General features: G+C 73.1%; 49 protein-coding genes and 1 pseudogene (1 of these 50 cut by a window edge). 28 read left to right on the top strand and 22 right to left on the bottom strand.

Annotated features, from left to right (window positions below; genetic code table 11):
- The 9 genes from SNE206_RS26095 to SNE206_RS26055 all read left to right on the top strand — a co-directional run.
- Positions 1–361 carry the end of a phage resistance protein gene (locus SNE206_RS26095; protein WP_407915932.1) on the top strand. Its footprint begins 3,638 nt before the window's first position, so only the last 361 of its 3,999 coding nucleotides appear in the window; the start codon falls outside the window, past its left edge; it ends in the stop codon at positions 359–361.
- On the top strand, positions 361–3,261 hold the full coding sequence (gene pglZ / locus SNE206_RS26090) for a BREX-2 system phosphatase PglZ (protein ID WP_407915931.1): 2,901 nt from the start codon (positions 361–363) through the stop codon (positions 3,259–3,261). Before SNE206_RS26095 ends, pglZ begins: the two co-directional genes overlap by 1 nt.
- A gap of 37 nt (positions 3,262–3,298) precedes the next feature.
- Positions 3,299–4,633 (top strand): BREX system ATP-binding protein BrxD, encoded by a 1,335-nt coding sequence (brxD, locus tag SNE206_RS26085; RefSeq protein WP_407915930.1) that lies wholly within the window; start codon positions 3,299–3,301, stop codon positions 4,631–4,633.
- Between the two features lie 2 nt (positions 4,634–4,635).
- Complete coding sequence (locus tag SNE206_RS26080; RefSeq protein ID WP_407915929.1) at positions 4,636–6,801, top strand: DEAD/DEAH box helicase; 2,166 nt, start codon at positions 4,636–4,638, stop codon at positions 6,799–6,801.
- A 210-nt stretch (positions 6,802–7,011) separates the two neighbouring features.
- Positions 7,012–7,803: an IS3 family transposase gene (locus tag SNE206_RS26075; RefSeq protein ID WP_407915959.1), complete on the top strand. Its 792-nt coding sequence runs from the start codon at positions 7,012–7,014 to the stop codon at positions 7,801–7,803.
- A gap of 424 nt (positions 7,804–8,227) precedes the next feature.
- Entirely contained in the window at positions 8,228–9,427 is a 1,200-nt protein-coding gene (locus SNE206_RS26070; RefSeq protein ID WP_407915958.1) for an IS30 family transposase, read from the top strand.
- A gap of 361 nt (positions 9,428–9,788) precedes the next feature.
- The gene (locus tag SNE206_RS26065; RefSeq protein WP_407915957.1) at positions 9,789–11,480 is read left to right on the top strand and encodes a hypothetical protein; all 1,692 of its coding nucleotides are present in this window, start codon (positions 9,789–9,791) and stop codon (positions 11,478–11,480) included.
- 274 nt (positions 11,481–11,754) lie between these two features.
- Positions 11,755–12,177, top strand: a complete 423-nt coding sequence (locus SNE206_RS26060; RefSeq protein ID WP_407915928.1) for a hypothetical protein — start codon at positions 11,755–11,757, stop codon at positions 12,175–12,177.
- Positions 12,174–14,243, top strand: coding sequence for an Hsp70 family protein (locus SNE206_RS26055; protein ID WP_407915927.1), 2,070 nt, complete (start codon positions 12,174–12,176; stop codon positions 14,241–14,243). The genes SNE206_RS26060 and SNE206_RS26055 overlap by 4 nt, the downstream gene beginning before the upstream one ends.
- A gap of 189 nt (positions 14,244–14,432) precedes the next feature.
- On the opposite strand, the gene SNE206_RS26050 is transcribed toward SNE206_RS26055, so the two are convergent.
- Positions 14,433–15,935: a recombinase family protein gene (locus SNE206_RS26050; protein WP_407915926.1), complete on the bottom strand. Its 1,503-nt coding sequence runs from the start codon at positions 15,933–15,935 to the stop codon at positions 14,433–14,435.
- Between the two features lie 125 nt (positions 15,936–16,060).
- Between SNE206_RS26050 and SNE206_RS26045 the strand changes: the two are divergent.
- Both SNE206_RS26045 and SNE206_RS26040 read left to right on the top strand, forming a co-directional pair.
- Positions 16,061–16,198: pseudogene (locus tag SNE206_RS26045) on the top strand (exodeoxyribonuclease III); the annotation flags it as partial.
- A gap of 118 nt (positions 16,199–16,316) precedes the next feature.
- On the top strand, positions 16,317–16,514 hold the full coding sequence (locus tag SNE206_RS26040) for a hypothetical protein (protein WP_407915925.1): 198 nt from the start codon (positions 16,317–16,319) through the stop codon (positions 16,512–16,514).
- Between the two features lie 194 nt (positions 16,515–16,708).
- Here the strand turns inward: SNE206_RS26040 and SNE206_RS26035 are convergent, their stop codons facing one another.
- The 4 genes from SNE206_RS26035 to SNE206_RS26020 all read right to left on the bottom strand — a co-directional run bounded on the left by SNE206_RS26035 (position 16,709) and on the right by SNE206_RS26020 (position 19,167).
- Entirely contained in the window at positions 16,709–17,014 is a 306-nt protein-coding gene (locus tag SNE206_RS26035; protein ID WP_407915924.1) for a DUF1905 domain-containing protein, read from the bottom strand.
- A gap of 125 nt (positions 17,015–17,139) precedes the next feature.
- The gene (locus tag SNE206_RS26030; protein WP_407915923.1) at positions 17,140–17,700 is read right to left on the bottom strand and encodes a hypothetical protein; all 561 of its coding nucleotides are present in this window, start codon (positions 17,698–17,700) and stop codon (positions 17,140–17,142) included.
- An 85-nt stretch (positions 17,701–17,785) separates the two neighbouring features.
- Positions 17,786–18,100, bottom strand: a complete 315-nt coding sequence (locus SNE206_RS26025; protein ID WP_407915922.1) for a DUF2316 family protein — start codon at positions 18,098–18,100, stop codon at positions 17,786–17,788.
- Between the two features lie 125 nt (positions 18,101–18,225).
- Positions 18,226–19,167, bottom strand: coding sequence for an aldo/keto reductase (locus tag SNE206_RS26020; RefSeq protein WP_407915921.1), 942 nt, complete (start codon positions 19,165–19,167; stop codon positions 18,226–18,228).
- Between the two features lie 259 nt (positions 19,168–19,426).
- Here SNE206_RS26020 and SNE206_RS26015 point away from each other — a divergent pair, with 259 nt between their 5' ends.
- The 4 genes from SNE206_RS26015 (at position 19,427) to SNE206_RS26000 (ending at position 21,612) form a co-directional block, all read left to right on the top strand.
- Entirely contained in the window at positions 19,427–19,978 is a 552-nt protein-coding gene (locus tag SNE206_RS26015; protein ID WP_407915956.1) for a TetR/AcrR family transcriptional regulator, read from the top strand.
- A gap of 217 nt (positions 19,979–20,195) precedes the next feature.
- Positions 20,196–20,660, top strand: a complete 465-nt coding sequence (locus SNE206_RS26010) for an SRPBCC family protein (protein WP_407915920.1) — start codon at positions 20,196–20,198, stop codon at positions 20,658–20,660.
- Positions 20,657–20,995, top strand: coding sequence for an ArsR/SmtB family transcription factor (locus SNE206_RS26005; protein WP_407915919.1), 339 nt, complete (start codon positions 20,657–20,659; stop codon positions 20,993–20,995). Before SNE206_RS26010 ends, SNE206_RS26005 begins: the two co-directional genes overlap by 4 nt.
- A 176-nt stretch (positions 20,996–21,171) precedes the next feature.
- The gene (locus SNE206_RS26000) at positions 21,172–21,612 is read left to right on the top strand and encodes an SRPBCC family protein (RefSeq protein ID WP_407915918.1); all 441 of its coding nucleotides are present in this window, start codon (positions 21,172–21,174) and stop codon (positions 21,610–21,612) included.
- Positions 21,613–21,706: 94 nt separating this feature from the next.
- On the opposite strand, the gene SNE206_RS25995 is transcribed toward SNE206_RS26000, so the two are convergent.
- The gene (locus SNE206_RS25995) at positions 21,707–23,323 is read right to left on the bottom strand and encodes an ADP-ribosyltransferase domain-containing protein (protein ID WP_407915917.1); all 1,617 of its coding nucleotides are present in this window, start codon (positions 23,321–23,323) and stop codon (positions 21,707–21,709) included.
- Positions 23,324–23,551: 228 nt separating this feature from the next.
- On the opposite strand from SNE206_RS25995, the gene SNE206_RS25990 reads away from it, so the two are divergent.
- Positions 23,552–24,229: a macro domain-containing protein gene (locus tag SNE206_RS25990; protein ID WP_407915916.1), complete on the top strand. Its 678-nt coding sequence runs from the start codon at positions 23,552–23,554 to the stop codon at positions 24,227–24,229.
- 56 nt (positions 24,230–24,285) lie between these two features.
- Here the strand turns inward: SNE206_RS25990 and SNE206_RS25985 are convergent, their stop codons facing one another.
- Positions 24,286–25,566 (bottom strand): PP2C family protein-serine/threonine phosphatase, encoded by a 1,281-nt coding sequence (locus tag SNE206_RS25985; RefSeq protein ID WP_407915915.1) that lies wholly within the window; start codon positions 25,564–25,566, stop codon positions 24,286–24,288.
- Positions 25,567–25,811: 245 nt separating this feature from the next.
- Here SNE206_RS25985 and SNE206_RS25980 point away from each other — a divergent pair, with 245 nt between their 5' ends.
- Together SNE206_RS25980 and SNE206_RS25975 are read left to right on the top strand one after the other, a co-directional pair.
- A complete protein-coding gene (locus tag SNE206_RS25980; protein WP_407915914.1) occupies positions 25,812–26,282 on the top strand; it encodes an ATP-binding protein in 471 nt (156 codons plus the stop codon).
- Between the two features lie 172 nt (positions 26,283–26,454).
- Complete coding sequence (locus tag SNE206_RS25975; RefSeq protein ID WP_407915913.1) at positions 26,455–26,757, top strand: plasmid stabilization protein; 303 nt, start codon at positions 26,455–26,457, stop codon at positions 26,755–26,757.
- A 211-nt stretch (positions 26,758–26,968) separates the two neighbouring features.
- Here the strand turns inward: SNE206_RS25975 and SNE206_RS25970 are convergent, their stop codons facing one another.
- Positions 26,969–27,307, bottom strand: coding sequence for a carboxymuconolactone decarboxylase family protein (locus SNE206_RS25970; RefSeq protein WP_407915912.1), 339 nt, complete (start codon positions 27,305–27,307; stop codon positions 26,969–26,971).
- 532 nt (positions 27,308–27,839) lie between these two features.
- Here SNE206_RS25970 and SNE206_RS25965 point away from each other — a divergent pair.
- From SNE206_RS25965 to SNE206_RS25950, 4 genes are all read left to right on the top strand, one after another.
- On the top strand, positions 27,840–28,796 hold the full coding sequence (locus tag SNE206_RS25965; protein ID WP_407915911.1) for a polyphosphate kinase 2 family protein: 957 nt from the start codon (positions 27,840–27,842) through the stop codon (positions 28,794–28,796).
- A gap of 20 nt (positions 28,797–28,816) precedes the next feature.
- Positions 28,817–31,531: a cation-translocating P-type ATPase gene (locus SNE206_RS25960; protein WP_407915910.1), complete on the top strand. Its 2,715-nt coding sequence runs from the start codon at positions 28,817–28,819 to the stop codon at positions 31,529–31,531.
- Between the two features lie 94 nt (positions 31,532–31,625).
- Entirely contained in the window at positions 31,626–32,120 is a 495-nt protein-coding gene (locus tag SNE206_RS25955) for a peptidylprolyl isomerase (RefSeq protein ID WP_407915909.1), read from the top strand.
- An 838-nt stretch (positions 32,121–32,958) separates the two neighbouring features.
- On the top strand, positions 32,959–36,339 hold the full coding sequence (locus tag SNE206_RS25950) for a CARDB domain-containing protein (protein ID WP_407915908.1): 3,381 nt from the start codon (positions 32,959–32,961) through the stop codon (positions 36,337–36,339).
- A gap of 225 nt (positions 36,340–36,564) precedes the next feature.
- On the opposite strand, the gene SNE206_RS25945 is transcribed toward SNE206_RS25950, so the two are convergent.
- The 6 genes from SNE206_RS25945 to SNE206_RS25920 form a co-directional block, all read right to left on the bottom strand.
- Complete coding sequence (locus SNE206_RS25945) at positions 36,565–37,794, bottom strand: sensor histidine kinase (protein WP_407915907.1); 1,230 nt, start codon at positions 37,792–37,794, stop codon at positions 36,565–36,567.
- Positions 37,791–38,519 (bottom strand): two-component system response regulator CseB, encoded by a 729-nt coding sequence (cseB, locus tag SNE206_RS25940; RefSeq protein ID WP_407915906.1) that lies wholly within the window; start codon positions 38,517–38,519, stop codon positions 37,791–37,793. The genes SNE206_RS25945 and cseB overlap by 4 nt, the downstream gene beginning before the upstream one ends.
- On the bottom strand, positions 38,516–39,358 hold the full coding sequence (locus SNE206_RS25935) for a hypothetical protein (RefSeq protein WP_407915905.1): 843 nt from the start codon (positions 39,356–39,358) through the stop codon (positions 38,516–38,518). The genes cseB and SNE206_RS25935 overlap by 4 nt, the downstream gene beginning before the upstream one ends.
- Positions 39,359–39,476: 118 nt before the next feature.
- Positions 39,477–40,103, bottom strand: coding sequence for a class F sortase (locus SNE206_RS25930; RefSeq protein ID WP_407915904.1), 627 nt, complete (start codon positions 40,101–40,103; stop codon positions 39,477–39,479).
- Between the two features lie 31 nt (positions 40,104–40,134).
- Positions 40,135–40,527, bottom strand: coding sequence for a hypothetical protein (locus SNE206_RS25925; protein ID WP_407915903.1), 393 nt, complete (start codon positions 40,525–40,527; stop codon positions 40,135–40,137).
- A gap of 184 nt (positions 40,528–40,711) precedes the next feature.
- Positions 40,712–43,300: a bifunctional FO biosynthesis protein CofGH gene (locus SNE206_RS25920; RefSeq protein ID WP_407915902.1), complete on the bottom strand. Its 2,589-nt coding sequence runs from the start codon at positions 43,298–43,300 to the stop codon at positions 40,712–40,714.
- 351 nt (positions 43,301–43,651) lie between these two features.
- On the opposite strand from SNE206_RS25920, the gene SNE206_RS25915 reads away from it, so the two are divergent.
- The 3 genes from SNE206_RS25915 to SNE206_RS25905 all read left to right on the top strand — a co-directional run bounded on the left by SNE206_RS25915 (position 43,652) and on the right by SNE206_RS25905 (position 47,837).
- Positions 43,652–45,070, top strand: a complete 1,419-nt coding sequence (locus SNE206_RS25915; protein ID WP_407915955.1) for an amidohydrolase family protein — start codon at positions 43,652–43,654, stop codon at positions 45,068–45,070.
- A 155-nt stretch (positions 45,071–45,225) separates the two neighbouring features.
- Positions 45,226–45,786, top strand: coding sequence for a cysteine hydrolase family protein (locus tag SNE206_RS25910; protein ID WP_407915901.1), 561 nt, complete (start codon positions 45,226–45,228; stop codon positions 45,784–45,786).
- 380 nt (positions 45,787–46,166) lie between these two features.
- Positions 46,167–47,837: a SpoIIE family protein phosphatase gene (locus SNE206_RS25905; protein ID WP_407915900.1), complete on the top strand. Its 1,671-nt coding sequence runs from the start codon at positions 46,167–46,169 to the stop codon at positions 47,835–47,837.
- A 113-nt stretch (positions 47,838–47,950) separates the two neighbouring features.
- Here the strand turns inward: SNE206_RS25905 and SNE206_RS25900 are convergent, their stop codons facing one another.
- The 8 genes from SNE206_RS25900 to mgrA form a co-directional block, all read right to left on the bottom strand.
- Positions 47,951–48,727: an amino acid ABC transporter ATP-binding protein gene (locus SNE206_RS25900; protein WP_407915899.1), complete on the bottom strand. Its 777-nt coding sequence runs from the start codon at positions 48,725–48,727 to the stop codon at positions 47,951–47,953.
- Positions 48,724–49,623, bottom strand: coding sequence for an amino acid ABC transporter permease (locus SNE206_RS25895; protein WP_407915898.1), 900 nt, complete (start codon positions 49,621–49,623; stop codon positions 48,724–48,726). Before SNE206_RS25895 ends, SNE206_RS25900 begins: the two co-directional genes overlap by 4 nt.
- Complete coding sequence (locus SNE206_RS25890) at positions 49,620–50,543, bottom strand: ABC transporter substrate-binding protein (RefSeq protein WP_407915897.1); 924 nt, start codon at positions 50,541–50,543, stop codon at positions 49,620–49,622. The genes SNE206_RS25895 and SNE206_RS25890 overlap by 4 nt, the downstream gene beginning before the upstream one ends.
- Before the next feature lie 403 nt (positions 50,544–50,946).
- The gene (locus SNE206_RS25885) at positions 50,947–51,606 is read right to left on the bottom strand and encodes a fasciclin domain-containing protein (RefSeq protein ID WP_407915896.1); all 660 of its coding nucleotides are present in this window, start codon (positions 51,604–51,606) and stop codon (positions 50,947–50,949) included.
- 115 nt (positions 51,607–51,721) lie between these two features.
- The gene (locus SNE206_RS25880) at positions 51,722–52,267 is read right to left on the bottom strand and encodes an ATP-binding protein (RefSeq protein ID WP_407915895.1); all 546 of its coding nucleotides are present in this window, start codon (positions 52,265–52,267) and stop codon (positions 51,722–51,724) included.
- A 135-nt stretch (positions 52,268–52,402) separates the two neighbouring features.
- Positions 52,403–52,777 carry a hypothetical protein gene (locus SNE206_RS25875; RefSeq protein ID WP_407915894.1) on the bottom strand — a complete coding sequence of 125 codons (375 nt, stop codon included), beginning with the start codon at positions 52,775–52,777 and terminating at the stop codon, positions 52,403–52,405.
- Positions 52,778–53,077: 300 nt separating this feature from the next.
- Positions 53,078–53,320 carry a chaplin gene (locus SNE206_RS25870; RefSeq protein ID WP_407915893.1) on the bottom strand — a complete coding sequence of 81 codons (243 nt, stop codon included), beginning with the start codon at positions 53,318–53,320 and terminating at the stop codon, positions 53,078–53,080.
- 319 nt (positions 53,321–53,639) lie between these two features.
- Complete coding sequence (gene mgrA / locus SNE206_RS25865) at positions 53,640–54,680, bottom strand: L-glyceraldehyde 3-phosphate reductase (protein ID WP_407915892.1); 1,041 nt, start codon at positions 54,678–54,680, stop codon at positions 53,640–53,642.
- A 198-nt stretch (positions 54,681–54,878) separates the two neighbouring features.
- On the opposite strand from mgrA, the gene SNE206_RS25860 reads away from it, so the two are divergent.
- From SNE206_RS25860 to SNE206_RS25850, 3 genes are all read left to right on the top strand, one after another.
- Positions 54,879–55,562: an NADPH-dependent F420 reductase gene (locus tag SNE206_RS25860; RefSeq protein ID WP_407915891.1), complete on the top strand. Its 684-nt coding sequence runs from the start codon at positions 54,879–54,881 to the stop codon at positions 55,560–55,562.
- Between the two features lie 147 nt (positions 55,563–55,709).
- Entirely contained in the window at positions 55,710–56,192 is a 483-nt protein-coding gene (locus SNE206_RS25855; RefSeq protein ID WP_407915890.1) for a hypothetical protein, read from the top strand.
- An 83-nt stretch (positions 56,193–56,275) separates the two neighbouring features.
- Positions 56,276–57,214, top strand: coding sequence for a hypothetical protein (locus tag SNE206_RS25850; RefSeq protein WP_407915889.1), 939 nt, complete (start codon positions 56,276–56,278; stop codon positions 57,212–57,214).
- The last annotated feature ends 258 nt before the right edge of the window (positions 57,215–57,472 follow it).

Here is a 57,472-nt window from a genome sequence, read left to right as displayed (position 1 = left end):
CGTGGACTTCCCGGACTTTCCCGCGCTGTTGAGTACGGCCGGGAGCAAGGTCATCGCGCTCGTGCAGCGCGAACGCGCGGCCAAGCAGGCCGAACAGCAGGCCGGCAGGTTCGAGCCGGTGATCGTCGCGAAGCCCGACGACATCGCCCTCGACGGAGGTTCCGCGCACCCGCCGATCAGCAGCGGAGAAGCCGCGGGCGGAGAAAAGGCCGACACCCGGCGTAAGCCCGGTGCGCGCCGCTCCGGCGGCGGCCGTACCACCGCCGCGCAGGCCGTCGCCTCGCTGCGTGCGGAGATCGCAGGGCTGGCCGAGCTGGACCCGAACGCCACCGTCGAGATCTTCTGGAAGGTCGTCGACTGATGCCCGAGACCGCCACGTCCGACACGGCCACAGCAAGCGCAGGACCACCACGCCTTCCGGCCGCCACCGTCGCCCAGTACGTCGCCTCCCGCAGCGCCCTGAACGACGGAGAACGCCATGTCCTTCTGCTGCGGGCCGCCCCGGTGTGGGACGGGCCTGCCGTACTGCGTGCCCCGGACGGGACGCGGGCCCGGGTGACGGCCGTACCTTCGGTACTCGGCGTGCACGAGCAGATCCTGCGCCACCTCAGCGGCGACGACGGCGCAGGCTCTGCCGGCCCTCTTGTCCTGGTCGTCCTGACGGATCGTGAGGACACCGAGCTCGACCCCGCCCTGCTGGCCCGCACGTACGGGCGGCGGATCCGTGAGGTCGACAACTGGGAGGTCGTCCAGGCCGCGTTCGGCGCTCAGGACATCGACGCTCGGCTGCGCGCCGAGAAGTGGGCGGCCGAGGCCCTGCTCGGTTCGGCCGGCCGGCTCGACCGGGCCGGGTTGGGCCGACGGGTCCTCTCCCGCGATGAGGCGCTCGGGCTGCTCTCCCGGCGCATCCTCGGCCTCGACGAGGCGGCCGAGGCGGGTCTGGTGGAGCCGTCCGCGGCCGGGGAGCGGATCGACGCGGTACAGCTGCTGCGCTGGACGCTGATGCCCGGCGGTCCGCAGCGCCTCGCCGGGGCGCGGGCCGCCGAACGGCGGGGCATCGGACGGTTCCTCGGCGAGCCCGACCAGGCAGGCTCGACAGGACGTTGCGTCGCCGCACTGTGCGACGCCGGTAACGGCTCGGACGCGCTCGCTTTCGCCGTGGTGTGCGCCGCGCTGTGGGCACACGGGAGCGGCGGCGAGGCGGTGTTCCGGGCGCGCGGGCGTGCCGAACGGTTCTTCGGCGAGCGACCGCCCGGAAAAGGCGAGGAACTGGACGAGCTCTTCGCCGTGTTCGGCCGGACCGGCGAGGGGTACGTGCGCTCCTTGCTCGAGCGTGGCGAGCACCGGCTCGCCGACCCCGTGCTCTCGCGGGCCGCACAGCTCACCGCGCAGTTCGGTGCCGAGTCGGCGGCCGGGGCGAGCCTGGTGCTCCAGAGCGGGCTCGACGCCCGGTTCACGGCGGCCGGCCAGGCGCTGGCCGTGCAGGATCACGCACGACTGACGCAGATCCTGGGAGAGTTGTCCGAGCACGCGCTCGCCGGGGAGGCGCAGGCTCTCGCCCGTGTCGAACGGGTACGGATGGCGGCGCGGCTGCGGCGGTGGCTCACCTCCGTGTCCTCCGCCGAGATCCTCACCGTGGCGGCGGGCATAGAGCGGCAGATGGCCGAGTTCGGCTGGGTCGACCGGGCGCTGGAGCGTCTGGAGGCAGGCGGTGATGAAGACACCGTCCTCGCGGCCGCGTACGACGCCATCGCCCGTGAGGTACGCGCCCGACGCCGACACCTGGACCACGAGTTCTCCGAACGACTCGCCGTGTGGACCGCGGTGGGTACACCACCGAAGTCGTTGCTGACGGTGGAGACGTTCCTGGAGCGGGTCGTCGCACCGATCACGTCGACGTCCGTGGGACGGCGCGTCCTGCTGCTCGTCGTCGACGGCATGAGCGCCGCGATCGCCGCGGAGCTCGGCGAGGAACTACGGCACGGATGGGCCGAGTTCGACCCCCTGGCAGGGGCCGCACGCGAGTCCGGGCCGGTACGGCGGGCGATGGCGGCGGCGCTGCCGACGCTGACTTCCGTCAGCCGCACCAGCCTGTTCGCGGGCACGCTGATGAAGGGCGACCAGGGCGACGAGAAGCGGCTCTTCCCTCAGCACCGCTTCTGGAGGAACGCACCTGCCGCCGTGTTCCACAAGGACGACATGCGGTCCGAGGAGACCGGATCGCCCTTCTCGGCGGCCCTGAACGCGGCCCTCGCGGACGAGCGCGGGCATGTCGCGGTCGTCCTCAACACCATTGACGACCGGCTCGCCAAGGAGCAGAAGCTCGGCGACGGCGCCTGGACGGTCGGCGAGGTCGGCGGGCTCGCCCCGTTGCTTCGTGCCGCGCGCGCGTCCGGCATGACCGTGCTGATCACGTCCGACCACGGGCACATCGTCGACCGGCACGGCGAACGGGTGGAGGCCGGCAGCGGGGTCATCGGCTCCGCGCGACACCGTACGCCGGGCGGTCCTGTGGCCGAGTACGAGGTCGAATTGTCCGGGCCTCGAGTGGTGTGGCCCGAGCCCGACGCGGCGATCGTCGCCCTTCGCGACCACGACAGCCGCTACACCGCACGCAAGGCCGGCTACCACGGCGGTGCCACGCTTGCCGAAGTCACCATCCCGATCCTCGCGCTACTGCCGTTCGGCGCCGAACCGCCCAAGGGGTGGCGGGAGGTGAGCGATCCGACACCGGCATGGTGGCACCTCGACACCGAGGCCGAGGTCCGCGGACCCACTGCACCGGCGGCCCCGTCCGTTCCTGCGGACAGTACGAAGAAGCCGAGTCGCCGACGTACCCAGCAGGCGGCGGAAGCGACCCCCGGCCTGTTCGACATCGACCAGGTCGCCGTCCCCGAGCCTCAGCCCGAACCATCGACCGCACCACAGCCGGAGCAGCCCGCACCGTCCGCAGGACCTGATGCCGACCTCGTGCAACGGCTGACTGCGAGCGAGCTCTACCAGGCGCAGCTCGACCTGCTCGCCCGCAAGCCACGCGGCGACGCCGTGCCGCGCGCGCTGACCGCACTGGTCGAAGCGGGCACTCTGTCGATGACCGCACTCGCCGAACGCGCCGGTCAGCCCACCGCACGTGCGGCGGGCTTCGCGGCGACCCTCGCACAGCTCCTCAACCACGACGGCGCACCGATCCTGGAAATCCTCCCCGACAACCGCACGCTGAGGCTCAACCGGACGCTCCTGCGTATCCAGTTCGAGCTGTGAGCCCCACGCGTCCCCACCGGAAGGGCAACGTAAGCACGTGAACAACCCTGGAGCGGCAAGCGGTGCTGTGAGCGCGGTGCGGCGGCGGGCCGTCCTCGACGCGCTGCGCCGCGGCGCCGTCCCCGACAGCGGCCTGGATCTCCTCGCGACCGGCCTGGACCGGTTCGAGCAGGCCGTGGACGAGGAACTGCAGACGGCTGCGTCCGGCGGATCGGTGTTCAAGGCGGTACGCGGTGAGTACGGCTCCGGCAAAACCTTCTTCACCCGATGGCTCGCCGAACGCGCCAAGCGCCTCAAGTTCGCCGTCGCCGAAGTGCAGATCTCCGAGACGGAGACACCGCTGCACAGGTTGGAGACTGTGTACCGGCGGCTCACCGAGCGCCTGACCACAGCGAGTTTCCCGCCCAGTGCGCTACGACCGGTCATCGACGCATGGTTCTACGCGCTGGAGGAAGACGCACTGGACGACGGGGCAAACGAGGACGAACTGCCCGCCGCCGTCGAACGGCTGCTCACCGCGCGGCTCACCGAGGTGTCCCGACACGCACCCGCCTTCGCGACCGCACTGCGCGGCTACCGGCAGGCGCTCCAGGCCGGTGACGAGCCGACGGCCTCCGCCGTCCTGTCCTGGCTCGGCGGACAACCGCACGTCGCCGCCTCCGCCCGGCGCGCCGCAGGGGTACGCGGCGACCTCGACCACTTCGGCGCGTTCGGTTTCCTGCAGGGGCTGCTCACCGTGCTGCGCGACAGCGGGCACGCGGGTCTGGTCCTGGTCCTGGACGAGGTCGAGACACTGCAGCGGGTACGGTCGGACGCCCGCGACAAAGCCCTCAACGCACTGCGGCAGTTGATCGACGAGGTACACTCCGGCCGCTTCCCCGGCCTGTACCTGATCATCACGGGCACCCCGGCCTTCTACGACGGCCGGCAGGGCGTGCAACGCCTCGCACCGCTCGCGCAGCGCCTGGCCACCGACTTCACCACCGACCCGCGCTTCGACAACCCGCGTGCCGTACAGGTCCGACTGCCAGGCTTCACGACCGACTCGCTCACCGGCCTCGGCGCCACCATCCGCGACCTGTACGCGCAGGGGGCCGACTCCCCGGAGCGGATCGGCAAGCTCGCCGACGACACGTACATCGCCGACCTGGCGGGCGCGGTCGGCGGGGCGCTGGGGGGAAAGGTGGGGGTGGCGCCGCGGGTGTTCCTGAAGAAACTCGTGGGCGACGTCCTCGACCGTATCGACCAGTTCCCCGACTTCGATCCGCGCACCCACTACCGCCTCACCCTGCGCGGCGGTGACCTGACCGACGTGGAACGCAACGCAGCCGCCCTCACCGGGTCGGCGGACGAGATCGAGCTGGAGCTGTAGCTGTGAGCTCGGAAGCGGTGGGTACGGACCCGGTCGAGCGGCTCGATCCGGTGATCGTGCACCACATCGTCAACACCTTGGGCTGGCCCGACCTGCGCCCCCTCCAGAAGGCGGCCGTCGGGCCACTCCTCGACGGCGAGGACACGGTGCTGCTCGCCCCGACGGCGGGCGGCAAGACCGAAGCGGCCGTCTTCCCCGTGCTCTCCGCCATGGCCCACCAGGGGTGGACGGGAACGTCAGTGCTGTACCTGGCCCCGCTGAAAGCCCTGCTGAACAACCTCGTCCACCGGGTCGACGGCTACGCGCAGTGGATCGGTCGGCGCGCCGCCCTCTGGCACGGCGACACCTCGGAGGCCACGCGGCGTCGGATTCGAGTCGACGCCCCTGACGTGCTCCTGACCACACCCGAGTCGCTCGAGGCCATGCTGATCAGCGTCAAGACGGATCATGCGCTGATGCTCGGTCAGGTGCGGGCCGTCGTCATCGACGAGGTGCACGCCTTCGCCGCCGACGACCGGGGCTGGCATCTGCTCGCCGTACTGGAACGCCTGGAACGCCTGACCGGCAGGCCGATCCAGCGGATCGGCCTCTCCGCGACGGTCGGCAACCCCGACACGCTGCTCACCTGGCTGCAGGGGGCCCGGCCGAAGGAACGAACGGGGCGGGTCATCGCACCGGACCTGCCCCGCACAGCCAAGACATCCGACGTATCCGACGTATCCGACAAGGCAGCTGCGCGTCCGTCCGGCGACGTGGAACTGGACTACGTCGGCTCGCTCGCCAATGCCGCCAAGGTGATCGAAGCCCTGCACCATGGCGAGAAAAGGCTCGTGTTCTGCGACTCGCGCAAGCAGGTCGAGGAGCTCGGTGCCGCGCTGCGGGAGCGCGAGGTCACGGTCTTCCTCTCGCACGCGTCCTTGTCCGCCCAGGAACGCGCCCGGTCCGAGGCCGCCTTCGCCGAGGCCCGCGACTGCGTGATCGTGTCCACGTCCACACTGGAACTCGGCATCGACGTCGGCGACCTGGACCGCGTCATCCAGATCGACTCACCGTCGACCGTGGCCTCGTTCTTGCAACGTATCGGCCGTACCGGGCGGCGTGCCGGCTCATCGCGCAACTGCCTGTTCCTGACGACCCGCGAGGACACTCTTCTCCAGGCCGCCGGTCTGCTCACGCTGTGGTCGCGCGGCTGGGTCGAGCCCATCACCCCGCCACCCTCACCCCGACACCTCGTCGCCCAGCAGCTCCTCGCGGTGATCCTGCAGCAGCACCAGCTCGGCGACCAGGTGTGGGCCGAGCAGTGGAACGGCCTCGCGCCGTTCGACACCTCCGCGCAGCCCCTCGTCGACTATCTCGCTGCACAGGGCTTCCTGGACCGGGACGGTGGGATGCTGTTCATCGGGCCCGAGGCCGAGAAGGCCTTCGGGCGACGGCACTTCATGGAGCTCACTGCTTCCTTCACGGCTCCTCCCGAGTTCACCGTGCTCGCCGGGCGCGCGGAGATCGGCACCACCGACCCCTCCGTACTCACCGAGGAACGGCCAGGGCCACGGCGCCTGTTGCTCGCCGGACGCAGCTGGCAAGTCACCTTCACCGACTGGGCGCGGCGGCGAGTTTTCGTCGAACCGGTCCAGGACGGCGGCGTGGCCAAGTGGCAGGGCAGCGAGTTCCGCGGCCTGTCCTTCGCCCTCACGCGTGCGATGCGCGACGTGCTCCTCGGCGAAGACCCCGGCGTCCGCCTCACCCGTCGTGCGGAGACCGCCCTCGCGGTACTGCGTACCGATCGGGCGCCGCGCGAAGTCCATCCTGCCGGAACTGTCCTGGCGCGCGACGCCGACGCGGCACGCTGGTGGACCTGGGCCGGCTACCGGGCCAACGCGACCCTCACTGCTTCCCTCGGCAACCTAGCCGACCCCGTCCAACGCCCCACCGACACCCACGTACGCCTCCGCCAGGACCTCTCGCCCGGCGACTGGAAGGCGGCCCGCGCGGAACTGCCCGACTCCCTCACCCTGCCCTCGGTCGACCCGCGCGCGGTCCGCGGCCTGAAGTTCTCCACCGCGCTACCCGAACGCCTTGCCACAGCGACCCTCGCGGAGCGTCTGGCCGACCTTGATGGCGCCCTGGCCGCGGCCCGGGAACCGGTGCGCATCGAGTGGGGCGGCTGAAAGCCGCCAGCGTTCGTGCCGGGCCGTACCCGGTTCCCGAGGGGAGCACGAATTCCACGGCCGTCGACGCCAAACCGGGCAGGCCGTTGCCCTGCAGGTCAAGTCCCATCGGTGGCTCACTTCCAAGCCAACAACGCCTGGCTGACCCTGTGGGCGGTCGCGTTCAGCCTGCTCCGTGAGCTGCGCTGATCTTCGAGGAGTCCTTGAAGCCTGGGTTACGATTCAGACGTAAGGAGAACCACAGCAGCGCCTGCACCAGGTAAGTACCTCGATGAGCTCCGCGAGCTTGCCGTCCGTAAGGTCCGTTCCACAGGCCGTCCGGTTGCGCACCTCGCCCGCAACCTGGGCATCCACAAGGAAACCCTGCGGTGCTGGGTCCGCCAGGCCGAGGCCGATGCCGGCGAGCGCGATGATCGCCTGACCAGCTCCGAGCTGGGGGCGCTGAAGCAACTCCGCCAAGAGAATGCCGAGTTGAGGCGGGGCAAAGAGATCCTCAAGGCCGCCAGCGTGCTGTTTACCCAGGAGCTCGACCCCCCAGACGAGGCCGAGCAGGTGATCGACCACCTGCGCGACGGCTTCGGGGTCGATCCCCCCTGCCGGGTGCTGGACCTGTCGCCGTCGACCTACTTTGCCCGCAAAACGCGGCCGAAGTCCACCCGCCGCTTGCGCGACGAAGAACTGATTCCGCTGGTCACGGCTGTGTGGGAGGACTCTGGCCGCACCTACGGTGGCCGCCGGGTCACCCGCACGCTGGTCCGGGCCGGCCACGCGGTCGCCTGCTGCACCGTCGAGCGGCTGATGCGCGAGCTCGGCATCGAGGGCGTGATCCGCGGGCGGCGGCGTCGCACGACGATCCCCGAGCCGGCAGCCCCGCGCCCGCCCGACCTGGTCAACCGGCAGTTCACCGCCGAACGTCCGAACCGGCTGTGGCTGGCGGACCTGAGCTACATCCGCACCTGGACGGGCTGGGTCTACGTCGCATTTGTCCTGGACGCGTACTAACACCGGGTCGTGGGCTGGCAAGCCGACACCCACATGCACCGACCCGCCGCTGGAGGCGCTCGAGATGGCGCTGCGGCGGCAGAAGATCAAGAAGGGCGCGCCAGCCTCATTCATCACAGCGACCGTGGGTCGCAGGGCGGATTCAATCGGTTGTCGCAACACCTTGATTTCGGAGGTGTTCAAGATCGTTACAGGGGACTGGAGCCGGAAGGCCAGCGATGTGCCCGAGGGGTTTCGGCGGCAGTGGCGTGCTGACCGGGCACTGAGGCCGGCGATGCGTTCGCCTGGCCGGCCTGATCCGTCGCGGGTGGTGCAGCGGCAGTTCTGGCGGCTGATCGCCACGGGCGTCACGACGGCTGAGGCATCGCTGGCGGTCGGGGTGTCGTGGCCGGTCGGCTCTCGGTGGTTCCGTCACGCTGGCGGGATGCCGCCGATCTCTCTGGCCGAGCCCACCGGCCGCTACCTGTCCTTCGAGGAGCGCGAGGAGATCGCGATCCTGCGTGCCCAGGACAAGGGCGCGCGAGAGATCGCCCGCGCGATCGGACGTGACCCGGGGACGATCTCGCGCGAGTTGCGCCGCAACGCCGCCACCCGCGGCGGGAAGCAGGAGTACCGGGCCACGGTCGCCCAGTGGAAGGCCCAGCAGGCCGCGAAGCGCCCGAAGGCGGCCAAGCTCGCAGGCAACGACAGGCTGTGTGAATACGTACAGGAGCGGCTCGCCGGCAATGTCCGTCGTTCCGACGGCACGATCGTCACCGGGCCTACGACGTCCGCGTGGAAGGGGCTGAACAAGCCGCACCGGCAGGACAGAAGATGGGCGACGGCATGGAGCCCGGAGCAGATTTCGCGTCGGCTTCGCGTCGACTTCCCCGATGATGAGTCCATGCGCATCAGCCACGAGGCGATCTACCAGGCGCTGTTCATCGAGGGCCGTGGTGCGCTCAAGCGGGAGCTGGTCACGTGTCTGCGTACCGGCCGGGCACTGCGGACTCCCCGGGCGCGGTCGCAGAACAAGCCGCAAGGGCATGTAACCGCGGACGTCGTCCTCGGCGAACGCCCCGCCGAGGCCGGGGACCGCGCGGTTCCCGGACACTGGGAAGGCGACTTGATCATCGGGGCGGGCCGCTCCGCGATCGGCACGCTCGTCGAGCGCAGCAGCCGCTCCACGCTCCTGGTGCACCTGCCCCGGCTCGAAGGCTGGGGCGAGAACCCGCCGGTGAAGAACGGCACCTCGCTCGGGGGCTATGGCGCGATCGCGATGAACACGGCGCTCACCACATCAATGACGCAGCTGCCCGAGCAACTACGCAAGACCCTCACCTGGGACCGCGGGAAGGAACTCTCCGGCCATGCCCAGTTCGCTCTCGATACCGGGACGAAGGTGTTCTTCGCCGATCCGCACTCGCCTTGGCAACGACCGACGAATGAGAACACCAACGGGCTGCTGCGTCAGTACTTCCCGAAGGGGACCGACCTGTCCCGTTGGTCAGCCGAAGACCTCGAAGCGGTCGCCACGGCGATCAACAACCGGCCCCGCAAAGTGCTCGGTTGGCGGACACCAGCCGAGGTCTTCGAGGAACAGCTACGCTCGCTGCAACAGACCGGTGTTGCAACGACCGGTTGAACTCGCCCAGTATCTGTTCATTCTACACAGAGCGATTGTCCGAGACCGGCGCCTCGGCATCCGTAGGCTCCGTCGCCGACTCGTACACAACGCGATAACTGAGGCCCTGAACGGCACGTTCAAAGCCGAGTTGGCCGAGTATCAGGGACCGTGGCGGGACTGCGGCGAGGTCGAGCGGGCCATCTTCCAATGGGTCGGTGGCTCGACCTCCTGCTGGCCAACGCAGCCGCCCGCGCCGCCGAATGACCCTGCTCCACGGCGCTCTGCCAGCGATCCCGAACCACCTCTCGTCAAGGTCACGATACATACGAGACCAGATGGATTGTCAGGCCGCCCGGGTAGCCTGTCGGCTGTGCACGAGATGACGGACCCGGTCGCTGCCCGGCAAGCGGCGAAGGCCGTAGAACGAGAGCGCCTGACACGGGCAAATGAACGCCGGGAGGGGCAGAGTCCCTCGGGTGTGAGCGGTTTCGTCCTGCGCAAGTGGCGTTGGCTCGGTGTCGGGGGCAGCGAGGCCGTCGAAGCCGTGCTGGCAATGCTTTCGGAGATAGTGGCGCTCGCCGGTATACTCGAAACGGACAGGGCAGTACTCACGCGGGCGCTCGGAGGGGATCCTGACCGCGAGGTCTTGTTGCCTGCGGTCCAGACCGGGCTGAGCCACCTGTCGGCTGCGTCGGTCCTCGGCCACATACGCAACCTCTGGGGCACCGGAGTGCGCTGGATCAACGAGGCGGGCCTGGAACGGTGCCGATTGCTGTGTTCGACAGCGCCCGGCCTGGACCTCGTCGGCAAGCGTGCCCTATCAGTGACAGGCGGCCCCGCATACTCCCTCTTTGCGACCGCGGCCACCCGTGGCGCGATCCCCATCCCCAACCGCTTCCTGGACGGGCTTCTCGCCTGGGCTCCGCTGACCGTCATCGACGATCTGGTAGACCGTGGTGGTCTCCTGGCCGAGGACGTGCCCTGGCAATCACGCGATGACCAGGAGAGTCTCTATCTGCGTGCGCGCCTCGTACCGGAGAAGACTACCGATGAGGAGGCGCGACGGCTCGGCTGGCAGGCCTATCTACGCCGACAGGCCTTCATGAGCGGCGAGACGCTCATCCGGCAGGAACCGGACGATCTGTGGGACCTCCTGTACGACGTCGTACTGGACGGAGACACAACCGCTCTCGATGCGCTTGACGCGGCTCTGCCCCGAGCCCAGCAGATCGAATTGCGCGATCTCAAGTCGGGCGCTGTGGCCGGTCAATGGCCGCTGAGCATGGGTGAGGACCGCGGGCTCTGGCGCCTGATGGCAACTCTGTGGAAGCCACAGGAGCTCATCGACGCCGGACGTAGTCCCTTCTACGCACTCGTCGGCGCGAACCGGGCTTACAACCTGATCAGGGCCGGCGAGACGGAGGCGGCGGCACTTCAGGCGCATTCCCTCACCCGCGGCGGTAACGGCCGCAAGGTCCCCGCAGAGCTGGTCCAGGAGGGGCATGCCATCGCCGCGTACGCGGCCGTGCGACAGAGCGAGACGCTCGAGTCGGCTGTAGCACGGAAGAAACTGCTCGACTCCGCCGAAGAACACGCCGAGAAGGCTGCGGCGCAGCACGGTGCCGCAGCCGAACGGAACCTCCGGCTCCTGCGCGCGTGGAGAGAGACGAAGCGGAACGACCGCAGCCCGTTCAGCAATCCGTTCCTTGACATCGGTCTGGATCACGGTGCCGACGGTTGGGAGGAACGTTGCCGGGAGATATTCCGTCACCACGAGGGAGATGCCAAGGCCCAGTCCGCTCTGAACTTGGCCGAGGACCGTATTCGTGGCGCGCTGCGCGAAGAGGCGGGCTGGGATGTCTTCTACCGGTTGCCACTTGACCCGCCGCGGTACGTCATGCCCTTTCAGGTGCCGCGACATCTTGTGCCTCCGGTGGAATCCCTGCCCCGCCGAACCCCGATGACAAGTGCCGACGAGTTGGAGGCCATCCGTGCCCGCGCCGCCGTCGAACTCCTCGACGACTTCCGGACTACTGCCCCCCATCTCGACCGCCACAGTTCCCCGCGATGACCGCTGCGACGTCCGCTTCCTGGTTCAACGCCCCTACCCGAACGAAGCAGAGCCGAGCCTGATGTCTGCAAAGAATGAGAAGTCTCCCCGGAGCGAGCGCCTCCGCCTCCGCTGCCCAGCCTGCGGCCGGGTACCGACCGGTGCGAGGAGTTCGGAGCCACCCCATAAACCTGGGGGCCTGAGGCGTCACAGGAATCGGGGCTCCCAGCCCTCGGCCGAGTCGGTGCGGACGAGCGCTGGTGATTCTCCCGTCCGTCCCGACCCGATCGACGCGATGACAGTGATCAAGGGAGTTGTGGAACGCGTCCCGGAGGCGCTGGAAGCTGCCGGGTCCGACGAGGTGCCGCCGTCTGGGGTGCTTGCCGCGGCCGTGCGCAAGGCGGTGCTGGACGAATTCCGTACGCGCGCCCAGTTTGCCGGACGCCTCGCCGAAATCGACGCGCTGCTTCGGTCCCGCGCCGGTGACAGCCGCGAGGTGGTCGAGAGTGCGATGAGCGCACATCTGCGAGAACTGCGGCTGCTGCGAGTCACGGAACCAGAAGCAAGCGACCGGTTCGTAGTGACGGAGGGCGCGGGAGACGCCCTCGAGTTGCTGAGTCCGGCATACGTCGACGAGTTGACAGGGAAAGTCATTCTTGCGGGACAACTCCGGCGCGTCGCCGGCCCCGCTTCTACGGGGTGGGGGGAGGAAGCATGACGGCAGCCGGAATTGACTTCGGGACTACCAACTCTGTCGCCGCACAGTGGAACGGCGAGTACGTCGAATTGCTGGAGATCGGTGGGCAAGGCCTGGACGCCAACTGGAGGCGCAGGGGCTTCGAGCTGCTCTACCCGTCGGTTGTCGGCACGAGTTCCCTGCGGCCGGGCACGCTATTCGGTTGGGAGGCGAAACTCCGTTCTGAGCAGGCCGTCGAGGCGTGCAAGCGGATGCTACGGGAGGAACCGTTCGTCAAGCTGGGCGGTGAACGGTTCGCTGCGACCACCGCCGCGGCCGGCGTCTTCCACGCCATCGCCAGGGCCGCCGAGGAGGAAGCCGCCACGGAGATCCGCGAGGCCGTCGTCACGGTGCCCGCCAACGCGACCGGCGCGGCCCGGTTCCGTACGCGCGAGGCAGCCCGTGCCGCCGGAATCACGGTCCGCACGCTGCTGAACGAACCGACGGCAGCTGCGATCGCTTACGCCCACGAGATGGAGGTCGACGGCGAGTTCCTGGTCTTCGACTGGGGCGGCGGCACGATGGACGCCACCCTGCTCCTGCACGACGACGGCTTCTTCGACGAAAAGGCGAGCCGAGGAGTGAGCCGCCTCGGCGGCCTGGAAATCGACGCTCGGCTGCGCAGCATGGTCCTCGACCGGGCGCCCGCTCGCGGGCGCTGGAGCGATTCAGAGAAGCGGATGTTCGCCCTTGACATTGAGCGGGCCAAGATCCTGCTCTCCCATCAAGAGTCGGTCGGCGTCCAGACGCCTGACGGGGCCCTCGTCGAGATCGGACAAAACGAGTTCGCCGAGGCCATCCAGGACCTCATCAGCCGTGCGCTCGATCCCGTGGAAGAATGCCTGGAGCAGGCCCGGATCGACCCCCGGGATCTCACTGCCGTACTGATGATCGGCGGCAGCAGTCAGATCCCAGCGGTACGCACCGCGGTCTCCGAAGCACTCGACTGCGAACTCGTCGACACCGCACTGTGCGACCCCATGACTGCGGTGGCCGAAGGAGCCGCGATCAGCGCGGCGGCCATGGACGGCGAGCTGAACAGCATCATCCGTGTGGTCAACACACACGCCCTCGGCACGATCACCAAGGACCGCGAGGGCCGGCGAGGATTCAGCGCCCTCATCGACCGGAACATGCGCCTGCCCCAGCAGCGCATGAAGTCATACGAGCCGCACAAGGACAACGTCTCCCGCCTGACCGTGGAGGTCTGGGAGGGAGACCCGGACCGCGATGTAGACCACCCGGACAACGTCAAACTGGCTGACCTCGTCCTCACGTACCCCCGGCCGTGCACAGGCGAGGATAGGGTCTTCGATCTGGAGTACACCTACAGCAAGGAAGGACTGCTGACCGTCAAGGCGACCCTTCAGAAGACCGGAGAGGTCGTCCTCGACGGAGAAGTGAAGGTGTTCGGGGACGGGAACGTCCTGCCGGAGGTAAAGAAGGAACTCGACCGCCTACTCACCCTCGCCCCGGCTGCCCGGCCCGCCGCCACGCCGACTCACCCGAAGCAAGCCCAGCCCAGCGGCCAGAGGAATGGGGCACCTAAGCCCGCCCCGCCGCATTCCGCACCCAGTTCAGCCCACACGAGCGCCGAGGCGCCGCCGCTCATCGTGGACGGCTCTAACCTTGCTTGGAACGGTCGGCCTCCGCGCACGGCGGGTGGCAAACCGAGCTTCGCGGCACTGGAGGCGGCGATCCGATCACTGCGGTTCAAGCATCCCGACCGCGACATTCATATTGTGGTCGACGCCACGCTGCGCCACGATGTGTCCGCCGAAGAGCGTCTCCTGGTGGAGGCTGCCATCGCTGATGGGAAGGTTGTGCAACCCCCCGCCGGGACCGAGGGCCGCGGCGACGCGCTGGTGATCAGCATCGCCGACGAGGTCAATGGGGTCATCATCTCAAATGACAACTTCGCGCCGTTTCAGAAGGCGAACCCTTGGCTCCGGAACGCGGGGCGGGTCCTCGGAGCCACTCACTCCCAAGGGGTGTGGGTCTTCAATTGGCGCATACCGAATCCGGCGGCGCCCGGCCGGCCAAGGTGACGCGTTCGAGGTAGCGAAGGCGCGGACTGCCGCAATCGCTGCGAGGGTTCCGCAGTCCGCGCCAGGACACGAATCGCACCACGGTCGCCCTGTTGCAGGCGTCCTCTACCGCGCACCCCATATAGCTCTGGCCGCGGTACTGCAGGTAGTGCCCTTGGTTAACGACGGCGGGCGCCGGGGCGGCTCGTCCTACTCGAGCTGCCTCGAAAGGCTAGTTGGTAGGTGCCAACCCTCGGTGGCCGGCGTCATGTAGACCCTGGCTTTGAGGCCGATCAGCAACTGGCGGCGGTGTTCCTGGTCGGCCTGGGTCCACGCGTCGGCGAAGGTCTGACCGGTTTCGACGTCGATCCAGGCCGCGGGGCGTTGTGGCAGGGCGGCCAGGCGGCGGCGTTCGTCGACGAGGACCTCGAGGGCCTCGGAGTACTCGTCGTCGCCGCCGGGATAGTCAAACAGGCCGCGGCGCTTCTCCTCCCTGAGATCCTTCATCGCCTGGGCGACGTGATTCAGCTGCTCGGTGTGGTCCTCGCCGGGGATGAACTTCCGGACCGTCATCGGCAGGCCGGCGAGGCGGTCGACCAGTGCGACGACCGCTGCGGTGACCCGCTCCCCCTTGACGGACTGTCCTCGGCAGGCGGGCTTGCCGGTCTTCCGCACGCACCGGTAGTACTCGTAGATGCGGCCGTTGCGGGCGTGGTTCTCCTGCCGGTAGAGCCGGTCCCCGCAGCGATCGCAGTGCACCACGCCCAACCATGGTGCCGCCCCGTTGGAGCGTTCCCTAGTCACCGACCGCTCGTTCATCGCGGCCTGGATCGCGGCCCACTCCTCCTCGGTGAAGAGGGGCTTGGCGATCCGGATCGGCAGGCCCTTCGCGTCACGGGCGAGCTTGCGGGCCTTCACGGAGCGCCCAACGAGTTTGAGGCCCATCGTCGCCGGCGAGCGCAGGATCTTGCCGACGCTAGAGGCGTTCCAGTGGTTCGACGGTGGCGTCTTGCGCTTGCTCGAGTACGTCTCACCCTGGTTCTTCCAGACGTGGGTGGCGGGGGTGTCGAAGCCGGCCGCTTCCAGCGCTGCGCCGATCATCCACTGGCTCTGCCCCTCCAAGAGCAGCTTGCCCATGTAGCGGACGGCCTCCAAGGTGACCGGGTCCGGCTCCAGCGTCCGACCGCCGCCGGGCCGGTCCACGATCCGGAATCCGTACGGCGGCTGGCCGCCCGCCCACCGGTCCGTCTTGCGCAGATGCCGGTGCGCGCCGGCCACCCGAGCCTTGATCCGCTTGAGCTCCATCTCCGCGAAGATCGACGCCAGCATCAGGAACACCTTCGCCAGCTCGTTCCCGAACGACGACTCGCGGCCCTTCCGGTAGTCCAGCGTGATCCCGTCGTCGGTGAACACCAGGACCTTGTGGTTCTCCTCCGCCCAGTGCGCCACGTCCGCGCAGTCCTTCGCCGACCGGAACGCCCGGTCCACCTTGGCCCACACCATCGCGTCCCACTCGCCCTGCCGATCGGTGAGCCACGGCCCCAGATCCGGCCGCTTCCACGGCGTGACCTCCGCGGAGACGTCCAGGTCCTCGAACGACCCGACGATCTCCCACTCCTTCGCGAGCGCATGCCGGGCGGCGGACTCCGCTTGGATCAGGTGCGACACCTTGCCCTCGTCCCCGTGCGTGTCGGAGACACGCGAACCAACCACCGCCCGAACCGGCACCACAGTCGTCATACTGCCCACGGGTAGCCCCCTACCGCCCAGGCCAGCAGACGCATACGAACCACCCCCACTCGACCGGGTGGACTCTTTTGGAAAACGCGTCGTTCCGCTGGCGCATCGACCTGCAGTGCGCGTCGCCCGGCCTGGCCGCACGGGCCCTCTGGGCGGAGACCGAGCGCGCCACGACCCACGACGAACGCTGGTCCGACCACGCGCCCGTCACCGTGGCGTACGACGACAAGGTCTGACGGTCTTGCCCCTGCGGCTCCGACCGGGAATTCTGAGCCGATGCCAGGACAGGGGCGGCACGAGGCCGAGAGGCAGCGGTCCGCTGCCCGCACCGCGCCGGGCACGGGACGGTGGGAAGTGCTCCTGGAGACCGGGGACGCTGCGGAGCTGCGCGCCCACGCGCGGCGCCTGCAGGAGGCCGGGGTCGACGCGTCGATGATCCGGATCGACACGCTGTGCGGCCGCGTGACGTACCCGTCGGGGTACCGCCTGAGCCGATTCGTGCCGGACCCCGCGTGCGGGTCCGGCACCGCGCACGAGCACGCGGACGGCTGATCGTGCGGCGGTTCGGGGTGAGTTGACGGACACGGCGCAGGAGCGGACAGCGCTCCTGCTGCCGCAGGCGGACGGGGTCCGGAGGGGATCCGCACCCCGCGCGCCGTGACCGGGCCGCCGACCGCCGACGCCGGGGGACCGCCGAGCCCGTGGGACCTCCGGCGGTCGGCCACCCGCGCGGACCCGCCCGCCGGTCATTCGCCGGGCACGGCCTGGAGGCGGACGGTCACCTCCACGGCGACCTCGTCGCCCGGCAGGAGTTCCAGCGGCTTGCGCACGGCGTTCTTGATCGGCAGCAGGTAGCCGCCGTCCCTCGGGATGAGGGACGTGGTGAAGACGTTCCCGGCGATGCGGGCCTCGACCGGCACGACGCCCCAGCCGTACGTGGCCCCCGACGCCACCTCGCGGATGTCCGCGGACTGCTCCTCCGGCACGGGGACGAAGTAGTACGGGGAGGGCCCACGCCATTCGATGACGTGGCCGTCGAAGACGAGGCGCATGGGGTCGGTCCGCCTCTCGATGGGGTCCGGATCCGGCTCAGGGTACCGGCGTTGCCGCGGGACGGACGGACGGGGAGCGGGCGGCGCGGACGGCGGGCCGGGGGACTGCGGGCGGGGACGTGGGCCTACGGGTGGTCGGGGATCCGGCGGGCGTCGAGCAGGTGGAGGTCCGCGGCGGTGTCCGGCGGCCGGACGGTGGACTCGTACCGCAGGGCGAGGGCGCCGAACCAGACGACGATGAGCAGGCCTGCGGGATACAGCGCCTCTTCGGGCGCGACGTTGCCGACGAAGGAGTAGCCGGCGAGCCACACACCGGTGAGGGCGCCGAGGATGCGGATGACCGGCCGGTGCGCGAAGGCGGAGCTGACGGCGATCCAGATGCCGGCGAAGACGTGGCCTCCCAGCCGGATCGGCCAGGTGAGGTCGTGGGCGACGCCGTTGATGGCGAGGATGCCGGTGAGGACGTCGAGCGTGATCCAGCTGTAGCCGGCCGCCTTGGCCCAGACCGGCGCCTCCATCCGTGCGATCAGGAAGAGGATCGCGAGGTGGAAGAGCACGCCGGTGTACTCGGGCCAGACGACGCCGTGCTCGGCGACGGCGAAGGACACGAGGGTGGGGAGGAACAGCACGATCGGCAGGACGGCGAGCGTCCTGAACCGGAGGTGGATGTCGCGTGCGTCGGGCACGGGGCTGCCTTTCGGTCGGGTGCGGGCGTGCGGAGTCCCCGGGCGGGGTCCCTCGCCGGTACGGCGGGGCGCCTCCCGGTACAGGTCAGAGCCGGGTGGACGGAGGGCGGACCGCTTCGCGCAGCGGGAACCACGCGAGGGCGAGCCTGCGGGCCCCTCCGGTCAGCACGGTGTGGGCGACGGGCTCGCGGCCGGCGTCGCGCACGGCCAGTTCGAGGTGGTCGCGCAGGTGCCACACGTCGACCGGGCCGGCGCCGGGTTCGACGTCGAGGGCGGCCTGCAGCCGCTCGGGCGTGAAGTCCAGTTCCTGCGCCGCCTGCTGCGGCGTCAGGCCGGACAGGGCGAGGCCGTGCTTCAACTCCTCGCTCGTGCGGCGGCGCTCGGCGGCGTTCAGGGTCATGGTGGCCTCGCGTCCGTGGAGGTTCGGTGGTGCGGCCCGACGGTCCGGGTCGTGCGGCGGCCCGGGTCGCGTGAGGGCGCGGGTCGTGCGGCGGCCCGGGTCGTGCGGCGGCGTGCCCCGGCGGGTCAGCCGCGGGCGATGACAGCCGGGCGGGACGGGACGGCGTCGAGCGCGGCGAGCGTCGCGTCGTCGAGGGTGACCGTGCCGGCGGCGACGTTCGCCTCCAGGTGGTCGGGGGTCACGGTGCCGGGGATGAGGAGGACGTTCGGGTCGTGCCGGAGCAGCCAGGCGAGGCCGATCTGCGACGGTGCGCAGCCCAGGGATTCCGCCGCGGCGCGGACCGCCGGCTCGTCGGTCACCTTGGGCAGGCCGGGTACGGCGCTGCCGAGGGGGAAGTACGGCACCCAGGCGATGCCCTCGGCGGCGCACAGCCGGAGCATGTCCTCGTCGTCGCGGGCCACGAGGCTGTAGGCGTTCTGCACGCACACGATGCCCGCCGGCAGGGCCCGGCGCAGACCGTCGAGGGTGACGCTGCTCAGGCCGATCGCGCCGATCTTGCCCTCGTCGCGCATCGCGGTCATGACCGCGAGCTGGTCGTCGAGGTCCACCGCCTGGTCGCCCTCGGCCCGCAGGCCGGGGCCGGTGTCGAGGCGGCGCAGGTTCACGACCGGGATCCGGTCGACGCCGAGGCCGCGGAGGTTGGCCTCGACGCCTGCCCGCAGCTGCTCGGGGCGCTGCGCGGGGCGGAACGGGTGGGGGCCGGCCGGGTCGGGCTCCGCACCGACCTTGCTCACGACGAGGACGTCGTCCTCGGGGCGGAGCGCCTCGCGGAGGAGGTCGTTGACGAGGCCGCCGCCGTAGAACTGGGCGGTGTCGATGTGGTCGACGCCGAGTTCGACCGCGCGGCGGACGAGCGCGACGGCTGCGCCGCGGTCGTCGTGCAGGCGGGCGAGCTGCATCGCGCCGTAGCCGACGCGGGAGACGGTGCGGTCGCCGAGGAGGCCGTGGCCTCCGGGGCGCGGGACACCGGTGGCCGTGGTGCGGGGGGAGCGGGTTCGGGTGGGCATCGCAGATCTCCTGCCGTATGGGAGGATGAGAGAAGCGGAGGAGCCTCCGCCTTTCGACTGTAGCACTACCGGAGGTGCCTCCGCTTTGACTCTCCCGGACCCGACCCCCACAGGCGACCCCGACGGCGCCCCCGGCCGTACCACCGACCGCATCCCCGACTGCGCTCCCGACCGCACCCCCGGGAGCGCACCCGCGGGCACAGCCGCAGGCGCGCCGGAGGGCTCCCCCGCAGGCACGCCCTCCCCCGCCGAACGCCCGCTGCGCGCCGACGCGCGACGCAACCGCGACAGGCTCGTCGCCGTCGCACGGGCCTCCTTCACCGCCGCCGACGACACCGTCCCGCTGGAGAACATCGCCCGCGAGGCCGGAGTCGGCATCGGTACCCTGTACCGCCACTTCCCCACGCGCGAGGCGCTCGTCGAGGCGGTCTACGCCGTCGAACTCACCGAGGTCACCACCAGCGCGCACGGCCTGCTGGCGGAGCTCCCGCCCGAGGAGGCACTGCGCGCGTGGATGGGCCGGTACGCCCGTTTCGCCGTGGCGAAGCACGGGATGATCGACACCCTCCGCACCGGCTGGGCCGCGGGGCGGATCACGCCGCCCACCCGGGAGCGCATCACCGCCGAGATCGCGACGATCCTCGCGGCGGGCGCAAAGGCGGGCTCGCTGCGCGGCGACGTCGACCCCGCCGACGTCACCGCGATGCTGCTCGGGGTCGCGCTGTCGACGGCCGCCGACGGTGCCACCGGGCGGACCGCACGGCTGCTCGACCTCGTCGTCGACGCGCTGCAGCCGCGCAGCGACCGGTAGGAACCGCCCGCCCGGCGCCGGCCCCCGCCGCAGCGCCGCGGCAGCGGGCGGGGGACTTCACGGCGCCCGGCCGGGCCCGCGGCGGCCTCCCGCCTGCACCGCCGTCCCGACACGCCCGCCCGACCCACTCTCCCTTGAGCAACCAAAGGTTGCACATGGCCGGGGAGCGGGCTACCGTAATACGCAACCAAAGGTTGCGAGAGGACGGCGGGGCACGATGGAGTACGGCAGCATCGAACGGGAGATCCACATCGACGCCACACCCGAGGTGGTCTACGAGGTGGTCAGCACCCCCGAACACCTGCAGGAATGGTGGCCGGACGAGGCGGAGTTCAAGCCCGTGCCCGGCGCCACCGGAGTCGTCGCCTTCGGCGACCGGTCCGCGCCGGACGCGAACGTCGTACCGCTCACCGTGATCGAGGCCGACCCTCCCCGGCGGTTCTCCTTCCGGTGGATCCACGACCGGGACGAGGCCGCGACGCCGGCCAACTCCCTCCTGGTGACCTTCGACCTGGTCCCGTCGGGCGCCGGCACGCTGCTGCGCTTCACCGAGCAGGGGTTCCGGGAGAAGGGCTGGGAGGCGGCCGTCCTGGAGGAGCAGTACCGCGACCACGTCAACGGCTGGGACTTCTTCCTGCCCCGCCTCGTCACGTACGTCGCACGGCTGGTGTCGACGCCGTGAGCGTCACCGTCGACGACGAACTCTGGTCCGCCGTGGGGGATCCCATACGGCGGCGGATGCTCGACCTGCTGCTGGCCGGCGGCGGCGGGACGGCGACCACGCTGAGCGAGCAACTGCCGGTCACCCGGCAGGCGGTCGCCAAACACCTCGGCGTCCTCGACCGGGTGGGGCTGGTCCACGACACACCGTCCGGCCGCGAGCGCCGCTACGAGGTCGACGAGACCCAACTCGCCCGCGCGGTCGCCCAGCTGTCGTCGGTCGGCGCCGCCTGGGACGCCCGGCTGCACCGCATCAAGCGGATCGCCGAGGCGATCCAGCGCCGCGAGGAGGGCTGACCCCGCACCCCGCACGTCCCACGCCACACCCTGCACGTCACACGTCCCACGTCGCGAACGACCGAACGACCGAACGACCGAACGACCGAACGACCGAACGGAACGGTGCCACCACCGTGGTGGCTCCGGCGAACCGCGCCCGTCTGCGGGCGCCTGCACCAGGGAGAGGTACCGAGATGGTGGACATCCTGCACAGGATCGGCATCACATCGTCCCCCGAGAACGTCTACGCGGCCCTGACGACCGTCGAAGGCCTGGCGGGCTGGTGGACTGAGGACACGGACGGCGACGCGAGCCCCGGGGGCGTCGTCCGCTTCCGCTTCCTGCCCGGCGGGTTCGACATGAAGGTGCTGGAGACCGAGCCCTCGGAGCGCGTGCTCTGGGAGGTCGTCGAGGGCCCCGAGGAGTGGATCGGCACGCAGGTCGGCTTCGAGCTGAAGCAGGAGGACGACTACACGATCGTCCTGTTCCGGCACGAGGGCTGGCGGGAGCCGGTGGAGTTCATGTACCACTGCAGCACCAAGTGGGCGATCTACCTGATGAGCCTCAAGAAGCTGGTCGAGACCGGCAAGGGCGAGCCCTCGCCGCACGACGTCCAGATCAGCAACTGGCACTAGGCACACCGGCCGTGACACCCCGGACGGCCGCCCGCACGCATGCGGGCGGCCGTCCGGCGCTGCAGCGCGGCCGGCAGGTCCGGCCGGCATCCGCTCAGGACACGACGGCCTGTTCCTCCACCTCCGTCAGCGTCACGGTGCACAGGCCGCCGCGCTCGCTCCGGACGTCCGTCACCTTCAGCTGCGTTCCGGGCAGCAGGATGAACTCCTCCTCGCCGGTGAACGCGGAGAAGTCCCGGATGCCCGTGGCCCGGAGGGGACGCACCTCGAAGAACGTCCGCCGGCCGCGGCTGCCGAGGAACGACCGGGCCACCCCGGGCTCGGACGTGCACGAGGACACGCCCCACCAGGTGACCGTCCGCCCGAGCGGGTACTGCGCCCGCAGGTCCAGCGAGACCCCGCGCCACAGCGGCTCCGTCCGGGCGGGAAGCTGCGACACCGCCGCGAACAGCAGCCGCAGGTACGGGAGGTAGGGAACGACCCTGGTCCGGTCCGGGGAGCGCAGGACGGCGTTGATCTCCCGGTAGAACGCGGACTCGCAGGTGTAGAGGAAGAGGGCGGCGATCGCGTCGGCGGACAGGCCGCCGGGCGTCTCGTCCGCGCGCCGCTTGCCGAACTCGTGCGACCGGTCGACGTGCCGGCCCAGGCCGGGCAGCAGTTCGGCGACCGGCGAGACCGCGGCGCGGAAGTCCATGAGCTCGGTGTCGAACACCCCGGTGATCGGCGGGAGGACGAGCCCCTCGTCCTTGACGCTCGCGAGCCGTTCGAGGTAGAGCTGGTGCAACTCCATGGTGGACGCGATGAACGCGCCCATCCGTTCGGCGGTCCCGTCGCCCGCCCCGCCGCTCTCCGCCGCGCGTGCGTTCCACCCCGCGCTCGGCAGCCAGTCGATCTCGTCGGCGCCCAGCGAGGCGAGGGCCGCGTTCACCGTCCCGAAGTGGTCGCCCTCGCAGAAGACGTCGCCCTGCGCCGCGGGGTTGGGGTGGTCGATGTGCCGGACCTCGACGTCCGGGTACTTCTTCTGGAGCCGGAGGACGACCGCCTTCAGGCTGCGCGCGTGCGCACCCCACCAGGCGAAGACGACACCGCGGTCCTCCTCGTCGGCGTCCTGCTTGGCCCTGAGGATCTCCTCGACGATCCGCTCGGCGACCGGCCGCCAGAACGCGGTGTGCCGGTCAGGCCCCACCGCCCCGTCGCTGTCGGCGGTGAGTGCCGCGTTGAGCAGCAGCACGCCCTGCGTCAGCATCGCCTGGAACCACTCCGGCGGCTGCACGGTGTCCTGCTTCTTCAGCAGCGCACGCACGTCGGCGATCGGGGTCTTCCTGGGGATGCCGTACTTCCACATCGCCGCCGCCTTGATGATGCAGCGGATGCTGACGACCCTGCCGAACTGGCTGTCCTTCCAGTCGTGGAAGGTGTTGTCGAACATGGCGATGCCGGTGGCGCTCTCCGGCCGCGGGTACGGGTTCTGGCCGAAGACGACGACCTTCCACCGGTGCGGCGCATGGGGCTTGAGCGCCTGGAACGTCAACTCGCGGACGGGGACGACCGACGGGCCGCGGCCCGGGCCGATGAACGAGGCCGCGTCCGGCTGCGCCTCGATGACCGGCTTCAGCAGCGGGAGCCACGGTTCACCGCCGCCCGCGAAGAGTTCCGCGAGCGCGAGCGGGTCGTTCGGGTCGGGCGTGGCGGGGGTGCTGGCATCGCTCATGGTGGAGGGGCTCCGGGATGTCGAACCGTGCGGGGAAGGGCATGACCGCCGGACGGCCGATCGTCCGGCGGTACCCACAGGAATACCGGCCTCGTGTGACAACCGGCGGCCCGGACCGGCCGTCCGGAGACCCTCCCGGAACGGGCCCGCCGGACGGCGGACGCACTGTCAGCGGGCAGCGATAGCTTCGTGATCGGCAAGGAGACAGTTCCCCGATCGGAGTGGACCATGACCGAAGACCGCGTGCAGCCGCCGCTCAGAGTGGTGCTGACCGACATCGACGCACCGGTGGTGGAGGCCTGGCGGGCGGCGTTCGCCGACACTCCCGGCATCGAGATCCGCCGGGGCTCCATCCTCGACGAGGACGTCGACGCCTGGGTCAGCCCGACCAACTCCCGTGGCCGGATGGACGGCGGGGTCGACGCGGTCGTCAAGCGGCACCTCGGAGCAGGCATCCAGCTGCGGGTGCAGCGGGCGATTCGCGACCGGTACGCAGGACGGCTCCCGGTGGGAAGCGCCGTGTGCGTCCCGTCCGGAGCCGTGACGCCGAGGTTCCTGATCTCGGCCCCGACGATGCAGGAGTCCTCGCAGAACGTGAGCGAGACCCTGAACGTGGCCCTGGCGTGCGCCGCCGCGTTCCAGGCGATCCACCGGCAGAACCGGCAGGTGCCGGGCAGCATCGGGTCGGTGGCCCTGGTCGGCATGGGCGCCCGGACGGGCCGGGTGCCGGCGCGGGTCTGCGCCAACCTCATGTGGACGGGCTACACGCTGTTCAACGACCACGTCTTCGAGGACGACGACGACCTGCGCAGCACGATCCGTGCGCAGCTCGACGACATCGAGAGCGCACCCCCTGCGAAGCGGGTCCGCATCGCGGCGCCCACGGGCCGCACCTCCCTTCGCTGACCGGGGAGTTCAGCGCGCTCGCCGGCCGGCCGCCCGGAAGTGGCACGGCTCAGGGCTCAGGGCTCACGGTCGGGGTGCCACTCGACGAGGAGGACGGTCGCGTCGTCCTGCAACCGGTGGTCGCGATGGGTGAGAAGGGCGTGCACGAGGCGGCGCAGCGCCTCGGGGGCGGGATCGCCTGCCGCGGTCGTCCGGACGACACTGTCGACGAGGCGCTGTTCGCCGAAGAGGTCTCCCGCGGCGGACCGGGCCTCGGTGACGCCGTCGGTGTGGATCAGGACCCGGTCGCCGGGCTGGAGCCGCGCACGGTGGACGGGTGCAGGACGGTGCTCGCCGATGCCGAGCGGCAGGTGGGCGGCGCGTTCCAGCGCGCCGGGGACGACGCGGCCCTCCCTGATCAGCAGCGGCGGCGGGTGGCCGCAGTTGACCCAGGTGAGCCGGCCGGTGATGGTGTCGAGGTCGGCGAGGACGGCGGTGAGCAGCCGGTCGGGGATCCAGCGGGTGAGGGTGGTGTCGATCGCCTCGGTGATGTCGGCGAGCGAGCCGTCCGCCCGCCGGGTGGAGCGGCAGGCGGCGAGGGCGGCGGCGCTGGCACCGCCGGAGGCGAGGTCGTGTCCCATGGCGTCGACGACGGCCAGGTGGAGCGTGTCGCCGGCCAGGGTGTGGTCGAAGGCGTCGCCGGCCACGTCGTAGGCGGGTTCCAGCACCGCGCTGGAGGTGACGTGGCGGGTGCCGATGGTGCGGGGCGGTACGAACGCCCAGAGCAGTTCGGCCTGCAGGGTCATCGGGCGGGTGCGGACGGTGCGGACGATGACGTCGCCGATGGTGCCCTTGGAGACCAGGATCAGTGTCACCAGGGAGGCGAGGGCGCGTGCGCGTTCCCGCAGCAGGCCGACCGGGGTGCCGGTCGGCGTCCCGGCGGGCCCGGTGAAGCCGACGCGGAGCACGCCGATGCGTTCGATGCCGTCGACGAGCGGGATCCAGCCCGTCCGGGGCGGCCCGGGGGCGATCCGGGCCCGCTCGGTGCGGTAGGCGTGGCCGGCGAGCGTGCCGTCCACGTCCATCGCCTCCGTCGGCACCCGCTGCTCCGGGGCCGGCAGGGGCACCAGCATCCGCTGCTGCAGGTCCGCGAGGAACACCTCGGCGCCGGTCAGGCCCAGTGCCCGGCCCCACGCGTCCACCAGCCGGGGCAGGTCCTCCGGCGCGGCCTGGTGCGAGGCCTCCAGGGCGGCGGCCAGCACCGCGCCGAGCGTCCCGTCGGCACGGTCGGCACCGCTGCGGGCTGCGGCACCGCCGTCCGCGGGGGAACCCTCGGTGCCCTGTGCCGGTCCGCCCATCCGCCCGCCTCCGCAGTGCCGCTCCCACGGTCGGCGCCGCACGCGCGGCGCCTTCCGGAGACGCTACGTCGCCTCGGGCGTCCGTGCAGGGGAGGCCCGCGTGCGCAGGTGGCGGGCGTGTTCGGGCGTGTCCGGGCGCTCCGCCGCCGCGACCTCGACGAATTCCGCCCGTGCTGTGTGGGAGGCCCGCGGGGCGGGAAGGCCCTCTGAGGGAGATCACCGTCGTCGGCCGCCCGGGGAACGCCATGAACAGTCCCGTCGCCACGGCCCCGCTGCACCGCAGCCTCAGCTTTCCGCAGCGTGCCGGGCCCCAGCACCTGCCCGCCGCTCTCGACTTCGTCCGGGAGACGCTGGCCGAGTGGCACCTGCCCCCTGCCTCGGAGGGGACGAGCACCACCGCGCACGATGCGGTCCTGGTGACCGCGGAGCTGGTCACGAACGCCATCGAGCACGCGGCCGGGCCGCGGAGCCTCGACCTCGACCACTGCCACGGCCTGCTGCGGATCGCCGTCACCGACCGGAGCACGGCCCGTCCGGTGCCGTACCGGCACCGCGGTGCGTCCCGTACCGGGGGGCGCGGCCTGCACATCATCGGCGCGCTCACCGACCACTGGGGCACGATGCCGCTCCCGGGTGGGAAGACCGTCTGGGCCGAGATCCCGGTGACCGGTCCGCACGGCGCCGCGGGCGGGCCCGGCCGGCCGTCGCCGACCTGAGACGGGCACGGGCAGCCGCCCGACCGGACGCGCGTCCGCGGCATGCGTCCGTCCCGTACCGCTCCGGCCGGTGTCCGGAGCGTGCGTGCGGGTGGACGCGGTCGCGGGCCGGCAGCGGGAGACTCCCGGCCGGGCCCGCCGGATCCGATCCGGGACGGAAGGAGTGGAGTCGGTGTCGGGATTCGAGCTCGCCCTGGCGAAGGACGGCGCCCTCGACCGGGGGGAGAGCGAGCAGCGGGCCGGGGAGATCGCCGCCCGGACCGTCGACAAGGAGCGGGCCCGGCAGGGCGAGTCGCGGACCGCGAGCCGCAGCTCCGTCGAGGACATCTCCTCCGGCCGCCGGGGAGGCCTGCGCTCGCACTCCGGGGGGCAGGGTCCGACCTACGAGCAGCTCGACGACGAGGCCGGGCGACGCAACGTCAGGGGCCGTTCCACGATGAACAAGCAGCAGCTCGCCCGGGCCCTGGGGCACTGACCGCACCGGCCGGACGGCACGGGCACGCGGTGGCGGCGGGGACGCGGTGACACGGGCACGCGGTGGCGGGGGGGGGGGGGGGCCCGCGGCCCGCCCCCCCCCCCCGGGGGGGGGGGGGCGCCCGGGGCGGGGGGGGGGGGGGGGCCTGCCCCCCCCGCCCGGCCCCCCCCGCCACCGTGGTGCGGAGCGGCCCCCGAGGGGGCCTGGCGTGTCAGCCCTGGGCCTCGACCTCGGCCTCGGTCTCCGCGTCGGCGACGGCGATCGCGATGCCGAGTGCGGCGGCGATGTTGCCGGCGGCCGTCATGACCCGCGCGGTGCCGACGATGGGGGCGACGGCCACCAGGACGTCCTGCAGCTGCGCCGAGGTCAGGCCGGCCCGGAGGGCGGGGTCGATGTGGGCGAGGTAGGAGATCGGCGGGGCGTCCGAGGCGGCGAGCGCGGCGATCCGGGTCAGGATGAGCATGTCCGGGGACAGCCCGCACCGCTCGATCGAGTCGACGGTCATGGCGGCGAGGGTGTCCAGGACAGGGGTTTCAGATGCGGTGGACATGTCGAACGACCTCCTGGTAGCAGGCTGCCGGCGCCGGGGGCCAGCAGGGCCCGTCCGTCGGCGCCGGACACTTCGTCCACCGTAGGAGCCGTCCCCGGCGGCCGCCCGCCGTCGGGGACGTGCACGGCGACGGCGACGGCGGCGGCGGGGCGGTGCCGCACCGGACGGCACGGCCTCCGGCAGCCGTGCCGCCTGCGCCGCCGGGCCTGCCCGGGTCATGACGCCCGCTCCGGGGACGGAGTCCGGCACGGGTTCCGCGGACTGGGCTGTTCGGGTGTCGGGCCCGGAGCGGTCGCCCCCGGCACCGGCGGCCTTCCCGGGCCGTTCCGCGGGTTGCGCGGGCGCTGCGGCGGACCGGTCGGCGGCCCGGTCCGTTTGACGGCCGTGCCGGCCGGGCGGACCGTAGCGGGTACCACGCGGCCGTCCGCGACGGGCCGCGCCCCGGCCCCGGACGGCCTGCGGCCGGCGCCGTGTCCCCCTGGATGTCCGGGCGGGCCGCGGTGCGGTGCGGTGCGAGAGGACGTGGTCGGCGATGGCGGACAAGCAGGCCCGACGGCTGGAGAAGTTCATCCGGCCGCTGCGCGTGGAGCCCGGCTCGACGGTGGACCTGGAGCGGGATTTCGACCCCCGGTACCGGGGCGACCTGAGGAAGCGTGACAGCGCCGAACTCCTGCAGACCGGCGTCGCGCTGCTCGCCGAGTACCAGGCCCGGCTGGCCGCGCAGGACACCCACGGGGTGCTGCTCTGCCTCCAGGCCATCGACGCCGGCGGCAAGGACGGCACGATCCGTCACGTGATGAGCGGGGTGAACCCGCAGGGCGTCCACGTGAGCAGTTTCAAGGTGCCGTCCGCCGAGGAGCTCGACCACGACTACCTGTGGCGGTACGCCTGCCGGGTGCCGGCCCGCGGCGAGATCGGGATCTTCAACCGCTCGCACTACGAGGAGGTGCTGGTGGTGCGGGTGCACCCCGAGAACCTCGACCGGCAGCGGCTGCCCCCGGAGAACCGGGGGCCCGGGATCTGGAAGCGCCGGTACCGGGAGATCAACGCCTGGGAGCGCCACCTCACCGACAACGGGTTCGCGGTGGTCAAGATCTTCCTGAACCTGTCGCGGGAGGAGCAGCGCACCCGCTTCATGAAGCGGCTCGACCTGCCGGAGAAGAACTGGAAGTTCTCCGCGGCCGACATCCACGAACGGCGGCGCTGGGACGACTACCAGGAGGCGTTCTCCGAGATGCTGTCGGAGACCAGCACCGCGTGGGCGCCGTGGTACGTCGTGCCCGCGGACCGCAAGTGGTTCGCGCGGATCGGCGCCGCGGCGATCCTGGCCCGCACGCTGATGACGATCGACCCGCAGTACCCGACGGTCGACGAGCGGGCGCGCAAGGAACTGCGGGCGGCCCGGCACGAACTCGAGAAGCAGGCGCCCGAGGGCGCCGCGGCCGACCCGTACGCGGCCGGCCACCCGGAGAGCCGGCGGCGCCGGTGACGGACGGCGGAGGTACTCGAATGACGGCGGAACCGGACACGGCGGGCCGGCAGCCCGCCCGGGAGGCCTGGTGCACGCGGACCCCGGAGGACGTCGCCGCGCGGCTGGGCGTCGACCCGGCCGTCGGGCTGTCCGCCGCACGGGCCGCCGAGCTGCTGGCGGCGGACGGGCCGAACGTGCTGCCGGAGGAGGAGCCGCCGCCGGGCTGGCGGCGCTTCCTGGAGCAGTACCGCAGCTACATGCAGATCATCCTGGTGGCCGCGGCCGTCGTGTCGATGGCGATCGGGCAGTGGAGCACCGGGATCCTGCTCGTCCTGCTGACCCTGCTCAACGCGGTGGTCGGGCTGCGTCAGGAGGGCAAGGCGGAGAGCGCGATGAACGCGCTCAGGTCGATGATGAAGGCGACCGCCCGGGTGCGGCGCGACGGCGTCGAGTCGGAGATCCCGGCGGAGCAGCTGGTGGTGGGCGACGTGGTGCTGGTCGCCGCCGGCGACCAGGTGCCCGCGGACGGGCGGATCGTCTCGGCGAGCGCCCTGCAGATCGACGAGTCGGCGCTGACCGGGGAGAGCGTCCCGGCCGCGAAGGACGCCGCCACGCTGACCGGTTCGGACCTGGGGCCCGGCGACCAGTCGAACATGGCGTTCATGAACACGCCGGTCACCCACGGCAGCGCGGTGCTGGTCGTCACCGCCACCGGCTCCGGCACCGAGCTGGGCCGGATCGCGGGGATGCTGTCGGCCACCGAGAAGGAGGAGTCGCCGCTCACCCGCGAGCTCAACACCCTGACCCTGTGGATCGCCGGGGCGGCCGGACTGACCATGGTCGTGATGTTCGTCCTCGGCCGGTCCCGCGGGCAGGCCTGGGACGCCCTGTTCGTCAGCGCGGTGTCGCTGGCCATCGCCGCCATCCCGGAGGCGCTGCCCACCGTCACGCAGGTGATCCTCTCGTTCGGCAGCCTCAACCTGGCGAAGCGGAACGCGATCGTCAAGGAGCTGCCCTCCGTCGAGACGCTGGGGTTCACCTCGGCGATCAACTCCGACAAGACCGGCACCCTGACGATGAACCAGGTGACCGTGGTGGAGGTGCTGAGCCCCACGGACCGGTACACCGTCTCCGGCACCGGCTACGGCCTGGACGGCAAGGTCCACCACGCGGCGGGCACCGCGGGCGGCATCGAGGACGCGGTGCTACCGTACCTGATCGCGAGCGACACGAAGCTGGTGGACGGCCGGGTCGTCGGCGATCCCACCGAGGGTGCGCTGCTGGTGCTCTGCCACAAGGCCGGCCTGGACATCGAGGGCACCCGCGAGCGGTTCCCGCGCCTGGCCACCCTGCCGTTCGACCCCGACTACAAGCTGATGGCCACCTTCAACTCCGCCGTGGACGACGCGGGCCGGCCGGTGGTGCGCTGCTTCGTCAAGGGTGCGGCCCCCGCGGTGACCGCCCGGGCGACGACCGCGCTGGCGGCGGGGGCGACCGTGCCGTGGGAGGGCGGGCCGAGCCGGCTCGCCGCGGAGCAGAGCGAGCGGATGGGCGGGGAGGGCCGCCGGGTGATGGCCGCGGCCTTCCGGGACCTGGACCCGGCCGTGTTCGACCCGGACGGCGACCTGCTCGCCCTGGTCACCGACCTGCGGATGACCAGTCTGGTCGGCATGGTCGACCCGCCGCGGGCGGAGTCGAAGGTCGCGGTGGAGAGCGCGCAGGCGGCGAACATCCGGGTCCGGATGGTGACCGGCGACGACGTCACGACCGGCGAGGCCATCGCCCGTCAGCTCGGCATCCCGGGGGAGGCCGTGCTCGGCGCCGACTTCGCGGCCATGTCGGAGGCGGAGCAGCTGGCCCGGATCGACGGCATCGGGGTGGTCGGCCGGGTCGCCCCCGAGCACAAGGTGCTCCTCGCGGCGACGCTGAAGAAGAAGGGCGAGGTCGTGGCGATGACCGGCGACGGTGTCAACGACGCGCCCGCCATCAAGGCCGCCGACATCGGCATCGCCATGGGCAGCGGCACGGACGTCGCGAAGAACGCCGCGCGGATGGTCCTCTCGGACGACAACTTCGCCACGATCGTCTACGCCGTGGCGGAGGGCCGGAAGCTCTACGACAACCTCACCAAGTACATCCGGTTCGTCCTGTTGCTGCTGGTCACGTTCGTGCTGACCTTCCTGGGCGCGACGATTCTCAACATCGCGGCGGGCGAGCCCTTCACGCCGCCGCAGGTGCTGTGGATCCACTTCGTGGTGAACGCGCCGTTCGGCTTCGCGCTCGGCTTCGACCAGGAGAGCCCGGGCCTCATGCGGCGCACTCCGCGCCCGCGCGGCGAGTCCGTCCTGACGAGGCCGGTCGTGACCACCGTCGCGCTGAGCGGGATCGTCGTGACGGCCCTCCTGATCGGTCTGATCAAGCTGGGCGAGTGGCGCTACGACAGTGCCCCGGTGGGCAACTCGATCGCGTTCACGGCGTTCGCGCTCTGCCTGATCGTGGCCGCGTTCGAGTGCCGCAGCGACACCGCGTCGGCGCTGACGCCGACGACCTTCGACAGCAAGCAGATGAACCGGGCGGCCCTCGGCGAGTTCGTGCTGGCCGTGCTGGTGACCCAGATGGACGCGCTCCGCCACATCCTGGGCACGACCCGGCTGACCGTCCAGCAGTTCGGCTGGGCCGTGCTCGCCGCCGTGGTGCTGCTGGTGCTCTGGGAGGCCGGCAAGTACCTGGCGCGACGCCCGGTGGCGGTGTGAGCGGCGCCGCACGCCACGCCGCCGGGGGTCCGCCGTGCGGCGGCCCGGGCCGGCCGGGTTCGGCCCGGGCCGCCGGAAGTGACAGGATGGGGTCATGAGCAACGTCTACTTCGACATCACCATCAACGGCGAGGCCGCCGGTCGCATCGTCTTCAAGCTCTTCGACGAGGTCGTACCCGACACCGCCCGGAACTTCCGCGAGCTCGCCACCGGCCAGCACGGCTTCGGCTACGCAGGCTCGCCCTTCCACCGCGTCATCCCCGCCTTCATGCTGCAGGGCGGTGACTTCACCCGTGGCGACGGCACGGGCGGCAAGAGCATCTTCGGCGAGAAGTTCAAGGACGAGAACTTCCAGCTGAAGCACGACCGTCCGTACCTGCTGTCGATGGCGAACGCCGGCCGCAACACCAACGGCTCGCAGTTCTTCATCACCACCGTCGCCACCCCGTGGCTCGACGGCAAGCACGTCGTCTTCGGCGAGGTCGTCGAGGGCAGCGAGCTCGTCAAGAAGATCGAGTCGCTCGGTTCGCAGTCCGGCAAGACCTCGGCCACCATCAAGGTCGGCACCTCCGGCGTCGTCGAGGGCTGATCCTCCCGTCCGTGCCCGGGGCTCGCCCCGGGCCCGGCGGCTCCGGCCCTGCGCGGTGAAGACCCCCGCGCGGTGCGGAGTCCCGCGTGTCCCCGCGTGCCGTCTTCCGCGGGGCCGCGCACGGACGGGCAGGGGGTCGACCCGTCGACGGCCGGCCACGGCCCGCCTTCCAGCTCCCATCTCCCACCTCCCGGAGAAGAACCCGGACGGGATCCGAGGTTCCGGCATCTCCGGCATCTCCGACGCTTCAGGCACCTCCGACGCCTCCGGCGCTTCCGGCGACGACCCGGGCGCGGCGCATCGCCGCCCTGTCCCCGGATCAACTCGCGTGCAACCGTGGCGGATCCGCCGTCCGCGGGCGCCACGGCGGTTGCGTGTCCGCCGTCATCGTCCCGATCGCCTCGGTCGCTCCGATCGCCCCGAGCGCCCTGCCGGCTCCGTGCGCCCCGGGCGCCCTGACGGCCCGCCGTACGTGCAGGTCGGGAGCCTTGCCGCCGCGTTGACGCGGGGTCCGCGCGGGGCGGGTCCGACGGGCCGTCAGCTGCGCGGGAGCGCGAGCGCCAAGTCGCCTGTCAGGTCAGGACCGTTGACAAAGTCGGCACCTCGTAGAAACATTCCAGCTCGGCAGTGCAAAAGATCGACCAAGTAACGCAAAAGACTTTCACATGGACTGCCGATCCTCGCCACATCCGTGTCAGGCGGCCGGCGAGACCCGCCACCGTCCTCGGCGCACCCGGTACGCGCCCCGACTGCCCCGCTCCCCCGTCGCCCCACGCGCCGGCGGGCTGCGGGCGCCGAACCGCGTCCGGATGCCCCCGATCACGAACAAGAGGATCTGATGAGTTGGAAACACCAGGGCTGGCGACTGATCGCCGGCACGGTGGTCGCCGGACTGCTCGCGGTGGGACTGGTACCCGCGAACGCCTCCGCGGCGCAGGGACCGAACCTGGCTCTCGGTAAGCCGGCCACGGCCAGCGGGGCCAACGGCGGCTACCCGGCCGGCAACGTCACCGACGGCAGCCAGGCGTCCTACTGGGAGAGCCCCGCGGGCGCGTTCCCGCAGTGGCTGCAGGTCGACCTCGGCAGCAGCGTCGCCGTCAACGAGGTGGCCCTGAAGCTGCCGTCCTCGTGGGGCGCCCGCAACGAGACGCTCAGCGTGCTCGGCAGCACCGACGGCAGCACCTTCGGCACCCTCGCCGCGTCGGCCGCCCGCACCTTCGACCCGGCCGCCGCCAACACCGTCAGCCTGCCGTTCACCGCCTCCACCATCCGGTACGTCCGGATCCAGGTGACCGGCAACACCGGCTGGAACGCCGCCCAGCTCTCCGAGGTGGAGATCTACGGCACGGGCGGCGGCGGGGGCCCGGTCGACCCGCCGGTCAACGGTTCGAACCTGGCGCGCAACAAGCCGATCGAGGCCTCCTCGACCACCCAGACCTACAGCGCGGCCAACGCCGTCGACGACAGCGTCACCACCTACTGGGAGTCCGCCGGGTTCCCGTCGACCCTGACGGTGAAGCTCGGCTCCAACGCCGATGTCCAGGGCGTGGTGGTCAAGCTCAACCCGGACCCCGCCTGGGGTGCCAGGACGCAGGCGATCCAGGTCGAGGGCCGGGAACAGTCGGCGACCGCCTTCACCTCGCTGCGCGCGCGGGCCGACTACGCGTTCAGCCCCGGCAGCCAGAACACCGTGACGATCCCGGTGACCGGCCGCTACGCCGACGTCCGGCTCACGTTCTCCTCCAACACCGGTGCGCCCGGTGCGCAGGTCGCCGAGTTCCAGGTGATCGGATCCGCGGCCCCCAACCCGGATCTCACCGTCACCGACCTCGTGTGGTCGCCCACCGCCCCGACCGAGTCGGACAACGTCACCGTCAACGCGACGGTGCGCAACGCCGGCACCGCCGCCTCCCCGGCGACGACCGTCAACGTCAGCCTCGAAGGCGTCGTCGTCGGCTCGGCCCCCGTGGGTGCACTGGCCGCCGACGCCTCGACGACCGTCGCGGTCGCCGTGGGCAAGCGCCCGATGGGCAGCTACACCGTCTCCGCGGTCGTCGACCCGACCGACACCGTCACCGAGCAGGACAACTCCAACAACAGCCGGACGGCCTCCGCGAAGCTCGCCGTCTCCCAGAGCCCGGGCCCCGACCTGACGGTCACCGGCATCGCCACCAACCCGGCCTCCCCGGCCGTGGGGGCGTCCGTCAGCTTCACCGTGGCCGTGCAGAACCGCGGCACCACCGGCGTCGCCGCCGGCTCGGTCACCCGCCTGGTCACGGGCACCACCACGCTGAACGGCACCACGGGCGCCATCGCCGCCGGTGCGACCGCCCAGGTGCCGATCACCGGCACCTGGACCGCCACCAGCGGTGGCGCCACGCTCACCGCCACCGCGGACGCGACCGGCGTCGTCGCCGAGACCAACGAGAACAACAACGTGTTCGCCCGCTCGGTCGTCGTCGGCCGCGGCGCCGCCCTGCCGTACACCGAGTACGAGGCGGAGGACGCCCAGTACAACGGCGTCCTGCTGCAGTCGGACCAGAAGCGCACGTTCGGCCACACCAACTTCGCGACGGAGTCGTCCGGCCGCCGGTCGGTGCAGCTCAACTCCTCCGGCCAGTACGTGGAGTTCACCTCCACCAACGCCGCCAACTCGATCGTCGTGCGCAACTCGATCCCGGACGCCGCGAACGGCGGCGGCCAGTCGGCGACGATCAGCCTCTACGTCAACGGCACGTTCAACCGGAAGCTGACGCTCTCCTCCAAGCACAGCTGGCTGTACGGCAGCACCGACAGCCCCGAGGGCCTCACCAACACGCCGGGCGGCGACGCCCGCCGTCTGTTCGACGAGTCCAACGCACTGCTGCCGCAGTCGTACCCGCCGGGCACGAAGTTCCGCCTCCAGCGGGACGCCGGTGACAGCGCCGCCTTCTACATCATCGACCTCGTCGACCTGGAGCAGGTCGCCCCGGCGCTCTCCCAGCCGGCCGGCTGCACCTCGATCACCGCGTACGGCGCGGTGCCCAACGACGGGCTCGACGACACGGACGCCATCCAGCGCGCCGTGACGGCCGACCAGAAGGGCGAGATCGGCTGCGTCTGGATCCCCGCCGGCCAGTGGCGGCAGGAGCAGAAGATCCTGACCGACGATCCGCTGAACCGCGGTCAGTTCAACCAGGTCGGCATCCGCGACGTGACGATCCGCGGCGCGGGCATGTGGCACACGCAGCTCTACACGCTGACGGCGCCGCAGGACGCGGGCGGCATCAACCACCCGCACGAGGGCAACTTCGGCTTCGACATCGACGACAACACCCAGATCTCCGACATCGCGATCTTCGGCTCGGGCACGATCCGCGGCGGTGACGGCAACGCCGAGGGCGGTGTCGGCCTCAACGGCCGGTTCGGCAAGAACACGAAGATCAGCAACGTCTGGATCGAGCACGCCAACGTCGCCGTCTGGGTCGGCCGCGACTACGACAACATCCCCGCGCTGTGGGGTCCGGCCGACGGCCTGGAGTTCAGCGGCATGCGCATCCGCGACACCTACGCCGACGGCATCAACTTCGCCAACAGCACCCGCAACTCGACCGTCTTCAACTCCTCCTTCCGCACCACCGGCGACGACTCGCTCGCCGTCTGGTCCAACAAGGCCGTGAAGGACACCTCGGTCGACATCGGCCACGACAACCACTTCCGCAACAACACCATCCAGCTGCCGTGGCGCGCCAACGGCATCGCGGTGTACGGCGGTTACGGCAACACCGTCGAGAACAACATCGTCTCCGACACGATGAACTACCCGGGCATCATGCTGGCGACCGACCACGACCCGCTGCCCTTCTCCGGGCAGACGCTCATCGCCAACAACGCCCTGTACCGCACGGGCGGCGCCTTCTGGGGCGAGCAGCAGGAGTTCGGGGCCATCACCCTCTTCGCCTCCTCGCAGGACATCACCGGCGTCACCATCCGCGACACCGACATCTACGACTCCACCTACGACGGCATCCAGTTCAAGACCGGCGGCGGCTCCATGCCGAACGTCCAGGTCAGCAACGTGCGCATCGACCGGTCCCTCAACGGGTCGGGCATCCTCGCCCACGGCGGCGCCCGCGGCTCCGCCACGCTGACCAACGTCACCATCACCAACTCGGCCCAGGGCAACGTGCTGATCGAGCCCGGATCCCAGTTCGTGATCAACGGGACGCCGAACCCGTAGCAGCACCACCGTCCCGGCCGCCGACGCGGCCGGGACACCCCGCAGTCCGCCACCGGACGGATCGGGCCCCCGCAGCCGTGGTACTCCCACCCACGGCCGCGGGGGCCCGCGGCGTGCTGCGGATCCGGCCGCCGCATCGCCGCACCCGGCATCCCGGTCTGCGCGGCGCCCCGGTCAGCGCGGCATCCCCGTCGGCGCCGCACCCCGGTCGGCACGGCGCCCCGGTCAGCGCGGCGGACGGCCCGACCGCGGCTCCGGCAGCCGGAGTTCGGCGACCGCCCCGCCGTCGGGATGGTTGCGCAGCACCAGGTCGATGCCGAGGGACTCCGCGTGGCCCTGGGCGATGGTCAGACCCAGGCCGTGCCCGCGGCCGCGTTCCCGCGCACCGGTACGGAAGCGCTGCGGGCCGTCCTGCAGGATCCCCTCCGGGTAGCCCGGGCCGTGGTCGCGGACGGTGACGACGGGCCCGTCCACCCGCACCGCGACCGGCGGCAGGCCGTGCCGGTGGGCGTTGGCCACGAGGTTGGCCAGCACGCGGTCGAGACGGCGCGGGTCGGTGGTCACCACCGCGTCCACCGTGACGTCGACCGCGACCGGCCGTGCGGCGGCCGCCGCCGTCCGGGCCACCAGCGGGGCCAGCGGCAGGTCCGCGAGGTCGGGCGGGTCCGCGCGCGCGTCCAGGCGGGAGACCTCCAGCAGGTCCTCGGTGAGGTCGCGCAGCGCGCGGACCCGGTCGCGCACCAGCTCGGTGGGGCGGCCGTCCGGCAGGAGCTCGGAGGCGGTGAGGAGGCCGGTCAGCGGGGTGCGCAGCTCGTGGGCGACGTCCGCGGTGAAGCGCTGCTCGCTCTCCAGCCTGCGCCGTAGCGCGGCGGCCATCGAGTCGACGGCGGCGGCCAGTTCGGCGACCTCGTCGCGGGGGCGGCCGAGCGGGCCGATCCGTGCGTCGAGGTCGCCGCCCGCGATGGTGCGGGCGGTGCGGGCGGCGGTGCGCAGCCGTGCGCTGATCCGGTCGGCGGCGAGGACGCCGGCGAGGACGGTGACGGCGACGGACAGCGCGGCGGCGATCTGCACGGCGCGGTCGAGTTCGGCGACGGCCCGCTCGTCCCCGGCGAAGTCGATCCGGACGGAGACGACGTGGCCGTCCGCACGGGCCGCGGCCCACAGCGCGGTGCCGTCCGGGCCGGGGCCGAGGGTCGACCCCTGCCGGCCGCGCTCCGCGAGGGCGCGCAGGTCGGCGGGGACGGCCGGGTCGTCCAGCGCCGCGTGCCAGCCTCCGACGAGTTCGCCGGTGCGGTCGTAGCCGGTGAGGGCCGCGTCGAGGGCGGCCTCGGCGGAGGTGCGGGCCTGGTCGGTGTGCTGGCGCACGGACGCACGGTGGACCAGGACGGCGACGGTGAGGGCGACGAGGCACGACACGAGGGCGATGACGGCGGCGATCTGCCGGCGGAGCGTCACGGGACGCGCCGCAGGCGGTAGCCGAAGCCGCGGACGGTCTCGATCCGGCCGGCGCCGATCTTGGCGCGGAGGCGCTGCACGTGCACGTCCACGACGCGGCTGTCCGCGTCCCAGGCGTAGTCCCACACGCGCGAGAGCAGGGTCTGACGCTCCATCAGGACGCCGGGTGCGGCGGTGAACTCCAGGAGGAGCCGCAGCTCCGTCGGGGTGAGCGGCACCGGCAGGCCCGCCACCCGGACCTCCATGGCGTCGGTGTCGACCTCCAGGTCGTCGATCACCCGCACCGCGGACCGGTGGGGCTGCCCGGCGGCGGACCCGCTGTCCGGGGCCGGACCGGCAGCGGGCCCGGTGCGGCGCAGGACGGTGCGGATCCGGGCCACCAGCACGGCGATCTCGAACGGCTTGACCACGTAGTCGTCCGCGCCGGCCTCCAGCCCGGAGACGACGTCGACGGGTTCGGTGCGCGCCGACATCATGAGGATCGGCAGTCGGCTCTCCTCCCGGACGCGGCGGCACAGGCCGACCCCGTCGAGGAGGGGGAGCATCACGTCGATCAGCATCAGGTCGGGCCGGCGGGTGCGGAAGGCCTCCAGGCCCTCCAGTCCGTCGGCGGCGGTGTCGACGGGGAAGCCGTAGCGTTCGAGGGCCATCTGGGTGGCCTCGCGGATCACCTCGTCGTCCTCGACGAGCAGGATGCGCGGCATCGGCGGGGGCGCGGCGGTCATCGGCGTCCCGTCGCGGTCGGCACGGCGGGGGCGGAGGGCTCCGCGCGGGCGGGCGGCTCCGTGGCGGCCGGGGCGGCGGGCCGGGCGCTGGGGGCGGCGGTCTTCACGGCCGGGGCGGTCCGCCGCGGCTCCGGAACGGCGGTGGGGCAGGCGGGTGCGCCGTCGTCGGGGCCGGTGGAGGTGATCCGGCGGTCGGCGAACGCCATCCGGACCGCGCTCCAGCGGTAGGTGCTGCTGGTCCGGGCGCGCGGCCCGGTCGGCTCGTGGACGACGAGGTCACGGCCGACGGTGTCGGCGGTGAAGCCGGCGAGGGCCGTCACCGACAGCACCGGCACGATGCCGCCGCCGCGCTCGGTGTAGACGTGCAGGACGGCCTGGCCCTCGCCGGAGTCGCGGTCGGGCATGACGACGGCGGTGATGAGTTCGGGGCGGCCGTCGCCGCTGAGGTCGCGGTACTGGGCGGGCTGGACGACGCAGCCGGTGCAGCCGCCGTTCAGTGCGCGGTGTTCGAGGTCGGTGAGCCCGGGGTCGTGGGTGAGGACGGCGGACGCGGCGAGCGCGCCGAGGCCCCCGGCCGGGGCGGTGATCGAGGGCAGCGGCTCCGGCGGCGGCCGGTCCGCCGTGGGCTGCGGGGAGGCCGGGGCGGACGTGGCGGCGGCCGGCCACAGCGCCAGCGGGCTCGGGTGCGCGGCGATCGGCCGGGCGGGGCCGGCGTCGTGCAGCGGGCCGGGGGTGCCGCAGCCGGTGAGCAGCACGGCGGCGGCGAGGGCGGCGGCGAGAGCCGCGGCGGTGCGGGCCGGGTACCGCGCGAGGGCGGTGGGGCGGGTCCGTGTCCTCACGCGGAGCGGGGCCTTTCGGTCGGCCGCACCGGAGGGGCGGCAGGGTGGCGGGTCGGTGGTCGGGCGGGGTCGGCTGTCAGTCTGCACCACGGGCGGCGGGCGCCCGCCCGCCGCCCGCTCACGCCGTCCCGGCCAGGTCCGCCAGCACGACGATGTTGTCGCTGTAGTGCCCGTCGCCGCCCAGCGTGCCCCCGCAGGTGATCAGTCTGAGCTGCGGGTCGGGGGTGTCCCCGTACACCAGCCCGGTGGGGAACGCGGTCTTCCTGAACTGTCCGCTCGACCGCACCCGGTAGGACACCGTGCGGCCGTCCTGGCGGACGACGTCGATCCGGTCGCCGGGGTGCAGTTCCGGGACGCGGTGGAAGACCGCGGGGCCCCTGCGGGTGTCGTAGTGGCCGAGCAGGACGGCCGGGCCGCGGCTGCCCGGCGCGGCACCGTCGCGGTACCAGCCGACCAGGGCGGGCCGGTCCAGCGGTGGTACCTCGACGGTGCCGTCGGTGTTCAGGCCGACCGAGCCGACGGCCGCGTCCACACCGATCCGGGGGATCAGCAGGCGCACCGGCGGCGAGGCCGGGAGTTCGGGCCGGAGGGGGGCGGTCGGGTCCGGCGGGGGCGCGGCGCGGGACGGGTCCGGGCCGGTGCCGGTGTCGGCGATCCGGACCGGGGTGCGGTCCGGGGCCTCGCCGAGCGCGACCGTCCCGAGGCCGAGGACGAGGGCCAGCGTGCCGACCGACGCGGCCGGCACCCACGAGGGGCGCCGACCGCGCCGGTTCCGGCTAGCCGCGGGCGCCGGCACGGCGGCGGACGACGGCGGTGCCGACGCCGGCTGCCCCGGCCAGGGCCACCGCCCCGCCGACCAGCACGGCCGTCGGGGATCCGCCGCGCTCCGCCTCGCCGGTCTGGGCGCCGCCGCGGGGCAGGGGCCGCGCCGGCGCGGCGCCGGGCGCCGTGACGGACGGGACGGGCCGGGCCGGGGTCTTCGTGGCGGGCGGGGCGCTGGCCGGGGCGGCGGGCGGGGCGCTGACCGCGGGGGTGCGGGTCACGGGGGCCGGGGAGGCCGACGGACCGTCGGCCATCGCCGCCCCGCCGGACAGCACGACGGCTCCGGCCACTCCGGCGACGACCAGCGCGTACCGTGCGGAACGGCGCACGGACGAGGTGCGTGACATGGGCTTCCTCCGAACTGCTCACCACCCCCGTTCCGGTGAACGGGGGTTGGTGGCACCACGCTAGGAAGCCCTCCTCACGGTCCACCGCCGTCCGTGTAACGGCCGCCGCGCGGTCCTGTAACAGACCTGCGGCCGCGCCGGGGGCGCAGCGGCGTCCCCCCGGCGCGGCCGGGCCGCAGGCGTGTCAGTCCAGGACGGGGAGCAGTTCCGGCAGGTGGCCGTCCGACGCCAGGGCCGCGGCCCGGCGCTCGGCCGGCACCTCGCCGTAGGTCGTGGTGCGCTGCCGGGCCGGCCGTCCGGCGGCCTCCGCGATCGCCTCCAGGTCGCGGACGGACTTGTAACTCCCGTACGAGGAGCCGGCCATGCGGGAGATGGTCTCCTCCATCAGGGTGCCGCCGAGGTCGTTGGCGCCCGAGCGGAGCATGTCCGCCGCGCCGTCGGCGCCGAGTTTGACCCACGAGGTCTGGATGTTGGGGATGTGCGGGTGCAGCAGCAGCCTCGCCATCGCGACCACCGCACGGTTGTCGCGGGCCGTGGGCCCCGGCCGTGCGACACCCGCGAGGTAGACCGGGGCGTTGGTGTGCACGAAGGGCAGGGTCACGAACTCGGTGAAGCCTCCGGTCCGCTGCTGGATCTCCGCGAGCAGCCGCAGGTGTCCGAGCCAGTGGCGGGGGGTGTCGACGTGGCCGTACATCATGGTCGACGAGGAGCGGATGCCCAGCTCGTGCGCGGTGGTCACCACGTCGACCCAGGCGGAGGCGGGGAGTTTGCCCTTGGTGAGCACCCAGCGGACGTCGTCGTCGAGGATCTCCGCGGCCGTGCCGGGGATGGTGTCGAGGCCGGACTCCTTCGCCCGCTGCAGCCACTCGCGGATCGACAGGCCGGTGCGGGTGGCGCCGTTGACGACCTCCATCGGCGAGAAGGCGTGCACGTGGATCCCCGGGACGCGTTCCTTCACCGCCCGTGCGATGTCGAAGTAGGCGGTGCCGGGGAGGTCGGGGTGGATGCCGCCCTGCATGCAGACCTCGGTCGCGCCCACCTCCCAGGCCTGCGCGGCGCGTTCGGCGACCTGCTCCAGCGAGAGCGTGTAGGCGTCGGCGTCGGTGCGGCGCTGCGCGAACGCGCAGAACCGGCAGCCGGTGTAGCAGACGTTGGTGAAGTTGATGTTCCGGGTGACGCAGTACGTCACGGTGTCGCCGACGGTGTCGCGGCGCACCGCGTCGGCGATCGCGCAGAGCGCGTCGAGTGCGGGGCCCTCCGCGCCGAACAGCGCGAGCGCCTGATCGTCCGTCAATTTCTCCGGGGCGTCCGCCGCGACGGCGAGCGCGGACCGCACGCCGGTCGGCAGCCGTTCCGGCACCGCGCTCCCGACCCGCTCGCGGAGCACCTCCCAGTCGCCGTACACCTCCTCGAAGTCGGCCCGGCGGTCGCCGGTGCGGCCGTCGGTGTCGATGGTGCGGAAGAGCTCGGTGCGGCCCGAACCGGCCTGCGGCTCCTCGGGTTCCTGCCACGGCAGCCCGACCGGCAGCACCCCCTCGCGGGCCAGCCCGGTCTCCGGGTCGGCGAGCGCCGCGACGTGCGGCAGCAGCCGGGGGTCGAGCCACGGTTCGCCGCGGCGCACGTACTCCGGGTAGATGGTGAGGCGTTCGCGCAGCGTGAAGCCGGCGGCGGCCGTCCGGGCGGCCAGGTCGTCGATGTGCGGCCAGGGGCGTTCCGGGTTGACGTGGTCCGGCGTCAGGGGCGAGACCCCGCCCCAGTCGTCGATGCCCGCGCCGATCATCAGCGCGTACTCGCCGTCCACGAGGTTGGGCGGTGCCTGGAGCCGTACCGACGGGCCGAGGACGAGCCGGGCGACCGCGATGGCCGCCGCGAGCTCCTCCAGCTCGGCGTCGGGCATGCCGCGCATCGCGGTGTCGGGCTTGGCGCGGAAGTTCTGCACGATGACCTCCTGCACCCCCCTGAACTCGCGTGCCACCCGCCGGATCTCGAACAGCGCGTCGGCCCGCTCCTCGAAGGACTCGCCGATGCCGATCAGCACGCCGGTGGTGAACGGCACCGACGAGCGGCCCGCGTCCTCCAGCACCCGCAGCCGGACGGCGGGTTCCTTGTCGGGCGAGCCGTGGTGCGGCCCGGACGGGTCGGACCAGAGCCGCTCCGCGGTGGTCTCCAGCATCATCCCCATCGACGGCGCGACGGGCTTCAGCCGCTGCAGGTCCGTCCACGACAGCACGCCCGGGTTGAGGTGCGGCAGCAGGCCGGTCTCCTCCAGCACCCGCACCGCCATCGCCCGCACGTACGAGAGGGTGTCGTCGTAGCCGTGCGCGTCCAGCCACTCGCGGGCCTCCGGCCAGCGGTCCTCGGGCCGGTCGCCGAGCGTGAACAGCGCCTCCTTGCAGCCCTGCGCCGCGCCGGCCCGGGCGATGTCCAGCACCTCGTCCGGCGACAGGAACATGCCCTCCCCGGCCCGCCGCAGCTTGCCCGGCACGGTGACGAACGTGCAGTAGTGGCAGCGGTCCCGGCACAGACGTGTCAGCGGGATGAACACCTTGCGGGAGTACGTGACCACGCCCGGCCGCCCGGCCGCGGCCAGTCCCGCGTCGCGCACCCGCGCCGCCGACCCGCACAGGTCACGCAGGTCGTCGCCGCGCGCCTGCAGCAGCACCGCGGCCTCGGCACGGTCGAGCGCCACCCCGTCACGTGCCCGGCGCAGGGCGCGACGCAGGGAAGAGGCGGTGGGGACGGGCGTGTTCGCGAATGGTTCGACGGCATTCATGTCCAGACGATATCCGCCGCCGTCCACGGCCCGGCGCGCGGCGTGCGTCACGCCCGCGGTAGTCCTACGAGCGTGTTTCGGGGGTGCTGCGGGCGTACTGCGGCAGGTGGCGGGCGTGTTGCGGCAGCGGATGCGGACCGGGCCGGTGCGGCGGGCCGGGCCGCGGGGCGCGGGGGCACCGGGGAGGTCCTGCCCTAGCATCCTGGACATGGCAGGAACGTGGGAGGGACGTCGCACCGGCCCGGTGCCCGGCCGGGCGGACGACGGCACCGCCGTCGGGGCCCGGCAGCCGGCCGGGACGCGGAGGCCGGCCGGGACGCAGCGGCCCTGGATGCCGACGCCGTGAGCGGGATGCTGATCCGCGGGGCGGAGGTCGACGGCCTGCCCGTGGACGTGCGGATCCGGCACGGGCTGGTCGCCGCGATCGCACCGGCGCTGCCGCGGGAGGGGACCGAGGCGGTCGTCGCCGCCGGGGGCGGCGCGCTGCTGCCGGGCCTGACCGACCATCACCTGCACCTGTTCGCGACCGCGGCCGAGTCGGGTTCGGTGCTGTGCGCGCCGTCCGCCGTGCCCGATGCGGCCGCGCTGTCCGCCGCGCTGCACCGGGCGGTGCCCGACGCGCACGGCTGGGTGCGGGGCGTGCGCTACGACGTGTCGGTCGCGGGCGACCTCGACGCGGCCGGGCTGGACCGGCTGCGCGGCGACGTCCCGGTGCGGGTCCGGCACCGCAGCGGCGCCCTGTGGGTGCTGAACGGCCCGGCCGTGGCGGCCGTCGGCCTCGGCACGGCGGACCACCCGGGGGTCGAGCGCGACCCGGCGGGCCGCCCGACCGGCCGGCTGCACCGGGCCGACGCCTGGCTGGCCGGCCGGCTGCCCGCCGCGGGCCCGCTCCTGCCGGCGGCCCTGGGACGGCAGCTCGCCGACCACGGCATCACCGCCGTCACCGACGCCGGGCCGGCGCTCGACCCCGCGGCGGTGGACGCCGTCGCCGCGGCGACGGCCCGCGGCGACCTGCCGCAGCGGGTGCACCTGCTCGGCGCCCCGCTCGGCGTGCCGCTGCCGGACCCGGGCCCGGCGGCCGGCCCGTGGCGCATCGGACTCCCCGGCGGCGGACTGCCGGAGCACGCCGGGCTGACCGCGCAGATCACGGCGGCGCACCGGGTGGGGCGGCCGGTGGCGGCGCACTGCGCGACCGGGGAGGCCGTGCTGTCGTTCCTCGCGGCGGTCGAGGAGGCCGGGGTGCTGCCCGGCGACCGGATCGACCACCCCCTGCTGGTGCCCGCGGCGGCGGTGCCGGAGATCGGCAGGCTCGGGCTCCGGGTCGTCGGCCGGCCCGGGCTGATCGCCGACCTCGGTGACGACTACCTGCGGTCGGTGCCGCCGGCCGGGCTGCCGGACGTGCACCGCGGCGCCTCGCTCACCGCGGCGGGGGTGCCGCTCGGCCTCTCCAGCGACGCCCCGTACGGTCCGCTCGACCCGTGGGCGGTGATGCGGGCGGCGGTGCTGCGGCGCACGCGCTCGGGCGGGACGGTCGCGGCCGGGGAGCGCCTGGCGGTCGGACGGGCCCTGGCGGGCTACCTCTCCCCCGCGGCGTTCCCGGGCGGGCCGGTGCGGCGGGTCCGGGTGGGGGTCGCCGCCGACCTCGTCCTGCTGGGCGCGCCGCTCGGCGAGGTGCTGCGGCGGCTGGACACGGCCCTCGTACGGCTGACCCTGATCGGGGGACGGCCGGTCGGCGGCTCCCTGCTCACCCGGGGGGCGGCACCCGGCTGACGGCGCCCGGCCGGGCGGGTTCCGGCCGGCGGGTTCCGGCTGACGGATCCCGGCTGACCGCACCCGGTCGGCGAATCCCGGTCCGGGCCCGCCTGTCGGTGCCCCGGTCTATGGTGCGGGAGGACGCGGAGACCCAGCGAGGGCAGGGGAAGACCATGACCACACTCGACAACAGGCCGCACACCGCCCTGCTCGTCGTCGACGTGCAGAACGGTGTCGTGGAGGGCGCCCACGCGCGCGACGCGGTCGTCGCGAACGTCGGCGGCCTGGTCGCGCGGGCGCGGCGCGAAGACGTCCCAGTCGTGTGGGTGCAGCACTCCGACGAGGGTCTCGTGCGGGGCAGCGAGGAGTGGCGGATCGTGCCCGAGCTCGTGCCGGGCGACACCGAACCGCTCGTCGAGAAGAACTACGGCGACTCCTTCGAGGCCACCTCGCTGGAGCAGGTGCTCGCGGACCTCGGGGTCGGGCGGCTCGTCGTCGTCGGCGCGCAGACCGACGCGTGCATCCGCTCGACGCTGCACGGCGCACTCGTCCGGGGGTACGACGCGACGCTCGTCCGCGACGCCCACACCACGGAGGACCAGACGGCCTGGGGCGCGCCGCCGCCGGAGCAGGTCGTCGCGCACACGAACCTGTACTGGTCCTACCAGACGGCCCCGGGGCGGACGGCCGGGACGGTCGCGACCGCGGACGTCGACTTCGCCGGCCCGTCCTGAACCCTGCGCTGCTGCCGCGCCGCCCGCCCGGCGACGGCCGCGGCGGGCGGCGCACCCCGGCGCGCCCCGCCTGCACCGGCTTCGGTGCCGCCCCGGAGAGCGGGGCGCGAAGGACGGGGGAACCGTCGAAGGGGACGGCCGCCGACGGCACCGGCCCGCGCATCCGGCCCGCGGGCGACCGATCGGACGTGCGGCTTTCCTCCTTCTGGCCGCCCGAAACGGCGCAGAGCGGTAGATTCTGGACATCGACCTGTTCTTCCGGAGGTCCGCATGGCTGGTGGGTGCCTGCTCACGACCCGGCCCGGCTCCGCCGCGGCCGCCACGCCCGGGGCCGGGGCCCTGCGCCGGGCCGCCCTCCGCCCCGCAAGGACGCGGCCGCGTTGAGCAGCGACACGGCTCCCCCGGGCGGCGCCGCCGCCCGGGTCGAGCAGGCCGAGGCCCTGCGGGCCAACGGCATCGGCTGCTTCGAGTGGGAGCCCGCCAGCGGCCGCTTCACCCTCGACGACAACGGCCTGGCCGTCTTCGACCTGCTGCCGGAGGAGTACAACGGGCATGCGGACGACCTCGGCCAGCGCATCCCGGAGGACGAGGCGGCGCGCCTGACCGCACTGGTCGCCGACATCGTGGCCGGCCGCGCCGACTCCTACAGCACGTACTTCCGCATCAGGCTGCGCGGCGGCGGCACCCGCTGGACCCACACCCAGGGGCAGGTCGTGCGGGTGCCCGCGTACGGGGCGATCCGGGTGGTCGGGGTGCTCCGGGACGCCACCCAGGAGCTCTCCCACTCGTCGCTGCGGCTGCTCGCCGAGAGCGACCGGCGCCGCCAGGAGGACGCCATGCGCGAGGTCGCGCACGCGCTCGCCGAGGCGATGAGCGTCGCCGACGTCGTCGACGTCCTCACCGGCGACCAGAGCATGCGCCGCCTCGGCACGCAGGGCGTCTCGCTCGGCGTCGTCGAGCAGGGCCGCATCCGCCTGGTCGCGGCGGTCGGCACCACCAACGCCCAGGTCAAGGAGCTCCAGCGGGCCCGTCTGGCCGAGCCCTGGCCCCTGAACGACGCCGTGCGGTCGGGCGAGCCGCTGTTCTTCACCTCCGTCGAGGCGTTCATCGGCCGGTACCCCCGGCTGGCCCGCTACGTCGCGGGCACCCGCGCGACCGCCGCCGCGTTCCTGCCGCTGATCGCGCAGGGCCGGGCGATCGGCGCCATGTCGATGGTCTACGAGGGCAAGCGCTCGTTCTCGGCCGAGGACCGCACCCTGCTGACCGCCTGGTCGAGCGCCATCGCGCAGTCCCTGCAGCGGGCCATGCTGCTGGACAGGTCCAGGGAGATCGCGGCGGGGCTGCAGAACGTGATGCTGCCGCGCCACATCCCGGACGTCCCCGGCGGACGGATCGCCGTGCGCTACCGCACCGCCCGCGAGGGCATCTGGATCGGCGGGGACTGGTACGACGCCGTCCTGCTCGCCGACCGCAGCGTGGGCCTGGCCATCGGCGACGTCCAGGGCCACGACACCGAGGCCGCCGCCATCATGGGCCAGCTGCGCATCGCGATGACGGCGTACGCCCGCGAGGGCCACCCCTGCGAGAGCGTGCTCGCGAAGGCCTCCGCCTTCCTCGCCGAGATGGACGCCGAACGCTTCGCCACCTGCCTGTACATGCACGTCGTGCCCGCCACCGGCACCGTCCGGGCCGCGAACGCCGGCCACCTGCCGCCGCTGGTCCGGCACGCCGGCGGCACGGTCACCTGGTGGGAGGTCGCCGGGGGCCCGCCGCTCGGCCTGCCCGTCGAGTGGGGCGCCGCGGTCTACCCGCACCGCCGCTTCCACCTCCGGCCCGGCGACACCGTCGTCCTCTACAGCGACGGCCTCGTGGAACGCCCCGGCGAGGACCTCGACCAGGGACTCGCCCGGCTCGCGTCGGTCCTCTCGGCCGGCCCCGCCGACCTGGACGCCCTGGCCGACCACCTCCGTGACAGCCTCACCGAACGGATCGACGCCGAGGACGACGCGGCCCTGCTGATGCTCCAGCTCGACGGTTCCCCGGACGCCTGAGCGGCTCCGGCGCCCCTTCCCCCGGCCCTCCCGGCCCGCCGGGCACGGCCGCGCCCGGAGCCGTCGGGAGCCGCCGGGGGCCGTCCGGACGGCCCCCGGCGGCTCCGTCCGGGTCACGATCCCGGCACGAACCGTCCGGCTTCGGTGATCCGCCGCAGGAACCGGCGGGTGCGGTCGTGCCGGGGGTCTCCGAAGACCTGCTCGGGGGTGCCCCGTTCGACGATCGTGCCGGCGTCGAGGAAGCACACCTGGTCGGCGACCTCGCGGGCGAAGCCCATCTCGTGGGTGGAGACCACCATGGTCAGGCCCTGCTCCTTGAGGTCGCGGACGACCGCGAGCACCTCGCCGACGAGTTCCGGGTCGAGGGCCGCGGTGATCTCGTCGAGCAGCAGCAGCCTCGGCCCGGTGGCGAGCGCGCGGACGATCGCGACCCGCTGCTGCTGGCCGCCGGACAGCCGGTCGGGGTACTCGCGGGCCTTGTCCGCGAGCCCGAGCCGGCCGAGCAGGTCCAGCGCACGCGTCTCCGCCTCGGCGCGGGCGACCCGGTGCACCCGGCGGGGGGCCAGGGTGACGTTCTCCAGGACCGTCATGTGCGGGAAGAGGTTGTACTGCTGGAACACCACGCCGATGCGCCGCCGGACGGCGTCCTGGTCGGCCGCCGGGTCGGTGATCTCCTCGCCGTCCAGCAGGACGGCGCCGTCGTCGATCTCCTCCAGCAGGTTGGCGCAGCGCATCAGCGTCGACTTGCCGGAGCCGGAGGCGCCGATCAGCACGGTCACGGAGTGCGCGGGCACGGCCAGGTCGACGCTCCGCAGCACGACGTGGTCGCCGAAGGCCTTGCGGACCTCCTGCAGGGCCAGCACGGGCACCGCCGGATCCACCGCCGTCACACCGCACCTCCTTGGTGGCGCCGCCCGTCGGCGCGGGCCGTCACCCAGTCCGTGAAGCGCGTGAGCGGCACGGTCAGCAGGATGAAGACGAGCGCCGAGACGAGGTAGGGCGTGTAGTTGAAGGTCTGGGCCGTGATGATCTTCGCCGCGAAGACGGCGTCGATGACGCCGCCGATCGACACCAGGCCGGTGTCCTTCTGCAGCGAGACCAGGTTGTTGAGCAGCGGTGGCACGACCCGCCGCACCGCCTGCGGCAGGACGACGTACCGCATGGCCTGGGCGTTGGTCAGGCCCAGGGACCGGGCGGCGGCCCGCTGGCTCGGGTGGACGGACTGGATGCCGGCCCGGAACACCTCGGACACGTACGCCGAGTACGTCAGGACGAGCGCGGCACCGCCGAGCAGCAGCGGGTCGGTGGTGACGCCGGTCAGCCGCAGCGCCGGCACGCCGGTGATCATGACGAGCAGGCAGATGATCATCGGCAGGCCGAGGAAGAAGTCCACGTACGCCGTCACCAGGAGCCGCACCGGCAGGAACACCGGCCCCCGCAGCGTGCGCAGCAGGGCCAGCACCAGGCCGAGCACCAGGATCAGCACGCCGCAGACGGCCATCAGCTCCAGGTTGACCCGCAGGCCGCGGAGCACCTCCGGCAGTGCCTGCCGCGCGTAGGAGGCGTCGAAGAACGTCTCCCGGGTGCGCTGCCAGCCGGGCGAGCCGACGACGACGAGGTACAGCACGACCGCCGTCACCGCCGTGCTGACGGCGGCGATCAGCGCCGAGCGGCGGGCCTGCCGCCGGCGGTACGCCTCACGGGCGAGCCGCCGGGCGGACGGCCGGTACGGGGCCTCCGCACCGTCCGCCGCCGGCGGCACGCTCCCGGCCGTGGCGGCGCTCACCCGAGGACCGGCGCGGAGACCGCGTCGGACAGCCACTGCTTCTCCAGGCGGGCCAGGGTGCCGTCGGTGCGCAGCGCGTCCACCGCGGCGGTGACGCAGCCGGTCAGCGCGCTGCCCTTGTCCAGCACGAGGCCGAACTGCTCGGTGCCGCCGCCGGCGTTCTGCAGCTGGCCGACCACCTGGGCGTCGGTGACCTCCGCGCCGGTGACGTAGAAGGCGGTCGGCAGGTCGAGCACCAGCGCGTCGATCTGACCGTTCTTCAGCGCGGTCTTGGCGAGGTCGTTGCTGTCGAAGACGGCCGGCTGCGTGGTGGGGGCGATCTGGCCGGTGACGGCGGTCAGGCTGGTGGAGCCGACCTGCGCGCCCAGCTTGACGCCCTTGAGGTCGGCGAGGCTCTTCGCCGAGGCCGCCTTGGAGCCCTTGAGCGCGACGACGGCCTGGCGGACGTCGTAGTAGCCGGAGGAGAAGTCGACCGACTTCTTGCGGTCGTCGTTGATCGACACCTGGTTGATGTCGAAGTCGAAGTCCTTGGCGCCGGGGGCGAACGCCTTGTCGAACGGGCTGACCGTCCAGGTGACCTTGTCCTGCGGGTAGCCGAGCCGGTCGGCGACGGCGTACGCGACGGCGGACTCGAAGCCCTTGCCGTTCGCCGGGGCGTCGTCGGCGAACCAGGGTGCGTAGGCGGGCTTGTCGGTGCCGATCGTCAGGGTGCCGGCCTTGTGGGTGGCCAGCGCGCCCTTCGCGCAGGTGGCGGCCGACCCCTGACCGGCCCCGCTCGCGGCGGCCGGGCCGGAGGTGGCCGTGTCCTGCGGTGCGCAGGCGGCGAGCACCGAGGCGGCGAGCAGGAGAGCGGCCAGCGACGCGGGGCCGGTCGGACGGCTCGTGGGGCCGGTCGGGCGGCTCGCAGAAGCGGAAGTCATGTCGGGACTCCAGAGGGAGGGGAGGGAGGGCTGCGCGCACCGGTCCGCAGGGCGGGACACCGGTGCGCGCGGTGAGGGCGGCGCGATGGGGCCGGCCCGGCGGCCGGATGCCGCCGCCGGGGGCGGGGCGGGGCAGTGGCGGGGCAGGGGCAGCGCGTCCGCGGTGCCCCCGATGCCGCGTCAGAAGCCCGGACAGCGACCGGTGCGACGACAGGAGGGCACCCGGATCGGTTCGGCGCGGCGGATCGCCGCCCGCTGAAGGGCCGGGAGCATGGCGGGAGGTTCGCACCCCGAGCGCACGCCTGTCCAGAAGCGTCCGGATTCTGTCCACATTCCGGACAGCCCGTCGCAGCCGCCGCACCGTTCCCCCGCCGTCGGGCCGGACGCCCCGGACCCTCGGACCTCACGAGGGCGGCATCAGCACGGTGTCGACGATCTGCACGTTCGCGTTGGCGGTCTGCACGTTGCCGCAGAGCACCCTGGCGGTGCCGTTGACGGTGAGGTCCTCGCCGGAGCCGGTCACCGTGACCTTGCCGCCCTCCAGGGTGGTGTGGCCGCCGGGCAGGGCGGCGGGGGCGAGGCGCTCCGGCACGACGTGGTACGTCAGCACCCTGGTGAGCTCGGCCTTGTCGGCGAGCAGGGCGTCCAGGTCGGCCTTCGGGATCTTCGCGAAGGCGGCGTCGGTCGGCGCGATGACGGTGACGCCCTTCGCCGAGTTCAGGGTGTCGACCAGGCCCGCCCGGGTGACGGCGGCGACGAGGGTGGAGAGCTGCGGGTTGTTGGACGCCGCGGTGGCGACCGGCTGCTCGGCCATGTCGGCGAACGACCCGGCGCCGTCCTTCGGCACCGAGGCGCAGGCGGTGCCGAACGGCGCGGACGCCGGGGTGGCCGACGGGGCGGCGGACGGTGATCCCGCGGCAGCCGCCGGGCTGCTCGCCGAGCCCGTACCGCTGCCGGAGCCGCCACCGGAGGAACCGTCACCGCTGCAGGCGCTCAGGCCGAGGGCGAGCGCGCCTGCGGCGAGGAGCGCGGCGAGGGACTTCGGACGGGACAACGTGGGCATGGCGTACTCCTCGACGGGGTCGACGGGGTCGGCGGCTGTCCGCCGGGTGGTGCGGCCCGGGTCGAGGTGTCGTCGGCGCTCCGCCGGCCGGCCGCGGACGGGCTCCGGGCCTGCGTCACCAGCGGCGGGTGCGGCCGGGGAGCGGCGGAGCCGCGGGCCGGGAGGGGGCCGCGGGCGCGAGGTGGGCGGTCACGGTCTTGCCGGTGCCCGTGTCGAGGGTGATGGTCACCGTGTCGCAGAGGGCGGCGACCAGCGTCAGGCCCCGGCCGGCCGTGGCGGTGCGGGCGTCGGCGTGGCGGCGCACCGGCAGCTCGCGGCCGCCGTCGCTGACGGACACGTCGAGGCCGTGGGGGCCACCGGCCAGCCGGAGGCTGCCCGGACCGTGGGTGTGGCGGATCGAGTTGGTGACGAGTTCGCTGATGACGAGCAGGGCGTCGTCGCACAGCGGGCGGGGCAGGTGGGCCCGGGTGAGGTAGGCGCGGGCGTGGTCCCGCAGGCCGCGCACGCACTGGGGCCGGTCGGTGAAGTGCTCGCTCCAGTCGGCGGCCTCGGGGTCGGCCGTCGGCCGCGCCGCCGTCGCGGGGACGGGCGCGGGGGCTGGGGCGGGGGCTGGGGCGGGCGTGCGGGCTGGTGGTCGGGGCTGTGCGGTGGCGGTGGTCATGACCGGACGCTTCCGTGACGTGGGGGCGGGGGCGGCCGCCCCGGGGCGGCGCCGGACGGGTGGGGCCCCCGGCGGGGGGGGGAGGGCCCGGCGCCTCGGGGCGCCGGGCCGTCGGAGTTCCGTCGGTGACGGTGGTCAGCGGCAGTACCAGCCGGCCGCGACCCACGTCTTCTCCCAGTGCGCCGGGATCCACTTGTGCTCCCACCCGGCCTTGTGCCACACCTTGTGCCAGTACCCGTGGTGCCAGTGGTGGTGGGAGTCCCACCAACCTGGGTGCCACTGGTTCTGCCAGTAGCCCGCGTGCCAGACCTTCTGCCAGTGGCCGGCCACGTGCTGGTTCTCCCAGTGCGCCGGGTACCAGCGGCACTCCTTGTCGTGCGAGACCGCGGACACGGTCGGCGCCGACGCCGTGGTCGTCGCCGAGGCCGACGTCGCGGACGTCGCCACGGCGGCACCGCCGCCGAGCATCACGCAGGTCGCCGCGACCGCAAACGACCGCTTCGTTCGCATGGCATGCATCGTCCTGCCCTTCCTTCCTGACGTTCCGTCACCCGGCCCGGTGGGTCCGGCGCGGAGTGCGCCGGTCGTCACGCTGGGGGTCGAGGTGCGTTCCATGACCTTGATTCGCACGCGAGCCCGGCGCGGACGGGACGGTCGGCGGGAAAGTACGGTCAATTCTTCAACCGTCGGACGTCCTACGGTCCCCGCTCACGGGCGCAGCTCCAGTACGGGCCACGCGGCTTCGGCCACGCCTGCGGTGCGGGCGGGGCCGGCGGGGCGGCTCGCGGGCCGCCCCGGGCCGGCCGGTCGTCAGCCGAGGTTGGCGCAGGCGTTGCCGAACGCCGGGTTGAGCAGGCCGACGACGCCGGCGGTGTTGCCGCAGGCGTTCACGGGCACGTGGACGGGCACCTGGATCAGGTTGCCCGACAGCACGCCGGGCGAGCCCGCGGCGAGGCCGGAGGCTCCCGCGCTCGCCGCCGCAGCACCGGCGGCGAGCAGGACGGCACCGGCGGCGAACCCGGCGACGGCACACGAGGTACGGACGAAGGCCATGGTGGCTCTCCCTTTGTGCGAAACGAATCGGACGGACGGTCAGCTGATGTGCTGACAGGGGCGATTCGCCGCCCGCGGGACCGCGGTTCGGTGCCCGCCCCGGGATCCACCCGATCGGCCCAGGCGGCGGGCCCGCGGACGGCCGGGAAGTCCCGGCCGTTCCACGAGCAGCCGCTGACCGGCCCCCGGGCCGGCCTGTGCCGAACGGGAGGCGATGCACCTGTCCGCAGTCCATGCCGCACGGCCCGGAGGCCGCCCGTGTCCGCCGTCCCCCGGCGGCCCGCGCGCCGGGAGGGCGGTGCGGGCCGTCGCGGCCGTGTCAGCTCTCGGTGGACCTCGCCCAGAGGTTGAGGCCGGCGTCGGTGGCGTAGCGGTCGATCTCCGCGAGTTCCTCCGCGGTGAGCGGGGCGCTGCGGACCGCGGCGACGTTGTTCTCCAGTTGCCCCACCGACGAGGCGCCGATCAGGGCGGACGTCATCCGGGGGTCGCGCAGGAGCCAGGTCAGGGCGAGCTGGGCGAGGGACTGGCCGCGGCCGGACGCGATCGTGTTCAGCCCGCGGAGCTTCCCCAGGGTCTCCTCCGTGATGCTCGACGGGTCGAGCGAGGTGCCGCGGGAGGCGCGTGATCCGGCCGGGATGCCGTCCAGGTAGCGGTCCGTCAGGATGCCCTGCGCGAGCGGGGCGAAGCCGATGCAGCCGGCGCCCTCGGCCGCCAGCACGTCGAGCAGCCCGTCGTCCTCGATCCAGCGGTTGAGCATCGAGTACGACGGCTGGTGGATGAGCAGCGGCACCCCGAGGCCGCGGAGGATCTCCGCCGCCCGGCGCGTCCGGTCGGCGCTGTAGGAGGAGACGCCCGCGTAGAGGGCCTTGCCCTGCTGCACCGCCGAGGCGAGGGCGCCCATCGTCTCCTCGATCGGGGTGTCGGGGTCGAAGCGGTGGGAGTAGAAGATGTCCACGTACTCCAGGCCCATCCGCCGGAGCGACTGGTCGAGGCTGGCGGTGAGGTACTTGCGCGAGCCCCACTCGCCGTACGGGCCGGGCCACATGTCGTAGCCGGCCTTGGTCGAGATGACGAGCTCGTCGCGGTACGGGCGGAAGTCCGCCGCGAGGTGGCGGCCGAAGTTGGCCTCGGCGGCGCCGTACGGCGGGCCGTAGTTGTTGGCGAGGTCGAAGTGGGTCACGCCGAGGTCGAAGGCGCGGCGCAGGATGGCGCGCTGCGACGCGAAGCCGCGGTCGTCCCCGAAGTTGTGCCACAGCCCGAGCGAGATCTCCGGGAGGCGGAGTCCGCTCCAGCCGGTGCGGCGGTAGCGCATGGAGCCGTCGTAGCGGCTCTCGGCGGCCCGGTACGGCGAGCTGGTCATCTGGTTACCTCCTGGGAGGGTCCGCGGCCGGGTGCGGCCGGACGCGTGGGAGCTGCGGCGCGGGGGGCCGTCCCACCGGGTCGGACCGGCCGTGCCGTGCGCCCCTCGACCGGGCGGGTGCCCCCCGAGGCATTCATCCGAAGGGGTGAGGCGGCGCCGAACGGGAATACCTTCCTACCGTCCGGCACTGTGGCCGGTATGGCTACTCTCGGACTGATCGGCAGCGGCAACATCGGCGGCACCCTGGCCCGGCTCGCAGTCGCGGCCGGCCTCGACGTCGTCCTCAGCAACTCGCGCGGCCCGGAGACCCTCGCCGGCCTGGTCGCGGAGCTCGGCCCGCGGGCCCGTGCCGCGACACCCGCCGAGGCGGCCGCCGCCGGCGACTGGGTGGTGGTGACGGTGCCGCTGAAGAACTACCTCCAGGTGCCCGTCGACCCGCTGGCCGGCCGCACCGTGCTCGACACCAACAACTACTACCCGCAGCGCGACGGCCGGATCGCGCGGCTCGACTCGGGCGAGACCACCAGCAGCGGCCTCCTGCAGGAGCACCTGGTCGGCGCGCACGTGGTCAAGGCGTTCAACAACATCTACTTCGGGCACCTGGCCTCGCTCGCACGCCCGGCCGGCGCACCGGACCGTACCGCGCTGCCCGTCGCCGGCGACGACCCCGCGGCCAAGGCGCACGCGGCCGCCCTGCTGGACGCCCTCGGCTTCGACACGGTCGATGCGGGGCCGCTCCCGGAGGGCCGGCGCTTCCAGCCCGGCACACCGGCCTACGGCCTGCCCTACCTGAAGGATCCGGCCGGCGACCTGTCCACCGACCCCGGCAGCCCCGCCGCCGCATCGACCGTCCGGGAGGCACTCGCGGCAGCCACCGCCTGACACCGCCCGTGCCGGCACCGCCCCCGGCCGACACCGCCCGCGCGTCCCGGCGGCATCACATACCGGGGAGGGGTATGGTCGGTGCGGTGCCAGGTGCCGTTCCCGGCCTGCGCCGCACCACCCCCGCTCCGGCACGGAGGACGCACGGTGAACGGCGCCACGACCGACAGGACGGCCTTGCGCCGACTGCTCGCCGTCTCCGCGCTGCTGCTGGGCCTGTTCCTGATGCACGGATCCCCCGCCGGCGCGGCCGGCTGCACGGGTGCGCCCGCTGTCGGGGCGGGAGGTTCCACCGAGCACTCCCCCACCAGCCACACCCGAGGCCGTTCGGACCGCACCACCGCTCTCCGGGCTTCCGCCGCATCCGCCGACACCACCCGCGGCGCCGCGCTGCCGAGCCCCGGGCTGCTGCGCGCGGGCGACCGCTCGGGCGGCGAGCTGTGCGTCTCCACCCCGGCCCGGGCCCGTACCCCCGCGGGACGGCCCTCGCTGCCCGGGTCCGCCGCGCTCGTGCTGCCTGCCGGGTGGCTTCCGTCGTGGCGCGTCCTCGCCCGATCGGTCCTGCGACGGCGCGGGCCGCCGTCGCCGGGCAGGGCGGTGCTCATCCGGGTGTGCGTCGCGCGGACGTGACAGGCCCCACCCGGCCCCTCGCCGGACCGGGCCCGTGTCCTGCCGTCCGCGCGCGCCGTCGCGCACCCACCGGAAGATCGACGATGCCCTCCTTCACCCACCCCGCCCCCCGCCACCGCCGCGTACGGGCTGCCGCCGGGGCCCTCGCCCTCGCGGCCCTGCTGACCGCCTGCGGTTCGGCCGGCACCGCCCACGACATGGCCGGCATGCACCACGGCTCCACCCCCGCGGATGCGGGCAGCGGTGGCGCGACCCCGTCGTCGCCGTCGCTGCACGGCGCGGGCGACGACGTGCCGGACACGGACGGCGCCGACGGCCTGTCCGACCACCGGGCCGGCTACCGCTTCGCCGCAACGGCCACGACGCTGCCCGCGGGCACCGCCACCGGCCTCGACTTCTCGATCACCGGCCCGGACGACCGCCCGGTCACCGCGTTCGCCGTGGAGCAGACCGAGCGCATGCACCTCTACGCCGTCCGCTCCGACCTGACCGGCTTCCAGCACCTGCACCCCGTCATGGCCCCGGACGGCACCTGGCGCGCACCGCTCGCCGCGCTCACCCCCGGCTCCTGGCGCGTCTACACCTCGTTCACGCCGGACAGCGGCGCCGGGAAGGGCACCGCCATGGTCCTCTCCCGCACCGTCACCGTCGACGGGGACGCCACTGCCGAGCCGCTGCCCGCCCCCGCTGCCACGGCCGTCGCGGACGGCTACACGGTGACCGTCCAGGGCGACCCGGCGGCGCTCACCGGCCACGGGTTGACGATCGGCATCACCAGGGACGGCCGTCCGGTCACCGACCTGCAGCCGTACCTCGACGCGTACGCCCATCTCACGGCCTTCCACGAGGGCGACGCGGCGTTCGCCCACCTGCACCCCGTGAGCCGTGCCGACGGCGACCACGGCGGCCCGGACCTGTCGTTCCACGGGGAGTTCGGTCGCTCCGGCCTCTGGAGGCTGTTCCTCCAGTTCCGGACCGCGGGGCAGCTCCACACCGCCGCCCTGACCGTCCGGACCGGCTGACCGCCCGCGACGCGACGCCTGCGCCTCCCAGGCCCACGGTCCCGGTCCGGGACGGCTGCACGGGACGGCCGCGCGGGACGGCCGCACGACGGATGCAGCAGGCGGCGGGCGGGGCGACGTACCCCGCCCACGACTCTGTTGCGTATTTCGGCCGGGGCTATGCGGTGAGTTGGTAGGCGAGGCGGGACAGTCGGCTTGTCCGGGGCTTGCGGGGTTGATCGGGTTGTCGGCTGGTCCAGTGGGCGTCGGGTCGGATGA

It is taken from the genome of Kitasatospora sp. NE20-6, from assembly GCF_045862635.1.
The sequence above is the reverse complement of the archived record's forward strand: the minus strand, read 5'-3'. Positions and strand labels throughout refer to the sequence as shown.

Excerpts from the sequence above, each read along its gene's own strand:
- SNE206_RS25985 (WP_407915915.1), bottom strand. The coding sequence starts at position 25,566 with ATGGGCGGACCGGCACAGGGCACCGAGGGTTCCCCCGCGGACGGCGGT.
- SNE206_RS26025 (WP_407915922.1), bottom strand. The coding sequence starts at position 18,100 with ATGACCCTGAACGCCGCCGAGCGCCGCCGCACGAGCGAGGAGTTGAAG.
- SNE206_RS25950 (WP_407915908.1), top strand. The coding sequence starts at position 32,959 with ATGAGTTGGAAACACCAGGGCTGGCGACTGATCGCCGGCACGGTGGTC.
- SNE206_RS26035 (WP_407915924.1), bottom strand. The coding sequence starts at position 17,014 with ATGCGCCTCGTCTTCGACGGCCACGTCATCGAATGGCGTGGGCCCTCC.
- SNE206_RS26065 (WP_407915957.1), top strand. The coding sequence starts at position 9,789 with ATGACGGACCCGGTCGCTGCCCGGCAAGCGGCGAAGGCCGTAGAACGA.
- SNE206_RS25980 (WP_407915914.1), top strand. The coding sequence starts at position 25,812 with ATGAACAGTCCCGTCGCCACGGCCCCGCTGCACCGCAGCCTCAGCTTT.
- SNE206_RS25920 (WP_407915902.1), bottom strand. The coding sequence starts at position 43,300 with ATGAATGCCGTCGAACCATTCGCGAACACGCCCGTCCCCACCGCCTCT.
- SNE206_RS26055 (WP_407915927.1), top strand. The coding sequence starts at position 12,174 with ATGACGGCAGCCGGAATTGACTTCGGGACTACCAACTCTGTCGCCGCA.
- SNE206_RS25965 (WP_407915911.1), top strand. The coding sequence starts at position 27,840 with ATGGCGGACAAGCAGGCCCGACGGCTGGAGAAGTTCATCCGGCCGCTG.
- SNE206_RS25890 (WP_407915897.1), bottom strand. The coding sequence starts at position 50,543 with ATGACTTCCGCTTCTGCGAGCCGCCCGACCGGCCCCACGAGCCGTCCG.
- SNE206_RS25910 (WP_407915901.1), top strand. The coding sequence starts at position 45,226 with ATGACCACACTCGACAACAGGCCGCACACCGCCCTGCTCGTCGTCGAC.
- SNE206_RS25850 (WP_407915889.1), top strand. The coding sequence starts at position 56,276 with ATGCCCTCCTTCACCCACCCCGCCCCCCGCCACCGCCGCGTACGGGCT.
- SNE206_RS25915 (WP_407915955.1), top strand. The coding sequence starts at position 43,652 with ATGCTGATCCGCGGGGCGGAGGTCGACGGCCTGCCCGTGGACGTGCGG.
- SNE206_RS25955 (WP_407915909.1), top strand. The coding sequence starts at position 31,626 with ATGAGCAACGTCTACTTCGACATCACCATCAACGGCGAGGCCGCCGGT.
- SNE206_RS25995 (WP_407915917.1), bottom strand. The coding sequence starts at position 23,323 with ATGAGCGATGCCAGCACCCCCGCCACGCCCGACCCGAACGACCCGCTC.
- mgrA (WP_407915892.1), bottom strand. The coding sequence starts at position 54,680 with ATGACCAGCTCGCCGTACCGGGCCGCCGAGAGCCGCTACGACGGCTCC.
- cseB (WP_407915906.1), bottom strand. The coding sequence starts at position 38,519 with ATGACCGCCGCGCCCCCGCCGATGCCGCGCATCCTGCTCGTCGAGGAC.
- SNE206_RS25970 (WP_407915912.1), bottom strand. The coding sequence starts at position 27,307 with ATGTCCACCGCATCTGAAACCCCTGTCCTGGACACCCTCGCCGCCATG.
- SNE206_RS25860 (WP_407915891.1), top strand. The coding sequence starts at position 54,879 with ATGGCTACTCTCGGACTGATCGGCAGCGGCAACATCGGCGGCACCCTG.
- SNE206_RS25875 (WP_407915894.1), bottom strand. The coding sequence starts at position 52,777 with ATGCGAACGAAGCGGTCGTTTGCGGTCGCGGCGACCTGCGTGATGCTC.
- SNE206_RS25990 (WP_407915916.1), top strand. The coding sequence starts at position 23,552 with ATGACCGAAGACCGCGTGCAGCCGCCGCTCAGAGTGGTGCTGACCGAC.
- SNE206_RS26010 (WP_407915920.1), top strand. The coding sequence starts at position 20,196 with ATGGAGTACGGCAGCATCGAACGGGAGATCCACATCGACGCCACACCC.
- SNE206_RS25925 (WP_407915903.1), bottom strand. The coding sequence starts at position 40,527 with ATGTCACGCACCTCGTCCGTGCGCCGTTCCGCACGGTACGCGCTGGTC.
- SNE206_RS25960 (WP_407915910.1), top strand. The coding sequence starts at position 28,817 with ATGACGGCGGAACCGGACACGGCGGGCCGGCAGCCCGCCCGGGAGGCC.
- SNE206_RS25880 (WP_407915895.1), bottom strand. The coding sequence starts at position 52,267 with ATGACCACCGCCACCGCACAGCCCCGACCACCAGCCCGCACGCCCGCC.
- SNE206_RS25870 (WP_407915893.1), bottom strand. The coding sequence starts at position 53,320 with ATGGCCTTCGTCCGTACCTCGTGTGCCGTCGCCGGGTTCGCCGCCGGT.
- pglZ (WP_407915931.1), top strand. The coding sequence starts at position 361 with ATGCCCGAGACCGCCACGTCCGACACGGCCACAGCAAGCGCAGGACCA.
- SNE206_RS26070 (WP_407915958.1), top strand. The coding sequence starts at position 8,228 with ATGCCGCCGATCTCTCTGGCCGAGCCCACCGGCCGCTACCTGTCCTTC.
- SNE206_RS26020 (WP_407915921.1), bottom strand. The coding sequence starts at position 19,167 with ATGCCCACCCGAACCCGCTCCCCCCGCACCACGGCCACCGGTGTCCCG.
- SNE206_RS25885 (WP_407915896.1), bottom strand. The coding sequence starts at position 51,606 with ATGCCCACGTTGTCCCGTCCGAAGTCCCTCGCCGCGCTCCTCGCCGCA.
- SNE206_RS26000 (WP_407915918.1), top strand. The coding sequence starts at position 21,172 with ATGGTGGACATCCTGCACAGGATCGGCATCACATCGTCCCCCGAGAAC.
- SNE206_RS26060 (WP_407915928.1), top strand. The coding sequence starts at position 11,755 with ATGACAGTGATCAAGGGAGTTGTGGAACGCGTCCCGGAGGCGCTGGAA.